The sequence below is a fragment of the Thermovibrio sp. genome (assembly GCA_015488335.1).
Classification (GTDB): Bacteria; Aquificota; Aquificia; order Desulfurobacteriales; family Desulfurobacteriaceae; genus Balnearium.
On record WFNZ01000042.1, the window covers coordinates 1 to 50,969 of the forward strand.

General features: G+C 44.2%; 49 protein-coding genes and 3 tRNA genes. 22 read left to right on the forward strand and 30 right to left on the reverse strand.

The genetic code is table 11. The annotated features are described in order from the left end of the window. Positions 1 to 121: 121 nt before the first annotated feature. Positions 122 to 197, reverse strand: a tRNA-Asn gene (locus tag F8H35_RS04840). 125 nt (positions 198 to 322) lie between these two features. Between F8H35_RS04840 and F8H35_RS04845 the strand changes: the two genes are divergently transcribed. The 11 genes from F8H35_RS04845 (at position 323) to F8H35_RS04895 (ending at position 21,486) form a co-directional block, all read left to right on the forward strand. Next, positions 323 to 583 carry a hypothetical protein gene (locus tag F8H35_RS04845; protein ID WP_472572420.1) on the forward strand — a complete coding sequence of 87 codons (261 nt, stop codon included), beginning with the start codon at positions 323 to 325 and terminating at the stop codon, positions 581 to 583. Beyond that, positions 583 to 1,116: an ATP-dependent protease subunit HslV gene (gene hslV / locus F8H35_RS04850; protein WP_472572421.1), complete on the forward strand. Its 534-nt coding sequence runs from the start codon at positions 583 to 585 to the stop codon at positions 1,114 to 1,116. The genes F8H35_RS04845 and hslV overlap by 1 nt, the downstream gene beginning before the upstream one ends. A gap of 9 nt (positions 1,117 to 1,125) precedes the next feature. Beyond that, positions 1,126 to 2,562 (forward strand): ATP-dependent protease ATPase subunit HslU, encoded by a 1,437-nt coding sequence (gene hslU, locus F8H35_RS04855; RefSeq protein ID WP_472572422.1) that lies wholly within the window; start codon positions 1,126 to 1,128, stop codon positions 2,560 to 2,562. After that, on the forward strand, positions 2,562 to 3,593 hold the full coding sequence (locus tag F8H35_RS04860) for a M24 family metallopeptidase (RefSeq protein WP_472572423.1): 1,032 nt from the start codon (positions 2,562 to 2,564) through the stop codon (positions 3,591 to 3,593). Before hslU ends, F8H35_RS04860 begins: the two co-directional genes overlap by 1 nt. Positions 3,594 to 3,595: 2 nt before the next feature. Then, positions 3,596 to 4,693, forward strand: coding sequence for a tRNA guanosine(34) transglycosylase Tgt (tgt, locus tag F8H35_RS04865; protein ID WP_472572424.1), 1,098 nt, complete (start codon positions 3,596 to 3,598; stop codon positions 4,691 to 4,693). 73 nt (positions 4,694 to 4,766) lie between these two features. After that, positions 4,767 to 5,258, forward strand: a complete 492-nt coding sequence (locus F8H35_RS04870; protein WP_472572425.1) for a hypothetical protein — start codon at positions 4,767 to 4,769, stop codon at positions 5,256 to 5,258. A gap of 124 nt (positions 5,259 to 5,382) precedes the next feature. Continuing rightward, positions 5,383 to 8,313 (forward strand): hypothetical protein, encoded by a 2,931-nt coding sequence (locus F8H35_RS04875; RefSeq protein ID WP_472572426.1) that lies wholly within the window; start codon positions 5,383 to 5,385, stop codon positions 8,311 to 8,313. A gap of 67 nt (positions 8,314 to 8,380) precedes the next feature. Further along, the gene (locus tag F8H35_RS04880) at positions 8,381 to 12,208 is read left to right on the forward strand and encodes an SdrD B-like domain-containing protein (RefSeq protein WP_472572427.1); all 3,828 of its coding nucleotides are present in this window, start codon (positions 8,381 to 8,383) and stop codon (positions 12,206 to 12,208) included. A gap of 3 nt (positions 12,209 to 12,211) precedes the next feature. Further along, positions 12,212 to 16,204 carry a hypothetical protein gene (locus tag F8H35_RS04885; protein WP_472572428.1) on the forward strand — a complete coding sequence of 1,331 codons (3,993 nt, stop codon included), beginning with the start codon at positions 12,212 to 12,214 and terminating at the stop codon, positions 16,202 to 16,204. A gap of 362 nt (positions 16,205 to 16,566) precedes the next feature. Then, positions 16,567 to 21,075, forward strand: a complete 4,509-nt coding sequence (locus F8H35_RS04890) for an SdrD B-like domain-containing protein (protein WP_472572429.1) — start codon at positions 16,567 to 16,569, stop codon at positions 21,073 to 21,075. 51 nt (positions 21,076 to 21,126) lie between these two features. Beyond that, on the forward strand, positions 21,127 to 21,486 hold the full coding sequence (locus F8H35_RS04895) for a hypothetical protein (RefSeq protein WP_472572430.1): 360 nt from the start codon (positions 21,127 to 21,129) through the stop codon (positions 21,484 to 21,486). On the opposite strand, the gene F8H35_RS04900 is transcribed toward F8H35_RS04895, so the two are convergent. Genes F8H35_RS04900 through F8H35_RS04910 form a run of 3 tightly spaced genes read right to left on the reverse strand, consistent with a single transcriptional unit; the run spans position 21,487 to position 23,201 of the window. Beyond that, the gene (locus F8H35_RS04900) at positions 21,487 to 22,164 is read right to left on the reverse strand and encodes a response regulator transcription factor (protein WP_472572431.1); all 678 of its coding nucleotides are present in this window, start codon (positions 22,162 to 22,164) and stop codon (positions 21,487 to 21,489) included. A 9-nt stretch (positions 22,165 to 22,173) separates the two neighbouring features. Next, on the reverse strand, positions 22,174 to 22,548 hold the full coding sequence (gene cdd, locus F8H35_RS04905; RefSeq protein ID WP_472572432.1) for a cytidine deaminase: 375 nt from the start codon (positions 22,546 to 22,548) through the stop codon (positions 22,174 to 22,176). After that, complete coding sequence (locus F8H35_RS04910; protein ID WP_472572433.1) at positions 22,545 to 23,201, reverse strand: phosphoribosyltransferase; 657 nt, start codon at positions 23,199 to 23,201, stop codon at positions 22,545 to 22,547. Before F8H35_RS04910 ends, cdd begins: the two co-directional genes overlap by 4 nt. Before the next feature lie 57 nt (positions 23,202 to 23,258). On the opposite strand from F8H35_RS04910, the gene F8H35_RS04915 reads away from it, so the two are divergent. The 3 genes from F8H35_RS04915 to F8H35_RS04925 are packed head-to-tail and all read left to right on the forward strand — an operon-like array spanning position 23,259 to position 24,338. After that, entirely contained in the window at positions 23,259 to 23,690 is a 432-nt protein-coding gene (locus tag F8H35_RS04915) for a hypothetical protein (protein ID WP_472572434.1), read from the forward strand. Further along, positions 23,687 to 24,022, forward strand: a complete 336-nt coding sequence (locus F8H35_RS04920; RefSeq protein ID WP_472572435.1) for a septation protein SpoVG family protein — start codon at positions 23,687 to 23,689, stop codon at positions 24,020 to 24,022. Before F8H35_RS04915 ends, F8H35_RS04920 begins: the two co-directional genes overlap by 4 nt. Beyond that, positions 23,997 to 24,338, forward strand: a complete 342-nt coding sequence (locus F8H35_RS04925; protein WP_472572436.1) for a glycine zipper domain-containing protein — start codon at positions 23,997 to 23,999, stop codon at positions 24,336 to 24,338. The genes F8H35_RS04920 and F8H35_RS04925 overlap by 26 nt, the downstream gene beginning before the upstream one ends. On the opposite strand, the gene F8H35_RS04930 is transcribed toward F8H35_RS04925, so the two are convergent. Next, entirely contained in the window at positions 24,327 to 25,058 is a 732-nt protein-coding gene (locus F8H35_RS04930; RefSeq protein WP_472572437.1) for a TrmB family transcriptional regulator, read from the reverse strand. The two genes, F8H35_RS04925 and F8H35_RS04930, sit on opposite strands and share 12 nt — an antisense overlap. 57 nt (positions 25,059 to 25,115) lie before the next feature. Between F8H35_RS04930 and F8H35_RS04935 the strand changes: the two genes are divergently transcribed. Together F8H35_RS04935 and F8H35_RS04940 are read left to right on the forward strand one after the other, a co-directional pair. Further along, entirely contained in the window at positions 25,116 to 25,850 is a 735-nt protein-coding gene (locus F8H35_RS04935) for a C-GCAxxG-C-C family (seleno)protein (protein ID WP_472572438.1), read from the forward strand. 20 nt (positions 25,851 to 25,870) lie between these two features. Beyond that, positions 25,871 to 26,284 (forward strand): rhodanese-like domain-containing protein, encoded by a 414-nt coding sequence (locus F8H35_RS04940; protein ID WP_472572439.1) that lies wholly within the window; start codon positions 25,871 to 25,873, stop codon positions 26,282 to 26,284. Positions 26,285 to 26,320: 36 nt separating this feature from the next. On the opposite strand, the gene F8H35_RS04945 is transcribed toward F8H35_RS04940, so the two are convergent. Continuing rightward, positions 26,321 to 26,677 carry a DsrE/DsrF/TusD sulfur relay family protein gene (locus tag F8H35_RS04945; protein ID WP_472569812.1) on the reverse strand — a complete coding sequence of 119 codons (357 nt, stop codon included), beginning with the start codon at positions 26,675 to 26,677 and terminating at the stop codon, positions 26,321 to 26,323. A 13-nt stretch (positions 26,678 to 26,690) separates the two neighbouring features. Continuing rightward, positions 26,691 to 29,504 carry an excinuclease ABC subunit UvrA gene (uvrA, locus tag F8H35_RS04950; protein WP_472572440.1) on the reverse strand — a complete coding sequence of 938 codons (2,814 nt, stop codon included), beginning with the start codon at positions 29,502 to 29,504 and terminating at the stop codon, positions 26,691 to 26,693. 199 nt (positions 29,505 to 29,703) lie between these two features. On the opposite strand from uvrA, the gene F8H35_RS04955 reads away from it, so the two are divergent. Then, the gene (locus tag F8H35_RS04955) at positions 29,704 to 30,306 is read left to right on the forward strand and encodes a peroxiredoxin (protein WP_472572441.1); all 603 of its coding nucleotides are present in this window, start codon (positions 29,704 to 29,706) and stop codon (positions 30,304 to 30,306) included. Between the two features lie 53 nt (positions 30,307 to 30,359). Here the strand turns inward: F8H35_RS04955 and pstS are convergent, their stop codons facing one another. Together pstS and F8H35_RS04965 are read right to left on the reverse strand one after the other, a co-directional pair. After that, on the reverse strand, positions 30,360 to 31,427 hold the full coding sequence (gene pstS / locus F8H35_RS04960) for a phosphate ABC transporter substrate-binding protein PstS (protein WP_472572442.1): 1,068 nt from the start codon (positions 31,425 to 31,427) through the stop codon (positions 30,360 to 30,362). A gap of 54 nt (positions 31,428 to 31,481) precedes the next feature. Continuing rightward, complete coding sequence (locus F8H35_RS04965) at positions 31,482 to 32,630, reverse strand: hypothetical protein (protein ID WP_472572443.1); 1,149 nt, start codon at positions 32,628 to 32,630, stop codon at positions 31,482 to 31,484. Between the two features lie 114 nt (positions 32,631 to 32,744). Here F8H35_RS04965 and F8H35_RS04970 point away from each other — a divergent pair, with 114 nt between their 5' ends. Continuing rightward, positions 32,745 to 33,206: a DUF1439 domain-containing protein gene (locus F8H35_RS04970; protein ID WP_472572444.1), complete on the forward strand. Its 462-nt coding sequence runs from the start codon at positions 32,745 to 32,747 to the stop codon at positions 33,204 to 33,206. On the opposite strand, the gene F8H35_RS04975 is transcribed toward F8H35_RS04970, so the two are convergent. From F8H35_RS04975 to F8H35_RS05000, 6 genes are read right to left on the reverse strand one after another with little or no spacing between them, the layout of a single operon-like run. Next, positions 33,190 to 33,477 carry a hypothetical protein gene (locus F8H35_RS04975; protein WP_472572445.1) on the reverse strand — a complete coding sequence of 96 codons (288 nt, stop codon included), beginning with the start codon at positions 33,475 to 33,477 and terminating at the stop codon, positions 33,190 to 33,192. The genes F8H35_RS04970 and F8H35_RS04975 overlap by 17 nt on opposite strands. Next, a complete protein-coding gene (locus F8H35_RS04980) occupies positions 33,474 to 34,169 on the reverse strand; it encodes an ankyrin repeat domain-containing protein (protein WP_472572446.1) in 696 nt (231 codons plus the stop codon). Before F8H35_RS04980 ends, F8H35_RS04975 begins: the two co-directional genes overlap by 4 nt. Continuing rightward, positions 34,114 to 37,344, reverse strand: a complete 3,231-nt coding sequence (gene mfd / locus F8H35_RS04985) for a transcription-repair coupling factor (RefSeq protein ID WP_472572447.1) — start codon at positions 37,342 to 37,344, stop codon at positions 34,114 to 34,116. The genes F8H35_RS04980 and mfd overlap by 56 nt, the downstream gene beginning before the upstream one ends. Beyond that, positions 37,344 to 37,592, reverse strand: a complete 249-nt coding sequence (locus tag F8H35_RS04990; RefSeq protein ID WP_472572448.1) for a hypothetical protein — start codon at positions 37,590 to 37,592, stop codon at positions 37,344 to 37,346. Before F8H35_RS04990 ends, mfd begins: the two co-directional genes overlap by 1 nt. A gap of 1 nt (position 37,593) precedes the next feature. Then, positions 37,594 to 38,436, reverse strand: a complete 843-nt coding sequence (gene accD / locus F8H35_RS04995; protein WP_472572449.1) for an acetyl-CoA carboxylase, carboxyltransferase subunit beta — start codon at positions 38,434 to 38,436, stop codon at positions 37,594 to 37,596. Between the two features lie 3 nt (positions 38,437 to 38,439). Further along, positions 38,440 to 38,757: an ArsR/SmtB family transcription factor gene (locus F8H35_RS05000; RefSeq protein WP_472572450.1), complete on the reverse strand. Its 318-nt coding sequence runs from the start codon at positions 38,755 to 38,757 to the stop codon at positions 38,440 to 38,442. 145 nt (positions 38,758 to 38,902) lie between these two features. Between F8H35_RS05000 and F8H35_RS05005 the strand changes: the two genes are divergently transcribed. Both F8H35_RS05005 and rsmI read left to right on the forward strand, forming a co-directional pair. Then, on the forward strand, positions 38,903 to 39,283 hold the full coding sequence (locus tag F8H35_RS05005) for a Rid family detoxifying hydrolase (protein WP_472572451.1): 381 nt from the start codon (positions 38,903 to 38,905) through the stop codon (positions 39,281 to 39,283). Then, the gene (gene rsmI, locus F8H35_RS05010; RefSeq protein ID WP_472572452.1) at positions 39,262 to 40,110 is read left to right on the forward strand and encodes a 16S rRNA (cytidine(1402)-2'-O)-methyltransferase; all 849 of its coding nucleotides are present in this window, start codon (positions 39,262 to 39,264) and stop codon (positions 40,108 to 40,110) included. The genes F8H35_RS05005 and rsmI overlap by 22 nt, the downstream gene beginning before the upstream one ends. On the opposite strand, the gene F8H35_RS05015 is transcribed toward rsmI, so the two are convergent. From F8H35_RS05015 to F8H35_RS05050, 8 genes are read right to left on the reverse strand one after another with little or no spacing between them, the layout of a single operon-like run. After that, positions 40,096 to 40,623 (reverse strand): S-adenosylmethionine decarboxylase family protein, encoded by a 528-nt coding sequence (locus tag F8H35_RS05015; RefSeq protein WP_472572453.1) that lies wholly within the window; start codon positions 40,621 to 40,623, stop codon positions 40,096 to 40,098. The two genes, rsmI and F8H35_RS05015, sit on opposite strands and share 15 nt — an antisense overlap. Before the next feature lie 20 nt (positions 40,624 to 40,643). Continuing rightward, positions 40,644 to 41,102 (reverse strand): 50S ribosomal protein L9, encoded by a 459-nt coding sequence (gene rplI / locus F8H35_RS05020; protein ID WP_472572454.1) that lies wholly within the window; start codon positions 41,100 to 41,102, stop codon positions 40,644 to 40,646. After that, positions 41,083 to 41,886, reverse strand: a complete 804-nt coding sequence (locus tag F8H35_RS05025; protein WP_472572455.1) for a hypothetical protein — start codon at positions 41,884 to 41,886, stop codon at positions 41,083 to 41,085. Before F8H35_RS05025 ends, rplI begins: the two co-directional genes overlap by 20 nt. A gap of 5 nt (positions 41,887 to 41,891) precedes the next feature. Beyond that, positions 41,892 to 42,134: a 30S ribosomal protein S18 gene (gene rpsR / locus F8H35_RS05030; RefSeq protein WP_472572456.1), complete on the reverse strand. Its 243-nt coding sequence runs from the start codon at positions 42,132 to 42,134 to the stop codon at positions 41,892 to 41,894. An 11-nt stretch (positions 42,135 to 42,145) separates the two neighbouring features. Beyond that, positions 42,146 to 42,520, reverse strand: coding sequence for a single-stranded DNA-binding protein (locus F8H35_RS05035; protein WP_472572457.1), 375 nt, complete (start codon positions 42,518 to 42,520; stop codon positions 42,146 to 42,148). Then, a complete protein-coding gene (gene rpsF, locus F8H35_RS05040; RefSeq protein WP_472572458.1) occupies positions 42,520 to 42,897 on the reverse strand; it encodes a 30S ribosomal protein S6 in 378 nt (125 codons plus the stop codon). The genes F8H35_RS05035 and rpsF overlap by 1 nt, the downstream gene beginning before the upstream one ends. An 11-nt stretch (positions 42,898 to 42,908) precedes the next feature. Then, on the reverse strand, positions 42,909 to 43,469 hold the full coding sequence (gene pth, locus F8H35_RS05045; RefSeq protein ID WP_472572467.1) for an aminoacyl-tRNA hydrolase: 561 nt from the start codon (positions 43,467 to 43,469) through the stop codon (positions 42,909 to 42,911). 3 nt (positions 43,470 to 43,472) lie between these two features. Beyond that, on the reverse strand, positions 43,473 to 44,066 hold the full coding sequence (locus F8H35_RS05050; RefSeq protein WP_472572459.1) for a 50S ribosomal protein L25: 594 nt from the start codon (positions 44,064 to 44,066) through the stop codon (positions 43,473 to 43,475). 134 nt (positions 44,067 to 44,200) lie between these two features. On the opposite strand from F8H35_RS05050, the gene F8H35_RS05055 reads away from it, so the two are divergent. Together F8H35_RS05055 and F8H35_RS05060 are read left to right on the forward strand one after the other, a co-directional pair. After that, positions 44,201 to 44,276 (forward strand) — tRNA-Val (locus F8H35_RS05055). 5 nt (positions 44,277 to 44,281) lie between these two features. Further along, positions 44,282 to 44,360: transfer RNA gene (locus F8H35_RS05060), tRNA-Asp, on the forward strand. Positions 44,361 to 44,412: 52 nt separating this feature from the next. Here F8H35_RS05060 and F8H35_RS05065 read toward each other — a convergent pair. From F8H35_RS05065 to F8H35_RS05095, 7 genes are all read right to left on the reverse strand, one after another. Then, positions 44,413 to 44,826: a 23S rRNA (pseudouridine(1915)-N(3))-methyltransferase RlmH gene (locus F8H35_RS05065; protein ID WP_472572460.1), complete on the reverse strand. Its 414-nt coding sequence runs from the start codon at positions 44,824 to 44,826 to the stop codon at positions 44,413 to 44,415. Beyond that, positions 44,823 to 45,188 (reverse strand): ribosome silencing factor, encoded by a 366-nt coding sequence (gene rsfS, locus F8H35_RS05070; protein ID WP_472572461.1) that lies wholly within the window; start codon positions 45,186 to 45,188, stop codon positions 44,823 to 44,825. The genes F8H35_RS05065 and rsfS overlap by 4 nt, the downstream gene beginning before the upstream one ends. An 11-nt stretch (positions 45,189 to 45,199) precedes the next feature. After that, the gene (locus F8H35_RS05075) at positions 45,200 to 46,150 is read right to left on the reverse strand and encodes an outer membrane protein assembly factor BamD (protein ID WP_472572462.1); all 951 of its coding nucleotides are present in this window, start codon (positions 46,148 to 46,150) and stop codon (positions 45,200 to 45,202) included. Between the two features lie 30 nt (positions 46,151 to 46,180). Next, the gene (locus F8H35_RS05080) at positions 46,181 to 47,662 is read right to left on the reverse strand and encodes an Rne/Rng family ribonuclease (RefSeq protein ID WP_472572463.1); all 1,482 of its coding nucleotides are present in this window, start codon (positions 47,660 to 47,662) and stop codon (positions 46,181 to 46,183) included. After that, complete coding sequence (locus tag F8H35_RS05085) at positions 47,655 to 50,096, reverse strand: TIGR03936 family radical SAM-associated protein (RefSeq protein WP_472572464.1); 2,442 nt, start codon at positions 50,094 to 50,096, stop codon at positions 47,655 to 47,657. Before F8H35_RS05085 ends, F8H35_RS05080 begins: the two co-directional genes overlap by 8 nt. Beyond that, complete coding sequence (locus tag F8H35_RS05090) at positions 50,077 to 50,574, reverse strand: hypothetical protein (protein ID WP_472572465.1); 498 nt, start codon at positions 50,572 to 50,574, stop codon at positions 50,077 to 50,079. Before F8H35_RS05090 ends, F8H35_RS05085 begins: the two co-directional genes overlap by 20 nt. Next, positions 50,513 to 50,969: hypothetical protein (locus F8H35_RS05095; RefSeq protein ID WP_472572466.1), on the reverse strand; the 457-nt coding region annotated here is incomplete at its 5' end. The genes F8H35_RS05090 and F8H35_RS05095, both read right to left, overlap by 62 nt.

The following is a 50,969-nucleotide window of genomic DNA, read 5'->3' on the forward strand; positions in this document are numbered from 1 at the left end:
ACCAAATGCCCTTACTGTGGAAGGTTTATTTACAGTAAAGTGGCAACCAGATAGTTCTGCTCTGCTCCTCTTCCCTTCTCCTTTTTATTTTCTTTCTTCTTTTTTCTGCTTAAAAATAAAATGGCTCCCCGGGCCGGGCTCGAACCAGCGACCTGGTGGTTAACAGCCACCCGCTCTACCAGCTGAGCTACCGGGGAGCTTTGCTGACGAGTAATATAGGAAGTAAGCGTCAGGGTGTCAAGGGGGTGGTGCCGTAGTTTTGCCACTTTAAGAGAGAAACACTAAATTTGTTAACCGTTAAAACCTTGTGGAGGTTAGAGCCTTGGAAACGCTTATGTTTGTGGTTTTTGTTACATTTCTTTTAAACCTGCCCTTTGGCTGGCTCAGGGAAGGCGTGAGGAAGTTTTCACCTCTATGGTTCCTTTATGTTCACCTGCCGATACCGTTCATAATTGCCCTGAGGATCGGCCTTGGAGTTCCCTGGAAGTTTGCTCCCCTTCTCATAGCCGTTGCCGTTTTGGGACAGTTTGTTGGGGCCCGTTTAAGGAGGAGGCAGTTTGCCTCTCTTAACCTGGAGGAGTGATGGAGTTCAGAGGGACAACTATCTGTGCCGTTTTGAGAGACGGAAAAGTTGCCATGGCCGGAGATGGTCAGGTTACGCTGGGGAATACGGTTTTTAAAAACGGGGCAAGAAAAGTCAGGAAGATTTACGGTGGTAGAGTCCTTACCGGTTTTGCCGGTTCCGTTGCAGACGCCTTTGCCCTTTTAGAGCGGTTTGAAGATAAACTTCAGACTTTCGGAGGAAACCTTTTAAAGTCTGCTGTTGAGCTCGCAAAAGACTGGAGAACAGACAGGGTTTTAAGGCGTCTTGAGGCAATGCTTTTAGTTGCAGATACAACCAGAATTCTCCTTATTTCCGGGAATGGAGATGTTATAGAGCCTGACATTCCCGTTATGGCTATAGGTTCTGGGGGACCTTACGCTCAGGCTGCTGCAACTGCCCTTTATCAGAATACAGACCTTTCGGCCAGAGATATTGCCTACAAGTCGCTGGAGATTGCAGGGAACATCTGTATCTATACGAATACAAACATAGTTGTTGAAGAACTGCCTTAAGGAGGTCGAATGTTCAAAAAGCTCTTTGGGAGCTCCGATTCAGAAAATCCTGAAAAGAAAGGCGTAAGGAAAAACGATAGTTTCCTTACGCCAAAGCAGATAGTTGAAGAGCTTGACAAATACGTTGTAGGGCAGAAAGAGGCCAAGAAGGCCGTTGCCATAGCCCTCAGGAACAGGTGGCGCCGCCAGAGGCTTCCTGAGGATATGAGGGAAGAGGTTGTTCCCAAAAACATAATAATGATTGGCCCTACTGGAGTTGGAAAGACTGAAATTGCAAGGAGACTTGCAAAGCTTGTGAGAGCTCCCTTCATAAAGGTTGAAGCCACAAAGTTTACTGAAGTTGGATACGTTGGAAGGGACGTTGAGTCAATAATAAGGGATCTGGTTGAAATTGCCGTTAATATGGTTAAAGAGGAGAAAATTGCTGAAGTTGAAGAGAGGGCACGGGAGCTTGCCTACGATAGACTTGCAGAGATAATGGTTCCCGAACCCCAGCAGACTCAGTCCGTTCAGAGCCTCTTTGACGTTTTCCTTCCACAGAAACCCCAGACAGACGTTGAGAGGGAGAGCTCCCGCCTTAAAGACGAAAGGAACAGGGTAAAGAAACTCTTAAAAGAGGGAAAGCTTGACGATGAGACTGTTGAAATACCTGTAACGGTTGAAGGGCCAAAGGTCAACGTAATAGGCCTCGGCGGAGATATGCAGAACATTCAAGAGATGCTCTCCTCTCTTCTTCCAAAGCCCAAGAAACTCAGGAAGATGAAGGTAAAAGAGGCTCTCCGCTACCTCACTCAGGAGGAGGCCCAGAAGCTGATAGACATGGACGAAGTGATAAGGGAAGCAATAGACAGGGCGGAGAACCAGGGAATCATTTTCATAGATGAAATAGACAAAGTGGCAGCAAGGAGTGGAGCTCGGGGCCCCGACGTTTCAAGGGAGGGCGTTCAGAGAGACCTTCTTCCCATAGTTGAAGGCTGTAAAGTCTCTACCCGCTACGGCCTTGTAAGGACAGACCACATGCTCTTTATAGCCGCAGGAGCCTTCCACATTGCAAAGCCTTCAGATTTGCTGCCGGAGCTCCAGGGAAGGTTCCCCATAAGGGTTGAGCTTAAGCCCCTTACAAAGGAGGACTTTGTCAGAATTCTGACAGAACCAAAAAACGCCCTTACAAAACAGTACAAAGCCCTTCTTGCTGCTGAAGGAGTTGACATAGAGTTCACTCCAGACGGCATTGAGGAGATCGCCAGAATAGCTGAGGAAGCCAATACAAAGGCAGAAAATATTGGAGCAAGGCGCCTTCACACCGTTCTTGAGAGGCTTCTTGAAGACCTTTCCTTCAACGCTCCTGAGATGAAAGGGCAGAAAGTTGTTATTGACAGAGAATACGTAAGGAAAAGACTTGAAGGAATAATAAAAGATGAAGACCTGACGAGGTATATCCTCTGATGGAGAAGCTACTTTCTGTAGCTAAGAAAGTAGGAGACGGGAAAAAGGCCTTTTTCAGCGTAGACAGTGCAGAGAACTTCTACCTTACATCCTTCAGGTCAACTTTTGGAATAGCAGTAGTTACAGGAGATGGCCGATTCTACTTCTTTACAGACGGCCGCTACATTGAGAGGGCGGAAAAGGAAGTAAGGGGATTTAAAGTTCTAAAGTGGGAAGGTTGGGAGAAGCTTATAGGTTTTCTGAAAGATGAAGGGATAGAGATTCTGATATTAGACCCGAACAGGGTTAAACTCTCTACTGTTAAAAGGCTCTCTCTATTCCAGCTGGAAGAGGAACCGGGTTTCCTCTCTGAGTTTAGAGCAGTTAAGAGTGAAGAGGAAATCTCGCTGATAACGAGAGCCGTTCAGATTGCAGAAATCTCCATTAAAAGCGTTCTCCACTTTCTAAAACCGGGAATAACGGAGATTGAGTTCAGGAGGGAGCTCCTTTCAGCTTTCTTTAAATTTGGTGGAGAGGGAGAGGCCTTTCCCACAATTGTTGCCTCTGGTCCCAACTCTTCAGTTCCCCATTGGGAAACGGGAAGGCGGGAGATAAAAGACGGAGACATTGTAATTGTTGACTTTGGAACGGTTTATAGGGGCTATGTTTCAGATATAACCAGAACCTTCCTCATCGGCAACGTTCCTTCACAGCTAAGAGAGATTTACGATGCTGTAAGGGAAGCTCAGGAGGTAGGAATAAGGGAGCTCCGCTCCGGTAAGTCGTGCAGGAGCGTTGACAGGGCAGTAAGAGAGTTCCTTGAGAAAAAAGGTTTTGGCGAGTATTTTGTCCACTCGTTGGGTCACGGAATTGGAGTGGAGGTTCACGAATCCCCCACCCTTTCGTCTAAATCAAACGAGGTTCTAAGGAAAGGAAACGTTGTTACAGTTGAGCCTGGAGTTTACATCCCCGGACTTGGAGGAGTTCGTATAGAAGACGACTGCTACGTTACAGAAAACAGAGCATTTTCTCTTGTTGGCCTGGAAAAGTAGCTATGGAGTTTGCAGTTCTTAAAACCTGTGGAAAGGCAAGGCTTGGCCTTTTAAAGGGAACCCACGGAGTAACAGAAACCCCCTGCTTTATGCCCGTTGGAACCCTTGGAGCCGTTAAGGGGCTTACCTGGGAGCAGGTTTCCCGAATGGGCTACCACTTAGTTCTTTCAAACGTCTACCATCTCTACCTAAGACCTGGTCTTGAGGTGATAGAGTCTGCAGGAGGAATCCACGCCTTTACCGGCTGGAATGAGCTGATACTTACAGACAGCGGAGGATTTCAGGTTTTCAGCCTCGGGAAACTTATGAAAATAACGGAAGAGGGTGTGGAGTTCCGCTCCCACATAGACGGGTCAAAACACTTCTTTACCCCTGAGTTTGTCGTTGAGTTTGAGGAGAGGATAGGAGTTGACATAGGAATGGTTTTAGATGAGTGCACTCCCTACCCTGCAACCTACGAGTATGCGAAGCACTCAATGGAGAGAACTGTTCGCTGGGCAGAAAGGAGTATAAAAGCAAGAACAACAGATAAAACTGCTCTCTTTGGTATTGTTCAGGGAGGGGTTTACGAAGATTTGAGGCTTAAATGTGTGGAGCTCCTCACAAAACTCCCCTTTGACGGCTACGCCATAGGGGGCTTAAGCGTTGGAGAGCCGAAAGAGGAGATGTACAGGATAACGGCCCTTGTTGCGCCGGAGCTCCCCTCTGACAAACCCCGCTACTTAATGGGGGTTGGAACTCCTTTAGACATTATTACAGCAGTGGAAAACGGCGTTGACATGTTTGACTGTGTAATGCCAACAAGAAATGCCCGAAACGGGACACTCTTTACAAGTGAAGGGAAGATAAACATAAAGGCGGCCAAGTATAAGAAAGACTTTACTCCTTTAGATCCCAACTGTGACTGCTACACCTGTAGAAACTTTACAAAGGCCTACCTTCGTCATCTCTACGTATCCGGAGAGATTAACGCCGTGATTCTCAATACGATCCATAATCTTCATTACTATTCTAAATTAATGAAAAGCATAAGAGAAGCCATTAAAAGAGAAAGGTTAGATGAATTAGAAAAGCAATTAAAGAGCAAGTATAACAATTAATTACTTTTAAAGTTTTTTGCTAAGAAGAAGTTTATAATTTTGCCGATATTAAACAACTTTACAGGGGGAAAAGGTGAGGAAATACTTATTACTCTTAGTATTACCTGTTATTTTCGTTCTATCTTTCTTAGCATCTCCTGCATTCTCTGCTTCTCAACCTCTGAAGCTGGAAACTAAGGGATTCTTAGTTGTTAATGAAATTAAAGGAGGCAAGAAGAGGGAGTTACTTAAACCCCTTCCGGAAAAGGTCTATCCCAGGGACATTATTGAGTATCAGATAACTGTTAAGAATATATCCAAGAACGGTTTGAAAAATGTGGAAATAAAGGCTCAAATTCCTAAATCAACCGTTTATGTGGAGCATTCGGCTAACGGTAATCCCCTCTTTTCTATTGATGGGGGAAAGTCCTTTTCTCCAGAACCTGTAAAGTACAGAGTTGTTGAAAACGGAAAGGAAAAAGAGAAGATAGCCACTCCTGATATGTATACAAACATAATGTGGAAAATTCCGCAGCTCCTTCCTGGTACTTCAGAAGTTCTGAAGTATAGGGTGAAAGTTAAATAATAACGTTGCTTTAGATGGGGCATCAAAAACACAACCTTAATAAAAGGAGTGAAACATGTGGGGGAAAAGGCGAGTCCGAAGACTACTAACCTCGTCACTGCCCCTGCTGGGTCTTATTGGAGGTATGGCTCTGTTTTCGCCTCAGGCCAGAGCTTTAACCCCAGCAGGGACAGTGATCAGTAACGCTGCAACTGCTGTCTACATGGATGAAGACAACAACAAGTACACAACCACATCAAACGTAGTCCAGACGACCGTTGAAGCGGTCTGCTCCGTAACAACTGCCGGTGGTGGAGACTATCAGGGAACGCCAGGTCAAACTGTTTACGTTCCATTTGAGGTTACCAACAAAGGTAACTCACAGTTCACATTCAACCTTTCAACTGTTGAGGTTTCTGGTCCCAACTACACGAAGCACATCTATCTTGACGAGAACCAGAACGGTCTTGTTGATCCAGGTGAACAGGAAGTATCTTCTGTTACCCTCGGTATGGGAGAGACAAAGCACATCGTTGTGGCAGTTTCTGTAGATCCTGGGGCAAACGTCGGAGATAAAGATCAGTTTAAACTCCACGTTGAGAATCCAGATAATTCTTCCTGTGCCTCTGATCAAGATGCTTCTGTAACTGTAATCAGCGATGCTCTAATTCAGGCAACCAAGTCGGTTGATAAAACTCAGGCTAAACCAGGTGATGTGCTTACTTACCGTGTAGCCTTCAAAAACGTTGGACTTAAGGCAGCTAAGTCTGTTGATGGTCTGAAGGTAGACCTTAATGATGACGGCAATATTGACAACAGCGAACAGGACGTTGAAGGTATCATCATTAAAGACCAGATTCCAACTGGAGCAACTTACAAGTCAGGTTCTGCGACGGGAGCTCCTTCCAACGGTTATCCGGTCTATTCAAGCGACGGGCAGAACTGGTACAAGTCTGAAGATAAGGTACCTAACGGTGTTAAATATGTGGGATTCTTCATTCCAGACAGCAATCCAACAGACAACGTTAAGGAGGATGTTCTTGATTCAGACCAGGAAGGCTACCTTGAATTCCAGGTTACAGTTGACTCTCCTTTTGATGACAAGGATCTTAGCGTAGATAACGAAGCAATTATTGACTACGCTAAGTCTGACGGAACTGATGAGGAAGTTGATACTAACGATGTCCATACCAAAATTCCCCCAACTGCAGCTGCCGATATCGCCGTAAGCCAGCAAGTTGCTTCCTGGGATCAGGTAGAAGAAGATAGCGGAAACAACTGGCAGGATGACAATACTGTAGCTCAGGCACCTGCAGGAAGCTGGGTTGAGTTCAGACACTCTGCAGCCAACAGATCCAGTTCCGATGACGTTATAGAGCTCTCAGCAGAGAATGTTCCTCAGGGATGGATCGTTGAGTTCTGGAACGCAGACGGAACAGCCAAGCTTATAGATACCGACGGAGACGGTAAAGTAGACCTTGGAACTGTTCCTGGTCAGTCTAAAAAGGATTTCGTTGTTAAAGTCTACATTCCGGCAAACGCAACTTCTGGTGGTTATGTAGATGTTGTTGCTACTTCAAAGAACAATCCTTCTGAGCAGGATAAGTCTCGTGATACAGTTCAGAATGTTGTTCAATCCGGTGTAGACCTTGGTAAAGCTGGGACAGTAGGAGATGATGTAAACAATCCTTCCGACGGTAACACAGATGGAACGAACGACTCAGATGACGTTCTGCCTGGAGATAACGGACATAACGGCGTTGTAGATATTGTTAACCCGGGAGAGACAGCGATTTATCCTCTTGAAGTGGCTAACACTGGTGCCTCCTCAGACCAGTATAACCTTTCAGCAACACTACCTTCTGAGCTTTCAGATTCTAAAGTTCAGTTTATGACAGACCCCAACTGTGATGGTGACCCATCAGATGGTCAGGTAATTACGAATACACCTCTTCTTGGTGGAACACTTCTTAAATCTGCTGCAGCAACAGGAACGAACACACTTACCGTTTACGACGTTGCCAACTTCTCGGCCGGTGATACTGTAATTGTGGGAGCTGGTACAGACCATGCTGAGAAAGTGAAAGTTCAATCTGTAGATGCTAACGCTGGAACGATTACTCTTGCTGGAAATCTGACAAAAGACCATGCTGCAGGTGAAAGGATTTCAGAAGATGTATGTGTTGTACTTGAGGTGACAACAACCGACAGTACACCTCCGGGAGATTACAACGTAGTTGTTAATTCAACTTCCAAGAATTCGGGAGTTACAGACAGTATTGATGCATACCTGAAGGTTAACGAAATTTGTGGAGTTTCTGTTTCACCCGACCACTCTGATCAATTACCACCGTCTGGAACAACTAGCTATCAGCATGTAGTAAAGAACGCCGGTAATACAGATGCAACAGTTACAATAACCCTTGATACGAGCAACAAGCAACTCTCTTATACAATACTTGATGAGAACAAGAACCCTGTTGGAACTACTTACACTGTTACACTTACTCCAGGTGAACAGAAGACCTTCTATGTAAAAGTCAATGCACCCAGTGACGTTGCTTCCGGTTACGTTGAGAACCTGACAGTTAAAGCTGAGTCTGATATCAATGGGGATAACACGCCAGACTGTACCGATGAAGCAGTTGATACAACTACAATTATCTCCGGTTACCTCCAGCTTACTAAGACGAAAGACGAGCTTGATACAGGAGGTATTAACAGCTCAGGTGCCTGTACAACAACTCCCGACGGTGTAGTTCCAGGTCCGTGCGATACTATCGTTTATCACGTTGAGTACAAGAACATTGGTGATAAAGACGCCCTCAACGTCATAATTACTGACCCAATTCCAGATCACACAACCTACGTTCCGGGTTCTCTCTGCCTTGATACAAACTGTGACGGAACCTGCGATACAAACCTTACAGATGCTTCTGGAGATGACCAGGCTGAATACGATGCCGCCAATAACCTCGTAAGGTTTAGGGTTGGAACAGGTGCAGATGCTACAAAAGGTGGAAAGGTTGCACCTAACGAGAGTGGTTGTGTGATATTCAAAGTCAAAATTCAGTAATTTTTCTGGCTTTACTTTTGGGGGATAATCTTCTCCCCCTTTTAGTCCAACTTCTTGAGGGTAGATAGTGGTAAGAAGATTTTTCCTAATCTGTTTTGTCTTAGTAGGGGTTCTTCTTAATAATGGTTGGGCTGTTTCTAAAAGCGGAACTGTCATATCAAATACAGCCGTCTGTACTTATGTTTCTCCGGAGGGTAACAAGTACACGCAGCTTTCAAATACGGTTGAAACTGTAGTAGCCCAGGTTTACGGAGTTCTGATTGAGCCCAATAAATTGGAGTTGGACTCATCACCCGGAAGCTTTGTTGAGTTCCCATTTCTTTTAGAGAATACAGGCAACGGGAAAGACCGTTTTACCATTGCTGTGGAAAATCTATCGGGAGATAGTGGTGATCTCAGAAATTTCCAGATTTTTTACGATGAAAATGGAAATGGGAAGGTTGATATAGGAGAAAAGCCGATTTCTAAAACTAATATTTTGCAACCAGGGGAGGTTATATCACTTGTTTTAAAAGGAAAAATACCTACTGATGTTTTAAAAGGGAAAATAGATGTTCAAATAATTGGTAAATCTTTAGGGGATAAAACAAAAGAAGACTCAAATAATGTCTATTCTGTTATGATTACTGAAGGAGCCTTTTTAACGATTAGGAAGTATTCCAGTGTTTCTAAAGTTAAACCTGGAGAAAGATTCTCATACACTATAAGTTTTGAGAATACTGGCAGTAAAGATATAGAAGGAGCAAAGTTATTTACTGACTTTAATAATGATGGTTCACCTGAAGAGAGAAGGGGAATATTAGTTTTTGATGAGCTGCCTAATGGTTTTATCTTTAAAAACCTTTATACAAATCTGTTTAACTGGGTTGTTGTTTATAAAGGAACCAGGGATTCTTACTGGAAACGGACTGTTAATGATATTACTGGTAGTTTAAAGTATGTTGGCCTACTCTCACCTGAAAATACTGAATTTTCAGCTTCAGAATTTGGAAAATTTACGATTAATGGATATCTGAGTTCCTATTTCTCAAGAACAGTTTTGAGAAATAGAGCTTATGGCCTCTATTCTTCTGATGGAAAAAGAAAATTTGTTGAATCTAATACGGCTGTTATTGACGTAGAACCAGTTGTTAAGGTTGTTGTTGATGATACTGATGATGGAATTAGTTATTCTGGAAGTGGTAAGCCTGATGATCAGGATGATTTAACAACTATTAATGGGATTTCTACGGATAGCTGGGCTGTTTTCAAGAATGAAGCGTGGAATTTAGGAAGTAGAACAGATGTTGTAAATTTGACAGTTTATAAGTCTTTCTCTCAGAACCTATCAGGCCTTACCGTTAAGTTCTACGATGCCAGTGGTAGGGTTTTAACAGACTCCGATGGTGACGGACTTCCTGATACAGGTCCGATTCCACCGGGGGATAGAAAGGTTTTCTACACAAAGGTTTTTATCCCTGCTAATTATGGTAGAAATTCCTTCTTACTGGCTATTAAGGGGATTTCATCTATAGAACCTGACGTTTATGACTATACCTACGATAAAGCAGAAAACGTTGAAAAAGTAGGGATAGTTTTAAAAGCAAAGATGGTTTCTATTGGTGGTCTATCTGAACAAGTTGTAAGGAACCGTAGAATTGTTGCTTACGAGTATGCTCCCAATGGAAAGTTAGTAAGAAAGAAATTTTTTATGACTGATGGTTCTGGTTTTATTTCCCTGGATAGTTCTGGAGCTCCTCTTTCTCTCTACTCCTGGATGAGGGACGGTTATCTTTACAGAATAGCCTTAAAAAACGAAAACAACGGTCTGTTCTACTACCTGTCTCCGCCCATAGAGAAGCGGTTTCTAAATGCTGTTGATAAGCCCGGGGATTCAGCCTGTTGGAACTGGCAGATGGACAGGGTTAGCTGTTCGGATAAATCTGCAGTTGTAAGATTGGTTGTAAACAACGATGGAACGAGGGTTTTAAGACTTCCTTTAGATCCTGCTGGGTACGTTTATGATGCTATTACTGGTAAGCGGATTGATGGAGCTTGTGTCCGTTTTTATAGATGTTCTGATAGCTCATGTTCCTCTTTTACTCTTGTTGATCCTTCAAGGCTTGACTTTTATCCAGATGGAATTACCAAACAGGAGAATCCTCAGGTTTCAGGACCTACTGATGTTAACGGTAATTCTGTAGGTTTAGGTGATGGAGATTTTGCATTTCAGATAGCAAACTTTACCAGTTCTGATGTGGGTTGGTACTTTATAACTGTTGACTATGACTGTAACTATCCTGCCTCTGATAAGAAGTTAAAAGAAAAGTATAGTCCGGTTCACCTGAAAAAGAGCTCTGTATGGTCTCCTTACAGCGGAAAGCCATACACCGGTCAGAAATTTTACTTGGATTACTCTTTCCCAGGGGCTGTTGCTTTAAGAATTCCTATAGTACCTAAGGGTTTTAAAAAATTAGAGGTTAGAAAGTCTGTTTCTTCTTCTACGGCGTACTACGGAGATCTTGTGAGATGGAGAATAGAAGTTAAAAATCCTAATAGTTTTGATGTTTACGGTGTGAGGGTTTACGACTATCTTCCCCGTGGTTTCAGGTATAAAGGGGGAAGTACGAAAGTTGATGGAGAGAAATTTAAGGATCCTTCTACCACCTCTTCAGGTAGTTCTCTCATGTGGAACCTTGGAGAGCTTAAGGCGGGAGAGAGTAGGGAGATAACTTTTTACACTTACGTCACTCCAGGAGCAAAGGAAGGGAGAAGGAAAAATATAGCCAGAGCTTCTGGATGGATAGGTCTTTCTAAGGAGATTTCGGTTTCATCAAACGAGGCTTATGCGTACGTTAATATAGTTCCAGGTGTTTTTACCAGTAGAGGTTACATTATCGGTAGAGTATTCTTGGATAACAATAAAAATGGGATTCTGGATGAGGGGGAACCTGGAGTTGGCGGAGTAAAGATCTACATGGAGGACGGACGGTTTGCTGTTACAGATTCTGAAGGAAAGTACCACTTTGACGATGTTAGAGCAGGAACTCACGTTTTAAAAATAGATGAAACTACTGTTCCACCCAATGTTGTTTTAGCCGTTACAGGAAACAGGAACGCTGGGGATCCTAATTCGCTGTTTGTTGATCTCTTTCCAGGGGAACTCTTTAAGGCAAACTTTAGACTTATACCTCTACCAGCGAAAGTAAAGTCTTCAATTGGTGTTGAGAGAGCTGTTTCTGAAAAGGTAAGTGTTGAGAGGGGGATTGCTGCTGTACTTGTTGATCCAAAAGATCAAACTCTAATGTTAAAGCACTGTTTCTGTTTAAAAAATGGTGTTAATGCGCCTCTCTACGAAGTAAAGCTAACCGAAATTTCGCCCTTCCTTCCAGAGAAGGGAACTGCTAAGTTTAACGGAGCTCCCTTCAAAGATCCTCAAATAAACGGAAATAACTTTTCCTGGTATCTACCTGTTGTAGAGCCGAAAGAAACGGTTTGCCTTACATGGCTTTCAAAGCCTGTTTCTAAGGTAACAAACGTAGAGTCTGTGGTCTATTACAGTTTAAAGCCCTACGATGGAAAAGCCCAAAAGATTTCAGCAGCAATTCCTGTTATCTTCTCTGTTGAATCTCCAAGAACTTATGAAATTCAGGTTTACTTTGGTTTTGGCAGTTATAAACTCTCTGATGGTGCGAAAAAGTCTTTGAGGGCTCTTGCAGATTTCCTGAGGAAGCATGACTACAAGCAGATTTTCATAAGGATTGTAGGCCATACCGACAGTGTTAAAGTAAGTAAAAGTAACCGGCGCTATAGGAACAATAGAGAGCTTTCTTTAAAACGTGCTAAAGCTGTAGAGCACTTTTTGAGAGAACTTTTAATTGATACCAGAAAAGTAAAAATTGACTTTAAGGAATAAAAGATGCTAAAAAAGGGGGAATTTAGAAGTTTTCTACTTTTTGCTTCTGTTGTTGCCGGTGGGGTCTCTTCTCAAGCTCAGGCGAAGGAAGTTTCTCATTTTTATAGTGCTGAACTCATATCAACTTCAAATGAAGTAATTGCTCATTCTTACTTTAATTCTTTACCCAGTAAGCTAAAGGAAAAGGCATTTTTCTATAGAAAAGAAAACGGAGAGCTCTCTGTAAGGGTATTCCTGAAGAAAAGGAGGGCTCTTACAAAGGCTGAAAAAAAGCTCCTCAGAGAGAGCGGAATTGAAGGATACAGAATTGTAAAGACTGACCCATCAAGGGTAGTAAGCCGTTCGCAAAAAACCACTAAACCTGGTCTCCATTCTGGAAACAGAACTGAGTCTGTGAAATTAAAGTCCGGTGATGGTTACAGGTGTGATCTCTTTCAGCATCCGGAAATTGTGTTTCAGGTTGAAGGCCATGGAGCTTTAGAGCCCAAAGTAAGGAACGTTACCTCTTCATATCCCGGAACTTTCCAGAATAGACGTGCAGAGATAAAGATAAAAGCCTTTGCTCCTAAAGTTGTTAGAAAAACAGTTTCTCCTTTTGGAGCTTCAGTAAAGTCTGTTCCCTTTTTGAAAGGTTATCTCACAACTTACAAGTTGAACGTAAAGGAGCTTTATCCTGTAAGTTTAAAAAATGTAAAAGTTGTCTTAGAGCTGCCTAAAGAGTCTAAAATTGTGGCAGGAACACCGTTGATCAATGGAAAGCCGGTTGTTCCTGAGAGGAAGGGGGAGCTCCTCTTTATCCCTGTAGGTTTTTTAAAACCTAATGGTGGTTTTACTCTAGAAATTCGTTTTACCTCTCCTAAAAAGATTGAAAAGATAAAATCTGTAGTTTTTGCAGAAACAGAAAGTGGGAGTACTTTAACTTTCAGTAAAGACGGTAATTTTGTCAAAGAACTTTCAGAGAAAACGGGATTTCAGCGGATCTCTAGACAAATAAAGAAAAAAAGAGCCCATAAGATTAGGGCAAGTATACTGTATCCCTCATCCGACGTTATTGTTCCTCAGCCCGTAACAGAGATTTACGTTTCTGTTCCTATTAGAAGCAAGTATCTTCTTCTTCTTAATGGAGAGAAGATACCTAAAAAATTTCGGGCTGAAAAGGGAGTAGATAGGGCTCGTCAATTAATTCTGCTTAAATATTACGGCGTTCCATTAAAGGAAGGGGTTAACAAGCTTAGGTTAGTTATTGATGGAAAAGTGGTTGAAGAGAGGAAAATCACAGTTTCTTCTGATATTTCAGACTTTAAATTCAAAGTTTTTCCTAAAAGACCTGTTGCGGATGGTAGAAGCTATGCCTATGTAGTAGTAGAAGCTTATGATAAAAACGGGAATCCAGCAAAAGAAAATACTTACATTACCGTTACAGTTGATAAAGGAGATATTTTTGACTACTCAACTGGAAGGTTTGAGAAATTTCAAGACCATCCTTTACGTGTTCAGCTTGTGAATGGTCGGGCTGTTCTGAAACTTTCGCCGGCCAAGAGTATAGAGGATAGGAAAATAACTGTAACTTACGGAGAGATTAGTAGAGACTTCACAATCCAGTTCTATCCTGAAAAGAGGCCCTGGATAGTTGTCGGTGAACTTGAGGGGGATTTGGGAGTTTCCTCTATCCATAATTCTCCACCGAAACTTGAGGATATGCCCTTTGATCACTCAAAAAGTGGAACTCATGTAAGAGGTAGGGGAGCCGTTTTTGCTAAGGGAAGTTTGAAAGATTTTGTTATTACTCTTCGTTACGATACGAAGAAGCCAGATGATGTTCTCTTACAGCAAAATACCCCTTCAACGGAAGAGGGTGAATTTTATCCAGTTTATGGTGATGATTCGGAGCAGTACTTTGAAGCTAAAAGCAAAAGGCATCTCTTTTTAAGAGTAGAAAAGGGTATTTCTTACAGCCTCTTTGGAGACTTTAGAACAAATTTTGGAGATGAGTTTGATTACAACAGGTACGATAGAACTTTTAACGGAATTCTTCTAAACCTTGAAAAGAAGAAAAACTACAGGGTAAGAGCTTTTGTAACGAAGAACGATCAGGATATTGTTAGAGAGGAGTTTAGGGGTAAGGGAACGTCTGGACCTTTCTTCTTAAAAGGTTCTGTAGAGCCTTATTCTGAGAAAGTATGGATAGAGATAAGGGACAGATACAACCCTCAGGTTGTTCTTAAGAGGAAAGAACTAAACAGGTTTACTGATTATGAAATTAACTATACCGAAGGTTTTATTGTTTTAAAAGAACCACTCCCTGAATTTGATGAAAACCTGAATCCTGAGTATCTGATTGTTAAATACGAAACAACAGCCTTGTCGGAAGAAAAGTACTTCTATGGATTGAGAGTAGAAAAGTGGATAAAGGGTGTAAGATTTGGTCTCTTTTCTGTTAAGGAGGAGCATCCTATTAGGGATAGGAAGCTCCTTGGGGCAGATTTTTACTATAACAGAAATTCCTTAAAGGTTTTAGGGGAGTTTTCCAGGTCTTTGGGGTTTGAGAATGAAGATTTAACCTCTACTTCAGGAAGAGCTTACAGGTTAGAAGCCGATTACAGTTCTTCAGGAGCTTCTGGAAAACTCTTTTTCAAAAGGGTTACAGAGGGTTTTCAAAACCCGTCTTCAGATACGACCGAGGAGGCTTACAGAACTTACGGTTATCAGTTTTCAAAGGATTGGAAGAAGTTTAAGCTCTCTTCTTCGGGAACTGTTGAAAGTAGAGGAGGTATAGACCGGAAAGAAGCTGATATAAGGGAAACTTATCTCTTTACCAATAAGCTTTCACTCGGGGCTGGTTTAAGGTGGAACAGAGAGGAAAGGGAAGATGCGACAGATTCCTACCTTCAGGGAATTGGGGAGCTCCACTGGAACGTAACCGATAAGCTCTCTCTCTCCTTAAGACGCGAACAGTCCTTTTCAGGTAGGAACAACTCAACCTACTACCCCAATAGAACCGTTGGTAAAGTCTCTTACCGTTTAAATCCCAACCTCACCGCCTACCTTCAGTCGGAGTACAGAGAACTTGAAGATAGAGACGAAAGCCTTACAACCTTCGGCCTCAACTCAAAGCTTGATGAAAACACAACGGCATATTCTAAGTACACCCTTGACGATTCCGCTTCCGGCTGGAGAGTTCAGTCCCACCTTGGGCTGAACAGGACTTTTAAGTACAGCGATAAAGTTTCCTTTGACCTGGGTGGAGAAAACGTTCACACTTACCGAGGTGAGGGGAGCTCCGACTACACCGCTTTAAGGTTCAGGGGAACTTACAGACAGAGTGAGAAATACCTTCTTTCTGGTGATTACGAGATAAGGTTTGGAAACGTTAAAACGGAACACCTACTGAGGGCTGGTGGGATTTTTAAGGTAGGTAAAGATTACACTCTATTTCTCAGAGACCGTTTCTTTATCTCGTCCTATAAAGAGCACGATCTTCTCTTTGGGCTTGCCAGGCGGCCCATGTTAAACGATAAATTGAACTGGCTCTTAAAACTCAGATTAAAGCTCTCAGATAAAGATGAGGTAACGAAAAAAGCGATTCTCTCCACTCATATCAACTATCAGCCAGTTTACAGGTTGACCCTTATGGGGGAGTATGCACTTAAGTATGAAAATGTTAAGTCTGTGGGAACATCTCTTATAGATCTTTTAAGGGGAAGAATCACTTACGACTTAACCGATAGGTTTGATGTGAACTTCCACGCCGGAATTATGAGGAACGTTAATACGAGCAGCTACCTTCTGAGCTGGGGACCGGAAGTTGGAGTGAGAGTAATAGAGAACTTCTGGGTTTCTGTAGGTTACAACTTTTCAGGCTTTTACGATAGGGACTTTGAAGATGCCAACTACTGGGCTAAAGGTTTCTATATGAAGTTCAGAGTAAAGTTTGACGAGAACACCTTTAGAAAGCTGGATAGACTTCTCAGTAGGAGAACCCGCTATGCGGATTAAAGAGATACTTTTTACCTTTTTTCTGAGCCTTATTCTAAGTTTTAGTGCAGCAGGATTTCCTTTATCAAAAAGAAGCCTTTTTGTTAAGTACCCTTTTCCAGGTAGAGCGAGAGTGAAAATTATTCTGGTAAATGATTTGAAAGAACCTCTGATATTTCAGAGTGTTTATAAACCGTGAGGTGTTCATGTGATTTTCCCGGGTGGAAAAGAGTGGCATTATGGGAAAAAGAAGGAGATACTTCTTAAAGGAATTCCACCTTTTAAGATTAGATTCTACTTTAAAGGTAAAAATTCTGGGAAATTATACGAATTTACAGTAAGAATTGGAAAGCAAGATAAGTATAATGAGGGGAGACTGCATGTTGAATATAAGAGATCTCTTTAAAATAGGGTTAATTTCCTTAGTTTTGGCTCTATTTTCCCTTTCCCTCTTTTCCTCTGTTTCTCTGGCAGACAGTGATAATAATGACGGAGATGATTTGACCTCTATATACAGTATTTCTGGACCTTTTGAACTTGTTGCCACAGGAGGCACTTTCAGAACGAAATCTAACGATGAGGACTGTACAGCTGTTACCGACTCTTCTACTGCTCAGCTCAGTCTCCCCACCGGTGCTCAGGTTGAAAAAGCCTTTCTCTTCTGGGCAGCTTCAGACAGTGAGATTGATGATACAGTAACCCTTAATGGAAGCCAGGTAATGGCTTCCTCTTCTAACTGTCATCTGTCGGAATACTCCGGCGTTAATGGCCTCTCTTTCTACGGCTGTTACGCAGACGTTACAGATCTTGTCAAATCTTACGGTTCTGGAACGTATACCCTTACAGATTTAACGATAAATACCGGAAGTCCCTGGAGTGACTACTGCACGGTTCTTGGTGGATGGTCTCTGATTGTCATTTATAAGGAATCAAACTCAACCGATATGAAGTATATTCACCTTTATGAAGGGTTTAAGATTGTCCATAATAACTCGTTTTCTAAGGATCTTACGGGGTTTATTGCAGCTGACAATCCGAGTTTAAAGGTTTTGAGCATTGTATGGGAGGGTGACCCCGATCTTAACAATAATGAGGAACTTGAAATTAACGGTCATGCTGCAGGAACAAACCTATTTGACTCCAATTCAACTGCCATTCCCAAAGACGATACCTACGGTGTTGATATAGACTCTGTTGATGCTTCTCAGTACGTTAATCCTGGAGATACTTCACTCAACTGGGCTTTCTCTACAGGACAGGACCTTGTTATTGTGTCTGCCCTTGCTATCTATGACTTGAAGGTTACAGGGTTTGCAGGTCACGTTTATGAGGATCCCAACGGTGATGGAAATATGGACGATAAAAAGCCTGTTGAAGGTGTTAAGGTAAAGCTGTTTTCAAAGGAAGGAGATTTAAAGGCTGAAACAACAACTGATAGCAACGGTTACTACTATTTTGCTAACCTTAATACCGACGATTACTACGTTGTTGTTGATTCGAAAACAGTTTCTCCTGTAGAAGGGTTAAACAGCGGGTATACTCAGGGTGATGTATGGGCAGAGCAAACCTATGTAAACGCTCCTTCTAATGGAGATAGTTACGCTAAAGGCCTATGTGATACTGATGCTGACAGTTCAACCGATCCTGAACAGGTTTCCGGTTCCCACGTCTGTTTTGGAGGATCTTACGGAAGTAGAAGTGATGATGCTTCAGATCTGGATAGCGCTGAACACAAGGCACTAATACATGTGGGGCTTGACACCCTTGCTAACGTTGACTTCGGCTTCAGCTTTAACGTTGTTACAAACGTTAATGACCGGGACGACGATTCCGATAACGGCAGAACCTGTCAGGGGTGTTTGAGGCAGTTTATTCAGAATGCAAATGCCATAAGCGGTTCCAATTACATGCACTTTGTTCCGGCTGTTCCTGAGAACTCTGGGAACTGGTGGACGGTTGTTCTGAATTTAGTGAGTGATTCCAATAACCTCTATGCACTTCCTCCTATAAAGGATTCTGGAACAACAGTTGATGGAACTGCCTACAGCTATCAGGATGGTACTACTGTCAGGGATACCAACACCGGTTCTGTCTCGGCCCCGGGAACTGTTGGAGTAGATCAGACTTCGCTTTCCCCTTATGAAAAACCAGAGCTTGAGGTTGACGGTAATTCAAAGGGTAGTGTCTTTACTGTTGACGCTTCAAACGTAGATATTGAAAAAGTTGCAGTTTTTAATACAGGGTGGGATACGGGTAAATACCCCAGCGCTGTTAAGGTTTTATCTGGCAGTAGCGTTACCGTTTCAGACTGCTTCCTTGGGGCAAAGGCTGATGGGAGCCTTCCAGACGTTGATAAGGCTGCAATGGAGGGAATTCACGTAAGGGCAGGGGCAGACGTTCATATTGACCACAACTACATTGCAGGTGAAGCTGATGCCGGGATAAGTATGGAAGGAACAGGAATAATGGAAAGAAACTACATATCCCATGTTGGTAGAAGTGCCCAGTGTGCCGATGGAATAAGTTTTGAGTTTATTAAGGATTCGCCTACTGTTAGAAGTAGGGATTCTGTTGTTGTAAGGGATAACTACATAGAGAAGTCTGCCGCTTACGGTGTTGAGAGCTGGGGAACTCCTGGTGCCTACACCATTTCGGACAACACCATTGTTGAGTCTGGAAGGGGAAATGAAAACGGTGATGTCTGTGGTGATGGAAACCTCAACACTACTGAACTTGGAGGTGTAAGGCTTTTTGGAAGTGGAAGTCTCGTTGAGAAAAACGTTATCCACGATAACCCGGGCAGCGGGGTTGTGGTTGTTGCTTTAGACAGCAGCACACCTTCCAAGCAGAACACGATTACGCAGAACATTTTTTACAACAACGGTGGTATCTCTATAGACCTTGATCAGACCCACATTGATGGAACAGGTGGTAGCGTTAACCCAAACGGTGATGGTGTAACTCCTAACGATGGTAGTAAGAACAGTGGTCAGCAGAATGCAGGGCTTGACTATCCTGTATTTACTACTGCTGTTCTCAATGGGAATACACTTCACCTTGAGGGCTACGTTGGGACTGAGAGTTCAAAAATTCAAGGGATGATGACGGTTGAGGTCTATAAGGCCGATGATGATGGAAACAACAACGGTGAAGTTTTTGAGGGTGATGGAAAGAGCGTGTCTCATGGAGAGGGCCACTGGTATCTTGGGAGTTGCACTACGGATAACGACGGAACATTTAGCTGCGATATAGATGTTTCAGGGAAAGGCCTCTCCGTTGGTGATGAAATTACAGGAACTGCTACAGATAGCGATGGAAATACGTCTGAATTTTCTGCAGATACTACTGTTTCTTCACAGCAGGGCGGTTATACGGTTTCAGGTTACGTTTATAACGATATAAACCACTCCTCAACCAGAGAGAGCTCCGAAGGTGGTATGGGCAGTGGAGTTACTGTTTACGTAAAGCTCTGCCAGAACGGTAACGTTGTTCAAGTTGCTGTTCCTGACCCGAATACTGGAGAGTACCAGTTTACCGATGTTCAAGAAGGCAGTTATGAGGTTCTCGAATCTCCAGATAATGGGGATTCCTGTTCTGAGGGAGCTCCCACCGGCTGGATTCCCACTACAGGTCTCAGTCAGAACATTTCCGTTTCCTCTAACCTTTCAGGGGTAAACTTCGGTAACTACCACGGTGAGAAGGTCTGCGGTTACGTCTTTAACGACAGAGGAGACGGTTCTTCATCATCGTCAGATGCCAACGATGCTGTATTTGAATCCTCAACAGAGAGGGGAATAAGCGGTGTAACTGTAAGAGTCTGCACAGATGCAGACTGTTCGTCTCCTATTGATACCACTACTACCGATAGTTCCGGCAGTTACTGTCTCTGGATACCTTCAGATTTTGACTCGGAAACTGTTTATATAGTTGAAACTGATCCTTCGGGTTACGTATCTACCGGTGATTCGGTAGGTTCAGATGTTAGTGCCAACTTCCAGAACGCTTCGGTAGAAAGGAACCGTCTGGAGCTAACGGTTTCTTCTGGGTCAACTGTTGAAAATTATAACTTTGGAGACGTTGGCAGAGTTCAGGTAGAGCCTCCTCAGAGTTACGTTGTCTCTCCAGGTAGTACTGTCACGATAAACCATGCGGTAAATCTATCAACTCCGGGAAAAGTCGCGGTTCTACTTACCAGTAAAGAAGGTTGGAGTTATACTGTTTACACAGACGAAGACTGTGATGGGAATCCTGATGCTTTGGTTCCTATGAATGATGGATACTTTGAACTTACCGGTGACTCTGTTTCTGCAGGACGTGTCTGTTTTGTTATAAGAACGAAAGTTCCTTCTTCTGCTTCTGGGCATACAGAAAAGCTGGACGTTACGGTGTTTGAAGACTGGAAGAATACAAGTGGTAACAACGGTAATACCGGCAGCGTTTACGATGATTCAAGTTCTCTGACAGATACAATTACTGTAAATCTGGCTCAGAGTGGAATACTGAAACTCTCAAAATGGGTGAGGAATGTAAATAGAGGAGAGGGTTTCAGCACTTCTAATAGAGCCAAGCCCTGTGAGTATCTGGAATATAGAATAGACTTTAAGAATGTAGGAGCTCAAGATGTGGTTAACCTGGTAATTTCCGATGTTATATCTGACGATGTTTCCCTTGTAACGAAAAGTTACGATGGTGAAGATGTTAAGCTTTATATTGAAGGTAAGGAGTTTCTAGGTTCTGTAGAAGATAGCCCTGATACAGATGGAGTCATTTTAATTGGTAATACTTTAGAAGTAGATGTTAATAAGCTGACGGATGGGGAGTTTAGGTTTATTAAACCTAATCAGAAAGGTAGCATTTACTATACTGTAAGGTTGAAGGGAGATTGCCAATAGCAGTACTTTCTAATTAATATTATTAATAACAATTAATTTAGGAGGGGGACTATGAAAGCTCTCCTTGTGTCTGTTCTAACTGTATTCCTTTTAATTCCTTCTTTTGTATTGGCTTCTGAAATTAGGATAGAGAAGAAATGTGTTCGGGCTGAAGAAACTGTTTCAGCTGTTTCTGGCCTTAAGAAAAGGAGCGTTTTAAGATGTAGTGTAGAAATAAGAAGCGTTTGTCCTTTCTTTCTAAAGAATGTCAAAGTAAAGGTCTCCATTCCCCGTGGAACAAGGTACATTTCCGGTTCAGGTTCCCCTACCGTTTGGCGGAAAGATGGAAAGACTTACATAGTCTGGACCATTCCCCATCTTGCTCCTGCAGAGGAAAAGGTTTTTCACTATAGGTTAATTGTTGAGAAGTAGTTAAAGTTCTTTTGTTAACTTATATCCAAGCCTTGGAAGAGTTTTGAGGTATTTCCCCTTTTCTCCTAACTTTTTCCTGAGCCTGCTTATGTAGACGTCTACTGTTCTCGTGGTTTCGTTGTGGTCACTTCCCCATATTTTTTCAAGGAGTTCCTCCCGTGAAAAGAGCTCTTCCGGATGTTCTAGAAAGAACTCTAAAAGCTGGAGCTCCGTCTTTGTAAGGTGTATCGGTTTTCCATCTACCATTACAGATTTTGATTTTTTGTTCTCAACTATTCCTTCAAACTCTAAAATTTCCTTCTTACCGTAACCGGTTCTTCTCAGAACTGCCTCAATTCTTGCTATCAGTTCTTTTATGCTGAAAGGTTTTGTTACGTAGTCGTCTGCCCCTAAAGTAAGGCCTTTGACTTTTGTCTCTTCATCTCCCAGTGCCGTAAGAATAATTATGGGAGTTTCTCTGTTTACAGTTTCTTTCCTGATTTTTTCACACAGCTCAAGGCCGCTCATTCCGGGGAGCATGAGATCTAAGAGTATGATGTCAAACTTCTTTTCTTTGAGTCTTTTAAAGGCTTCCTCTCCATCCAGTATCCACTCTACAGAGAATCCGTAATCTTCAAGTCGGTCTTTTGTTAACTCTCCAAGGTCTTCATCGTCTTCAATCAGGAGAACTTCTACCATGAAACCTCCTTACAGCTTGAAGTTGAAGGGAAGGAGCTCCCCTAACGTAAACGTTTCCTCTTCCCTTCCGTCGGTTACTACAATCTCAAAGTCTTCAGGGAAAAACTCTGAAAGAACCTGCCTGCACGCCCCACACGGGTAGGGCATAACGTCGGGTGAATATATTAACATTTTGTAAAAATTTTTCTTCCCTTCCGATAAAGCTTTAAACACAGCTACCCTTTCTGCACAGACCGTAAGACCGTAAGAAGCGTTTTCTACATTCACTCCGGTTACCACTCCATCCTCTCCTACCATAACAGCAGCAACTTTTACCTTTGAGTATGGGGAGTAGGAGTTTCTAACGACTTCTTTTGCAATCTTCAGCATCTCTACCGTTTTCATCTCACCTCCGGCCAGAAAAGATTTTCCCTTTTGAGGTTTGCTATGTAAGTTAAAACTTCTTCATCGGTCAGGTCGTGGAAATCTTCGTAGAAGGAAGCGACGGCGAAGGGGAGTTCCCTGCTCTCTACCAGGCAGTAAACCCCATCGTAGTAGTTTTCAAGGAGCTCCTTTGTGTGGACGGGGCATACCGGCGCAACTGCGTAAATTTTCTCCGGGTTCAGTTTTTTTAAGAAGTTTGCTGCTGCAATCGCCGTATAATCTGAGGCGAAACCGTCATCAACAACAACCGCCACTTTCCCAGTTAAATCTCTATACCCTCTGCCTTCTCTGTAAACAGAATTTCTCCTCTCAACCTCCTGAAGAACAGCCTTAGCTATCTCTTCAACGGTTTTCGATGAGAGGTAGCCCTTGAATTCGGGGTTCAGGTAGACCGTTCCGTCTAACGTTACTGCTCCAAAGCCGGCTTCAGGGTTCCACGGGATAGGGAGCTTCCTGACGACGATTATGTCAAGGGGAATCCTCTTCTCCTTTGATATTGCGTAGCCTACTGGAACTCCTCCCCGGGGAATGGCGAAGATTACGCTGTTTTCTGGGAGCTCTACTCTCTTTGAAACCTCAAGGCCAGCTTGAAGTCTATCTCTAAATATGGCCATCTCTCCATCCTCTCAATAAATTCCCACTATTGAAAATATGTTCGGGAGAAGTGTCAGGTGAAAACTCTAAGGGTTATTTTCAGAGATGGCGTTTTCGTTCCTGCTGAGCCCTGCTCACTTCCCAATGGAACCGAGGGAGTGGTTGTTTACGTTGAGAGCAAAGAGAACCTTCCAACTCCATGGTGGAATTTACTTTCCCTCTGTAGTGAGAAGAAAGAGGCTCTTAAGCAGTTTGTGGAGAATTTGAAAGGTAGAGTGGAATACGATGACGTGAAAGTGGTTGAGAAACCTGAAGGTTTTGAGGTTTTTGTTTTGGTAGATGATGAAACTGTTGCCCTTAAGCCTGTTATGGAAGAAGCCCTTAAGATTTTTGAGGAAAGGGGCGTCTACCTCCCACTTCAGGTTATCTCCAGAAGGCGTTTAAACAGGTGGAAAGAGGTGGGGAGCTCCGTTTACAGGGAGATTAGTGAAGGAGTATCTATTGGATGAGCAGGAAAGAGAAAGAGCGCCTTCCAGTTATGAATCTTGAAGTTACCGATGTGAAGATATACCCCTTTGATACAACAGGTGTTGGCGGAAACGTGAAGGCTGTTGCGACTATAAGGATTAACGATATTTTGGAAATTAAGGACATAAAGATACTATATTCAAACAAGGGCTACTTTATACAGATGCCCACCCGTAAGAGCCGAACGGGAGAGTTTATCCCGATAGTGAACCCTTTAAGTAAGGAGCTCTACCTCCACATAAGGAGGAAGATCCTTGATGAGTATAAACGGATTATGGAGAAGTATAATGAAAAGAGCTCTTCTAATGCTTAGCGCTGCAGGGCTTTTCCTCTCTGGTTGTGCCTCTAACCAGCTCTCAAAGACAGATGCTGCAATGCTTGGAGCTTTGGGCGGCGCTGCTGTAGGGGCTGCAACCCATAAACACTACAAGGCAAAGGCGAAAGACGCTGCCATCTATGGAGCCGTAGCAGGTGGTATTTTGGGTTACGTCCTTGGAAGTGATCAGACCAGCACCCACACGGTTAACGCCGATACCGAATACGACGTGAAGACAAAAGATGGGAAGGTTATCCACGTCCACGAGAGCTGGTACACGGTAGACAGCCAGCCTGCCCCTTCAACCAAGTAGGGATTTGAAGTAAGAGATGAAGGGAGCTATAACTAAAGGATTTTCTGTATATAGCCCCTTTTCCTGAGAATATATCTGGAGGAGTTTCTTTCCATCCACGATCAGAAGGTAAGGTAATTCCACTTCCTTTTCAACGAACTTCCCGCCCAATTTCTTTATCTCTTCTTTACAGGGAGTGTCAAACTTACCTACGGCTATAAGCTCCACCCCAGGCGGCAGGTATTTGTCAAGGTTTCCCCTGCAGCCGAACTTAAAGAGTGGCTTAACTCCTGCTATCCATACTGCTTCCCTTGCCTGGGATATTATGTTAAGTGCCTTTGAAATAAGAGCTTTTTCTCCTTCAAACGAGAAGACCTCTTTTTCGTCTTCCTTCTTTTTCCCCTGGAACCGGGATAGGAGCTCCTCCACTTCCCCGATAAGCTCTCTCAAAAACCTTTCCCTCTTCTCAAACTCTGTCTTCATCTGGTATATCCTTCCTAAGAGGGCATCCCTGACAGAAGACGGAACGTAGAGTTTTGGTTTCCCGTTCAGAACGTAAACAAAACCTTTTTCCTCAAGGCTTTTCAGTGAGTCATAGATCCTCTGAGGAGGAATGCCAGACTCCTTTGCAACCTCTGTGGCGGGAGCTCTCCCAAGTTTAAACAGTGAAACGTAGGCCTTTGCCTCGTAAGAATTTAAGCCGAATTCCTTAAGTAGTTTAACCGCCTCTTTTACTTCCATACTCCTATGATATAATGAAAACTGTTTCACCACCAAATAGTGGTTAAGGAGGGTGCCGTGGAGAGAAGGAAGTTTTTAAAAGACGTTGCAAAAGCAGGATTGGGAGCAGTTGCAGGCTTAACTGTCGGTTCTGCAATGAGCTTTGCGTCTCAGAAGAAGATTGAGCTTCCGCTTCCTTACGTAAAGCTTGATCCAAAGAGAGTGGCAGATAAGGCCTACGACGGTTTCTACCAGCACGAGTGTGCCTACGGAGTTTTCAACGCTGTTATAAGTGAGCTTCAGGAAAAAGTTGGAGGGCCTTACTTGGGAATTCCAACCCTTATGTTCTGGTACGGCGGCGGCGGTGCCGCAGGCTGGGGAACATTATGTGGAACCCTTAACGCTGCAGGTGCTATCTTCAATCTTACATGTAACCTGAAAGACTTTAAAGCTATGATAGATACCCTCTACGACTGGTATCAGAAGACTCCCCTTCCGACTTACGTTCCCTGTAAAGGTAAGTGGTGCAAGCAGCCTTTCCCTGAAAGCGTTTCCCATTCACCGCTTTGCCACGTTTCAGTTCAGAGGTGGTGCAAAATAGCCTCTGTTAAGTTTGGAAGACCGATTCTCTACAACAGCAAAGAGCGTTCTGAAAGGTGTGCAAGGCTTGCAGCTTCCGTTGCGGCAAAGGTTGTTGAGATGTTGAACGACTACCACTTTGGAAACTTTAAACCCTACAAAGTTAAAGGAGCTCAAAAGACGAAGATGGACTGCAGGCTCTGTCACGAAGTAACGATGCACGAGCTCTCTTAACCGATTAAAGGAGTTCTGTTATGGATGTAAACGGGGAGATTTTAAAGAGGATTCAGCTCCTCTTTTCAAACTTTACGCCGAAAGTTCTTGCAAGCAACCCCTGTGCCGTTGAGCCGGAGCAGGTTGTTGACCTTATAAAGGAGAAGCAGGATTTCGTTATTCTGGACATCAGGACTCCTTTGGAGCAGGAGCTCCTTGCACCCCGCCTTGAGAACACCCTCTACATTCCGATGCACGAGCTCTTTAAGGAGGAGAACTTAGAGAAAATTCCAAAGAACAAAACTGTTTTGGTTCTCTGCCACACAGACAGAAGAGCAACGGCAGTTGTTGTTGCCCTGAGGCTTTTGGGGTTTGATAGGACTTTTGTTCTGAGGGGTGGAGTTGTGGAGCTCTCCCGGGTTGTTGGGAAGGAGCTCTACAACAGGCTCTTTTAGTGGGCCGGTGAAGGGGGGAGCTCCCCTTCACCTCTTCTAAAAGGTTAGAACTTTATCGCTGTCAAGGATCCACTCAACAAGGTCGTTCATCGTGGCCTTCTCAGCCCCTTCGTAATAAGGTTTCCCCTTGTGGATTCCACACCTTGCCATACAGGTTCCGCACACCTTAACGGGAGCTCCCCTTGCAATCAGATCTTTCAGCATTGCAACGAGGTCTTGGTCGTAGGAAGCCGGCTTAACAGTTTCGTTCCTTGCAAGGTCAACGGCGTCGTTCATCAGGAAGATCCTCACAACTGCTCCCTTTTCAAGGAGCTTTCCTGCAAGCCTTAAAGCGTTCCAGGTTACGTCCGTTCCGTCGTAGGGCTGCCTGTTGAGGACGAGAAGAACTTTCATTTCAACCTCCCTCTTATGTTTTAAGAACTTCCCTCAGGAATTTACCAGTCCAGGTATCGGTCTTTGCAACATCCTCCGGCGTTCCCGCTGCAACTACCCTTCCTCCCCTCTCTCCACCTTCAGGGCCGAGGTCAACAATCCAGTCTGCACACTTGATAAAGTCAAGGTTGTGCTCTATCACGATTACCGTGTTTCCCTTGTCAACTAACCTCTGGAGAACCTCAATAAGCTTCTTAACGTCGTGGATGTGGAGTCCCGTTGTGGGCTCGTCTAATATGTAAACGGTCCTTCCCGTTCCCCTCTTAGAGAGCTCCTTAGCCAGCTTAACCCTCTGTGCCTCTCCACCTGAGAGTGTTGTTGCAGGCTGTCCCAACTTTATGTAGCCCAGGCCCACGTCGTATAGAGTTTTCAACTTGTTAAAGATTTTTGGATGGTTCCTGAAGAACTCCATCGCCTCTTCAACAGTCATTTCAAGAACGTCGTAGATGTTTTTCCCTTTGTAGGTAATTTCCAGAGTTTCCCTGTTGAATCGTTTTCCGCCGCAGACGTCACAGGTTACGTAAACGTCTGGTAGAAAGTGCATCTCAATCTTCACAACTCCGTCTCCCTTGCAGGCCTCACACCTTCCGCCTGGAACGTTAAAGGAGAACCTTCCCTTCTTATACCCCCTTGCCCTTGCCTCTGGCGTTGCTGCAAAGAGCTCCCTTATGGGAGTAAAAACGTCAACGTAGGTGGCCGGGTTAGACCTTGGAGTCCTCCCAATTGGAGACTGGTCAACCCGAACAACCTTATCTATGTGCTCAAGTCCTTCAATCCTTTCATGTTTCCCTGGAATTACCTTACTTCCGTAAATCTCCTTTGCCAGCGCTTTGTAGAGTATCTCGTTAACGAGCGTTGACTTACCTGAACCTGAAACCCCCGTTACACAGACAAAGAGCCCTAAGGGAAACTCAACCGTTATGTTCTTCAGGTTGTGCTCAGCTGCCCCTACTACTCTCAGCCACTTACCCGTTGGTTTCCTCCTCTCCTTCGGAGTCTCTATCTTCAGCTTCCCTGATAGGTATTTACCGGTGAGGGAATTTGGATTTTCTTTTATCTCTTCAGGAGTTCCCGTTGCAACAACCTCTCCCCCGTGAACCCCCGCTCCAGGGCCCATGTCAACAACGAAATCGGCGCTCTCTATGGTTTCAATGTCGTGCTCAACAACGATTACGGTATTCCCAAGGTCTCTCAGGCTCTTTAAGGTTTCAATCAGCCTTCTGTTGTCCCTCTGGTGGAGCCCTATGCTCGGCTCATCTAGAACGTATAGAACGCCTGAAAGCCTTGAGCCTATTTGTGTTGCGAGCCTTATCCTCTGAGATTCTCCCCCTGAAAGGGTTGAAGTTCTCCTGTCTAAGGTCAGGTAGTCAAGGCCTACGTCTAAAAGGAACTTGAGTCTGTTCTTTATCTCCTTTAAAACCCTCTCGGCTATTGCAGCCTTCTGTCCTTTAAACTCCAGCTCCTCAAAGAACCTGTAACATTCTTCAACAGTCATAGATTCAACTTCTGCAATGTTCTTCCCTCCAACCCTTACAGAGAGGGCTTCACTGTTAAGCCTCTTTCCGCCGCAAGCTTTACACTCAACTTCCCTTAAGTAGGGCTCAATCAGCTCTTTGACGTATTCAGACTCACTCTCGTGGTATCGCCTCTCAAGGTGTCTGATTATTCCCTCAAAGTAGTAGGGCCTGTAGTTCCCGCGGCTGTAAGGAACTGTGTTGTATACCCTTACAGGCTGTTTCTCTGAGTAGAAGAGGAAGTTGAATTCTTCCTGTCTCAGCTCTTTAACAGGAGTGTAGGGAGAAATTCCAAGCTCCTCGCACCCGGTTTCTATCAGGTCAATCAGATACTCAAACTTTGCCCTGTTTACAAGCTCAACAGATTCAACTACTGGGGCTTCAAAGTCTAAAAGGAGCTCCGGGTCTATCGCCAGCCTGAATCCGAGCCCTCCACACTCTGGACACGCCCCAAGTGGACTGTTAAATGAAAAGAGCCTTGGAGAAATCTCCTTGTAGCTGAAACCGCAGATGGGGCAGGAGCCCTTTGTTGAGTAGGTTTCTTCTTTCTTTGTTTCATAGTCCTGAACAACAACTAAACCGTCTGAGAGCTTTACTGCTATCTCAACAGAGTCTGCAATCCTCGTCTTTGACTTTTCTGAAACCTTCAGCCTGTCAACAATTACCTCAACTGTGTGCTTAACCTTTTTCTCCAGTTTAAGGTTTAAAACCTCCTCTGCTCTATACTCTTTTCCGTCTATCCTGAAACGTCTGAATCCCTGCTTTATCAGTTTCTCAAGGAGCTCCCTGTGCTCTCCCTTCCTCTCCCTTACAACCGGGGAGATGATAATTACACGTTTACCTTCAAGCTTTAAAATCCTGTCAACAATTTCCTGAACAGTTTGGGGCTCAATCGGGACGTTACAAGTCGGACAGTATGGAGTTCCAGCCCTTGCAAAGAGAAGCCTCAGGTAGTCGTGTATCTCCGTTGTCGTTCCAACCGTTGACCTGGGGTTTTTAGAGACGGTCTTTTGCTCAATTGATATTGCCGGAGAGAGTCCCTCAATCAGGTCAACGTCTGGCTTCTCCATAAGCTGGAGGAACTGCCTTGCGTAGGCAGACAAACTTTCAACGTATCTCCTCTGCCCTTCGGCGTAGAGGGTGTCAAAGGCCAAAGAGGACTTTCCGGAACCGGAAACGCCCGTTATTACGACGAGTCTGTTCTTCGGTATCTCAAGGTCAACGTTTTTCAGGTTGTGCTGCCTTGCTCCCTTTATAACGATTCTGTCCTTCATGGAGCTCCTTCAAAAGAGTGTTCGTTAAAAAATTAGCCCTGAGAAACTGTTTGTGTGAAATAAGAGCCCAACATTTCCAATTCTATCTATTGGAATTTTCTATAGAATGCTCCTGCAATATAGATTTTATTGCCTTGAATTTTTAATTGCTAATTATTATCATTAACACAGAACAAATTACTGAAAAAAGGAGGAGACGATGGCACTCGTCGGACAGAAAGCCCCAGATTTCTGCCTCAACGCTTACGACCCGGTCAAGAAGACCTACACAGAGGTTAAACTCTCTGACTACGCAGGAAAGTTCTTGGTTCTCTGCTTCTACCCTGCAGACTTCACATTTGTCTGCCCAACTGAAATTGCTGCTGTAAACGCAAAAATTGACGAGATCAGAGAGCTTGGAGCAGACGTTCTCGCAGTATCTACAGATACACACTTCAGCCACCAGATCTTTTGCGAAACTGAACCTCTCCTCAAAGACCTCAAGTTCCCTCTTGGTGCAGACCCAACGGGCGAAACTGCAAGGGCTTACGGCGTTTACATTGAGGAAGCTGGTCTTGCAAGAAGGGGTAGGTTCATCATCAACCCCGACGGCGTTATCGTAGCTGAGGAAGTTCTCAACCCACCTGTTGGTAGGAACGTTAACGAGCTTCTCCGCCAGCTTGCTGCCTGGAAGTACGTTTACGAGCATCCAGACGAGGTTTGCCCTGCAAACTGGAGGCCCGGCAAGAAAACACTCAAGCCCGGTCCAGACATCGCAGGAAAGGTTGGAACTGTTATCACAATAGACGAAATCCTATCCTAACAAACAAAAAAGGGGGCTTTAAGCCCCCCTTTCTATCCTTCCACTTAAAGCTTTTATTTCAGAACAACGTTCTTCCAGTACTCCCTTACCATCTCCTTTGTAGACTCTGGAAGCGGAACGTATCCAAGTTTTAAAGCTATCCGATCTCCGTTTTTAAATGACCAGTCAAAGAAGTCTATAACCAGTTTGTTCCTTTTTTTCTTTTCTCTTGGAAGGAGAATCATGCTTGCAGCGGTTAGAGGCCAGCTGTCTTTACCGGGCTGGAGGAGAAGGTTCCCGGGAAGGTAGAAGTGGCTTTCAGGTTTCCAACTTGCGTGGGATGCCGCAGCTTTAAAAGACTCCTCTGTTGGCTTAACGAAGTTTCCATCTTTAGACTGGAGCTGAGCAGCTGAGAGGTTGTTCTGGAGCTTGTAGGCATACTCAACGTAGCCGATGGCTCCCGGGGTCTGTTTGACGTAGTTTGTTACGCCTGCGTTCCCTTTTGCTCCAATTCCTGTAGGCCATTCAACAACCTTTCCGTAGCCCACCTTCTCTTTCCACTCAGGGCACACCTGACTGAGCCAGTACGTGAAGTTCCATGTTGTTCCGGAACCTTCCGCCCTGTGGATAACTGTTATCCTCTGATGTGGGAGCTTCACGTTGGGGTTATCGTTTTTGATTTCAGGGTTGTCCCAGTATTTAACTTTTCCCATGAAGATGTCGCATACGTCTCTGTTAGAGAGTTTAAGCTCTGCATCTCCCACTCCGGGAAGGTTGTAAACCACAACAATTGAACCGATTATTGCAGGAAACTGGTAGAGTCTTCTCTTGTCAAGCTCCTGTGGGGAGAGCATCTTGTCTGAGCCGCCAAAATCAACAACCCTCTCTGTAACCTGTCTGATTCCACCGCCGGAGCCTATTCCCTGGTAGTTAACCTTAATTCCCGTGGCTTTTTCGTACTCTTTTGCCCAGTTAACGTAAACTGGGTATGGGAACGTTGCTCCTGCTCCGTTGATTACGATTTTGCTCTCTTTTTTGGGAGCTCCCTTCTCCGCTCCCTGCTGAGCTTTATTCTCTCCTCCACCAAAGCACCCAAAGAGAAGGACGGCTGAAGAGAGTGATATTGCCATTAACTTTCTCATCTTCTTCCTCCTGCGTTTTTATTAAGTAGTATATAAAAGGGAGGGGAGGTCCCCCTACCATTTAACTTGAGCTACTCCCATAAGTGTGTTCTTGTCTTTCCCTGCGTCGTCTAAAAGCCTGTCGTTAGCCAGCGTGAACCTTACATGTTTGCTGTAGTCCCACCATCCACCGTAAACGAAGTGATCCCTCTCGTCGTTTGATTTGTCGTCGTTAGGATCCCAGTGGTCGTATCTTCCAAAGAGGCCTAAAGCGTAGCCTGTAAACGGTTTGAGCTTGAGGTCTGCGTTAATAGAGTAACCCTTCTGATCAATGTCAGATGAGTTGTAGTAGTCGTCTTTATCCCAGATATACTGGGCTGCAACTAAGATGTATGGGTTGTTGTAAACGGCGTGGATCTGGTAAACGTGCCTGTCCATATCTTTGTTTTTAAGGTCAAACATGTGGGCCGTATGGCCAGAGAGGGTGAACCCGTCAAATAGGTTAAGTGAGAGCCTTGCTTCTATAGACTTTCCGAAGTGGTCGCTGTTTTCTGTTCCGTGGTAGCCCTCTCCGTTGAAAATTCCAAATTCCCAGGAAGCTATGCCGTATTTTCCTTTAAAGTTTGCTCCGAGGTCTGCAGAGTTTAAAAGTCCTGCTCCTTCGTGGTTCTCAATGAGAGTCTCTTCAACGTCCCTGTGGAGCCATCCGTGGTGCTCTTCCCAGTCTATCCAAGGTCTATGGGCAAGACCCAACTCAACTCCAGTGTAAGGAAGTACATCGTGGAAGTAAATGTAGGCGTACTTGAGCCTTGCAACGTAGGAGCCGTCCATGTTGCCGCCGGAATTTTCTTCCTGTTTAACGTCTAAAGTTGTTCTGAAGTAATCTTTGTCGTTAAAGTAACCGCGGAGTTCAACGTAGTTCCTTGTGATTTTGAAGGCGTTGTTGTGGTTGGGATTTTTCATATCCACATCGTAGTGTATGTAAGCAGTTCCTCCTATCTTTATCTTTCTGTTCTTTGTGGCTACAGGGGTGGAACTCCTTGATGGGATTTTAATCTCAACAGGCTTTCTTCCCGGGCCGGGTGTAAGGTAGAGCCTTCCTTCACTGTCTACGTAAAGGTGGTTTACAGGTGTTCCGTTGATGAGAATGGTATCTGCCTTTGCTGTCGCCGTAATACTGAGGGCAACAACGGCAGCACACGATAAAAGCTTTCTTAATTTCATCCTTTTTACCTCCCAACGTGTTTGAAGAAAGTTTAGTTTGAAAAGTGTTAAGAAAGTGTTAAACTAATGGAAAATTTTGGGGTATTAGCCTTGAGGAATCTAATTTTCCTTGTGGTGCTTTTCTTCTTTTCCTGTGCCTATACCCTTACTATTCCGGAATCTGAGCTGAATAAGAGGTTGCAGGAAAGTTTCCCCGTTAAAAAGGAGATCTACTTTAGTAAGATTGTTCTTGATAATCCAAAGTTGAAACTGATAGGTAGAAACGAAGGGGAAGTTGTCTTTGATTTAGACATTGTTCCACCTATAGGCAGGGAGATTAAGGGAAAGGTTGATGCCGTTGGCAGTTTTAAGTTTGACCCGAAAACGAAGACACTTTACCTTGTAGACCTTGAAACTAAGAGGATTATCCTTAATGGTAAAACGTTTTTGACAAAGGATACGGGAGAGCTCCTCTCCCTCTTTTTTAAGAGCGTTCTCAGTAAAATACCCGTTTATCGGTTTGAGGGACAGAAGGCGAAACTGATAAAGAATATTGAAATAGAGAAGGGAAAGGTTGTTGTTAAGATAGGGGTTTAACCGATTCTGAAAGGAAGTACAGGGTGGATGTTACTACGAGAAGAGCTCCTATCTGAACATAATGGACTTTTAACTGGAACCATCCTGTAAACAGTAGGAAGAATCCAGCTATTCCAGAAAGCGCAAACAGTAATTTTGAAGTTGACTCTCCTAATTCTTCCTCAAGAAAGTTGAAAAATCCAAAGATAACAGACAGAATAAGAGAAAGAACAAAGAAAAAGAGTATAAGAAAAAAGAGAACAACAAAACCCATAAGGAGTAATTTGATCATTTAATATTCTTTTCCTTTTTACCTAAGAAATTTGCTATTAACCTTGAAACAGGGAAGTTTTTGGTTTCGTTAGCAAGATCTAACGGCGTTTTCCCTCTGCTGTTTTTTATTGTTGGGTCTGCACCGTTTTCAAGGAGAACTTTTGCAACCTGAGCTGTTCCCGGAGTTGTTCCACAGTAGTGGAGCGGGGTATTCCCGTAGTTGTCTTTTGCGTTAACGTTGGCTCCGTGCTTTATGAGGAGTTCCGCCATTTTAGGTCTGTTGTAGATAGCTGTAAGGTGAAGGGGAGTATACCCGTATTTGTCTTTTGCGTTAACGTTGGCTCCGTGCTCTATCAGTAGCTTTGCAACACCGTAGCTTCCCCTGACCACAGCTTCGTGAAGTGGGGTGAATCCAAAGTAATCTTTAGTGTTAACGTTTGCTCCGTGCTCTATGAGGAACTTTGCAAATTCGGTGTTGTTGGCATCAACGGCGTAGTAGAGGGGAGTCTGGTCAAACTTGTTCCTGAAGTCAACCGGCACCTTTCCCGAGGAGATGAGCTCTTCTGCCTTTTTGAAGTTGTTGCTCCTTAAAGAGAGGAAGAACTCCCTTTCCGTTTTCCTATCAATTTGTATGGTCTGTTGACCGGCAAAACTGTTAACGGTTGGTGTGGTTAGAAGCAGGGTCAGTGTTAGTATCGCTGTTTTCCTCATTTTTTCTCTCCTTCAGTTCTTCAAGTATTGATATAAGGTTATCAAGGTCTTTAACGTCTAAATATAGTTTCCTGTCGGGGGTAAATATCCCGTTTTCCCGCTTTACAAACTCAACCAATTTTTCTGGGGAGATAGAAACCTCACTGCCAAATGAGATTATAGCCCTTCCCGACGGAGAAACGCTTATTTCTTTAATGCCCATTTCTTTTGACAGTTTCTTTATTCTCATTACTTTAAACATGTTAACTATCGGATCTGGCAAATATCCCCTTATTTCTTTGATCTTTTCCATAAGTTCTTGAGGATTTTCTGATGAAGCTATTTCAGAGTAGAGCTTCACTTTTTCCTTAGGATCTTCAATAAAGCTTTCCGGTATAAAGGCTTCATAGGGAAGGTTAAGCTTTACATCCTCCTCTTCCCTTTCTTTAACAACTTCTTCAAAGAGTTTCATGTAAAGGTCTAAACCTACAGATTCAACAAAGCCGCTCTGTTTTGGTCCTAAAAGGGTTCCAGCTCCCCTTATTTCAAGGTCTTTCAGCGCCAGCTGGAAGCCTCCACCAAGGGGAGAAAGCTTTTTCATCGCCTCAAGCCGTTTTGCGGCTTCTGGGATGAGCTTTACACCGGGAGTTGTTAATAGGTAACAGTATCCCTTCTCTATACCCCTTCCAACTCTTCCTTTAAGCTGGTAGAGTTGAGAAAGACCAAACCTTTCTGCTCCGATTACTATGAGTGTGTTTGCACTGGGAACGTCAAGCCCCGATTCAACTATTGATGTTGAAACCAGAACCTGGATTTTTCCCTCAAAAAAGCTGTGCATAATCTTCTCTATCTGTGTGGATTTCATCTGACCGTGGACAACTTCAGCTTTTACGCCGGGGAAGAAGCTCTCAACTTTTTCCTTTATGAGCGGGAGCTCCTCTATATCGTTGTGAACAATGAAGACCTGACCGCCACGGGAGAGTTCCCTCTCAACTGCCGCCTTCAGTATCTGGTCTGAGTACTTTCCAACAACTACCTTTGTTCCTCTTCTACCTGCTGGTGGTGTCTCTATGAGTGAGATATCTCTGAAACCTGAAAGGGCAGAGTAGAGTGTTCTTGGAATCGGAGTAGCTGATAGGTAGAGAACGTCTATATTAGACTTCAGTTTTGTCAGCTTTTCCTTCGTTTTAACTCCAAACCGATGTTCTTCGTCAATTATTAAAAGCCCCAATTCTTTAAACTCAACGTCGTCTTGAGTAAGTCTGTGGGTTCCGATTACTATATCAATTTCACCGTTTTTAAGTTTTTCTATTATCTCTTTCTGTTCCTTTTTTGTCTTAAAACGAGAAAGGAGCTCTATTTTAACTGGGAAGCCGGAAAACCGTTTTTTAAACGTTCTGTAGTGCTGGTCTGCAAGAACAGTTGTTGGAGCTATCAGGGCAACCTGTTTTCCGGCTGAAACAGCCTTCATAGCTGCTCTCATTGCCACTTCTGTTTTGCCAAACCCCACATCTCCGCAAATGAGTCTGTCCATAGGCTTTTCCGATTCCATATCCCTGTAAACTTCCCTTATAGCCCTCTGCTGATCGGGGGTGAGTCTGTAGGGGAATCTCCTCTCAAAGGCTGAAAGAAGTTGAGGGTCTCCAAATATTTTCTCCTTCTTTGCCTGTTTTCTCTCTCTGTAGAGCTCTGCAAGTTCCCGGGCAAACTTGACCAGCGATGCCCTGATTTTTTTTTCAAGGTTTTTCCAGGAAGTTCCACCTAACCTGTCAAGCTTCGGATTTTTACCTCTGTAGCCTGAATACCTATATATTCTGTCTATCTGGGTAAACGGGGCGTAGAGCTTTTCTCCACCTGCGTACTCTATCTCTATGAAGTCGTAAGTTTTTCCACCTATTTCTCTGTTTACAATTCCCTGAAAGATTCCTATTCCGTAATCTCTATGGACAACTAAAGTTCCCGGTTCAAAGGCTGTTACGTCTTCCCTTTTATGTTTTGTTACAGGTATCTCAACGTCCCCTTCAACAGCCCAGGCTATTTTCTTTTCGTCAAATCTGAACCCACCAGACGATTTCCCTCTCTCTAATGAGAATTCAACTCCTAAAAGCCTGAAGAGTTTTTCAGCTTCCTCTTTGAATGTTTCACTGGTGTATATGAGGGTTACCTTTTTCCCTTGAAGGGTTTTTGCCACCTCTTTCAAGTTCTCTTCCGAAAGTGGTGGAAGGGGAGAAATTGAAAGGTCTATAGCCCCTTTTACAGGCTTTTCATAGATGAGTAGTTGAGGGGCGGGGAGCTCCTCTTCAATAAACTTCTCAGGCCTTGATGAACCTATCCCTTCTCTTTTTAGGAGTTCGTAGTTTTCCTTAACCTGTCTTATAAAAGATTCTGCCGATGTTCTTATCTGGTCCGGTTCGACAAATACAGTTTTAAACTCCCCTATGTATTCAGATAGTGAAACAGTCTCAAGGATTTCCGGCAGAAATTTCTCAGCACCGCTAAGTTCTCCTAAAAGGGCATGTCTTTCAGAGAGATCTTCATCTATTTCGGATAGTTTTTTCAGCACCTCTTTTGTTGGGGGGAGTTCTAACATGGGGACTAAGGTAAACTCTTCTGCCTCTTCTCCGTTTACCCTGAGGCTCTCAACTTCATCTCCGAACAGTTCTGCTTCTATCCTCTCGTCTTCGGGAGTTACAACCTCAAGATAGCTTCCCTTTAGTGAAAACTCCCCCCTTTCTGGCTCGCTTTCAACCCTTCTATATCCTAACTCTGTTAACCTTTCGGGGATACTCTCACTCTCTCTTCCCCTTTTCAGAGTTATAGAGACCTCTATCAGCTTTTCAGGGGCTATTACTCTCTGAAGAAAGGCCTGGGGAGTTACAACTATACAGTGGACGTTTTCCTCAACCAATTTTAAGAGAGTTTTGAGTCTCCTATACTGGAGAATAGACAGTGGTGAAGAGATATCAAGAGGTGGAGTATCCCATCCCGGAAGGTATAGGACTTTAAGTCCTGCTCTTTTAAGGTCTTCGGTTAATCCCTCTCCTAACTGTTCAGTTGGAACGATTACAACAGCAGGGTGGAGTAGGTTTAAGAGTTCCTTTAAGAGAATTGCCTTTGAACCACCGGGAACTCCTCTTACTTTTGCTTTTCCCTCTTTCAGCTGAGATGCTATCAGTTTAACGTTTCTTTCAAACATTAACTCTCTTTCATTTCAAGAAGCTTGGCTTCTCTCTGCATCAGTCTGTTGAATAGCGTATCCCAGAAAATTTCCATTTTTCCACCGGAATGTTCTCTAAAGAAGGCTACAGAGTCCTCTATCTCTCCCTCAAGCCTTTCAAAGAAGTCATCGTTCAGCAGCCCCTTGTCTATTTTATCCTGGTTATACAAGAAAAAGTCTGCAACTATAGTTCTCGCAAGCCTTTCAACTTTAGACTCTGTTGCCATTTCATCCTCCGAAGTGGGATAGAAGCTTTGCAAGGGTACTTTTTAACTCCCTTCTGTCAACGACCATATCTATGAGACCGTGTTCAAGGAGAAACTCGGATCTCTGAAAGCCCTTGGGTAGCTTTTGTCTTATTGTTTGTTCAATGACCCGGGGGCCGGCGAAACCTATCAGAGCCTTAGGCTCTGCAATGATCACGTCCCCAAGAAAGGCGAAGCTCGCCGAAACTCCACCCATTGTTGGATGGGTGAGAACAGTTATGAACGGCACCCCCCTTTCCTCAAGGCGTGCAAGGGCTGCCGAGGTTTTAGCCATCTGCATGAGGGAGATTACCCCTTCCTGCATCCTCGCCCCGCCGGAGGCGGTTATACAGATGAAGGGGATTCCCTCCTCGGCGGCCCTTTCTGCGTTCCTCGTTACCTTCTCGCCGGCCACCGAGCCCATACTTCCGCCCATAAACCTGAAGTCAAAACAGCTAACCAGGACCTCTCTTCCTTCTATTTTTCCCCTTGCGTTAATAACGGAGTCCTTAAGGTTTGTCTTCTTCTGAGCTTCCTCTATTCTCTGAGCGTAAGGTTTTCTATCTTTAAACCCTAAAATGTCCCTTGGGGAGAGCTCCTTGTCAAGCTCCTCGTACTCTCCTCTGTCAAAGAGCATGTAGAGTCTGTCTCTTGCTGGAACGGGAAAGTGGTATCCACACTTTGGGCAGACCCAATCGTTACTCTCAAGCTCTCCCTTAAAAAGAAGAGCTTTACACTCGTCACACTTGAGCCACAGTCCGCTGGGAAGCTGCAGCTGACCTTTCTCCCGTGGAGTTTTTTTCCTCTTGAAGAGCTTTTCTAACATTAATTAACCTCTAAAGCAGGCAATTTCCGGGAGCAGGTTGAGGAGCTCCCTGAACGCCTCTGAGGATATGGTATAGTAAACTTTGTTCCCTTTCCTGCTTTTGGCAACTATCCCCTTATACCTGAGGGTTCTCAGGTGCTGGGATAGGGAAGATTGGGAGATACCTAACTCCTGTTCAAGATCTGTAACGCACATAGGTTTGTCTTTCAGTGTGAATAGTATCTTCAACCTTACAGGGGAAGCGAGGGCTTTTAGACACTCTGCTCCCTCTTCAATCCTTTCGTCGTCAAGCACTATTTTTTCTCTTTCTTTCTTGGCCATAGCTCCTCCCAAGAGATGTATTTATCTATATTTTACACAATTGAAAATATAAAACAAATAGAATGGAACCTTAAAATTGTTTAGTACTTAATATAGAATTATTGTCCTATACTTTCAAGTTATTTATTAAATTAGGAGGCAGTAAATGAAAGAGGTGAAGACAGATAGGGCTCCACAACCTGTAGCCCTGTATTCTCAGGGAATTCTGTACGGAAACTTTATATTCACTTCTGGTCAGTTGGGAATTGACCCTGAAACTGGAAATTTAAGAGAGGGTTTTAGGGAACAGTCTGTTCAAGCTCTGAAAAACCTCGTTTCTGTTGTTGAAGCAGCTGGAGGTAGTAGGTGTAGTATTGTTAAGGTTAACGTTTTCTTAACGGATATCTCTAAGTTCAAAGAGTTCAACGAGGTTTATGAGGAGTTTTTTAAAAACTGCCCAGTAAAGCCGTGTAGGTCTGCCGTTGGAGTTAAAGAGCTCCCTTTAGGTGCAGAGGTGGAGGTTGAATGTGTAGCAATAAGGGGATAGGAACCCTTTACGTTGTTGCAACTCCGATAGGGAATTTGGAAGACTTTACTTTCCGCGCTGTTAAAGTTTTGAGGGATGTTGACCTGATAGCCTGTGAAGATACCAGGAGAACGAAGAAGCTCCTTTCCCATTTTGGCATAGAGGGAAAGAGGCTCATCTCCTACCACGAGCACAACGAGAGGGAGCAGGCCCAGAAGATTGTTTCTCAACTGAAGAGAGGTCTTGATGTGGCTCTGGTTTCAGATGCTGGAACTCCCGCCATAAGCGATCCCGGTTATAGGCTGGTTAGTTTGGCCAGGAAGGAAGGGATTCCCGTTGTCCCTGTTCCTGGTCCCTCTGCAGTGATAGCTGCCCTCTCTGCTTCGGGTTTTCCAACAGACCGGTTTTTCTTTGGAGGTTTTCTCCCGAGGAAAGAGAAAGCCCTAATTGAGGAACTGAGAAGTGCTTTTTCAAGACCTTTTACCTCCGTTTACTACGAATCTCCCCACAGACTGGAAAGAACACTAAGACTTATTTCAGAGAACTTTCCGGATAGAGAGATCGGCCTTTACCGAGAGATAACAAAGCTTAACGAAGAGTTTTTGGAGGGAAAGGCAGAAGATGTTTTGGAGGAGCTCCTTTCTCAGAACAAACTGAAGGGTGAAATAGTTATTCTTATTCCGCCTGGGAAAAATGAGAAATTTAATGTGGAAGATGTGGACGCTCTGTTAAAAGAGCTCCTTAAAAGAGGACTTTCTGTAAAGGATGCGGCAAAGGAGGCCGCCAGGGCAACAGGCCTCCCAAAGAGGGAGCTCTACAGGAGAGCTCTAAAGTTATCTGTCAATTGAGGGAGTGCATGGAGTAAGATTTCCATCTTTGTACTCGTAGGCCTTTATCTTACAGGGGCCGCCGATGTACCTTTCAACGTCAACGAAGGAAGCATACTTAACCTTAAACCACTTAACGGTAAACTCAAAGGCAACCATTGGATCAAAATCCTTACAGCTGTAAGCGTCTAAGCTGAAAAATTCCTCCTCGGGCCACGTATGGATCGTGCAGTGGCTCTCAAGCCAGATAGAGACACCGGAAACACCGCTGTCTTCAGTTGCCCTTCTCTTAAGGACTTCTTCCATAATTTCAAGGGTTCTACTCTTCACGTTTTCTTCAGAAAGCCTCTTAACAAACTGCTCAAGCTCAGACTGAGCAAAGGGAAACCGGGCAACGATTGGCGGGTAAACTAAGGTCATATCTATCTTCCGAGAGAGCTCTTCCATATAGTCGTAAATGGGCTGGATGGTATTTATCCTGGTAATATCTGAAACAATTGCATCCATCATGATGTGTCTTCCGACGAACTCCATGGCGGCCTCCAGAAAAAAGGTTAACCCTGCTTCTTAAGTGGAACAACGTCAACAGTTATTGTAGCTTCAACGTCTTTAAAGAGGTGGATCTTAACCTCGTATGTTCCCGTTTCCCTTATCGGTTTTTCAAGGATAATCTGTTTCTTCTCAATGTCTTCAAAGCCTGCCTTGTGGAGGGCTTTCTCAATCTGGGAAGTTGTAACTGAGCCGAAGAGTTTTCCTTCTTCTCCTGCTTCATGTTCAATTGTAACTCTCGTAGTGTTGAGTTTCTCTGCCATCTCTTTGAACTTTTGAAGCTGTCTTTCAGCCTTTTTCTTGAGAGACTTAAGCTCATTTTGGACTTTCCTAACGTTGGACTTTGTTGCAGGGAGCGCTATTCCAGATGGTATGAGGTAGTTCCTTGCGTATCCGTCCTTTACTTTAACAATGTCTCCCACCTTTCCAAGGTTCTCCATATCCCTAAGAAGGATTACTTCCATCTTTCTTACCTCCTTTTAGTTTTCTGAAGTTAAATTTCTGATCAAGCAGGCCTATGAAAAGTGCCGTTAGAAAAAAGATAGGTGGAAAGATAATTATGGTAAGTCCAGTTATCAACTTCCAAGTTGTTGAGAATTTTTGGAAAAACCACAGGAAAACCGATATACCCTGAACTATTAAAATAGAGATGGAAACTACTAACAGATTAACGGCTACTGTTTTAAGCTCTCCGGTACTTGTTAGAGTAGCTATGGCTGAAAGGGTGAATAGGAGAACACTCCAGAAGCCGAACTTTATCTCTGTAACGGAGGGGAGTTCTCTTACAACCCAGTTTACCGCTCCGTAGGCAAAGGTGGAGTAGATGGTGGAGGATAGGAAGTAGATGGAGTACCTGTAGTTTGAGAGCTCGGCAAACTCTTTCTTAACCTCGGGTGGAAGCCCCATTAGCGTTTCCTGAAGGGCAGTAAACAGTGTTAGGAGGAGAGCTCCCCCCAAAACGGCTGCTGAAGGTCCGATCTTTTTAGAAATAAAGAATGTAGGACCTAATAGAAGTATTGATGTTGTATCTATAGCGGCATTCCTGTTGAGAAACAGTATGGTCAAAATAGCAATTAGTGACGATAAGAGGGTAATGCTGATGCCGTTGTTTGTGTAGCTGTAAATGAAAAGCGCGGGAATAAAGAGAGAAAGCCCCAGCCCAAAAGGCATAAGGCTGGAGCTCTCCATCATCAGCCCGGAACCGACTGTTATGACAAACAGCGCTACCGAAGGTTTAACGCTCTTCATTCCCCTTAGTCCATCTTAACAAAAGGTAAAAGAGCCAGGTGTCTTGCTCTCTTAACGGCCCTTGCAAGCTGTCTCTGGTGTTTAGAGCAAACGCCGGAAATCCTCCTTGGGATAATTCTTCCCCTTTCAGAGATAAAGGATTTAAGCAGGTCAACGTTTTTATAGTCAATTTTTTCAATCTTCTCTGCACAGAACTTACAGTATTTCTTCCTTCTTATAAACCTTCTTTGAGGAAGTGGATTAGCCATCTTCTACCTCCTTAAAATTCTATATCGTCAATTTCTTCAGGTTCTTCAATTTCCCTTTTTGGATCAAGGGCAGCTACTCTCTCAGCTCTAACTTCAATCCGACTTCTCCTCTCGCCGGAGTCAGTTTCCCAGGTTGACTGCCTCAGGCTTCCTTCAACTAAGACCCTTGTTCCCTTGTTGAACCTACTTACAGCCCTGTCGGCAGCCTCACCCCAAACAACTACATCTATGAAGAGTGTATCTTCCTGCCAGTTGCCGTTTCTATCCCTGTAAGGTCTGTTTACCGCAATTCTGAAGCGGGTGAACGGGGTTCCGCTGTTCGTGTGCTGAAGCTGAGGATCGGCAACTAACCGTCCTATGAGGAAAACTTTATTCAGGCTGGCCATTACTCTTCTCCCTTATTCTCTTCAGCAGCAGTTACAGGTTCCTCTTTTTTAGAGAGCTTTTCCTTCAGTTCTTTAACTTCTGACGGTTTAAGCCTGAAGAGGAGGAACCTGATTACATCCTCGTTAATCCTGAAGAAGTTTTCCATGTTCTTTACGAAGTTCCTGTCGGTTGTTCTCAGGTACTCAAGAACGTAGTAGCCTTTATCGTAGTCGTTTATTGGGTAAGCAAGCTGCCTCTTACCCCACTTGTCAACTAAGAGAACTTCTCCGCCAAACTTTTCAACGTTAGCATTTACCTTGTCTATGGCAGCCTTTGTCTCTTCGTCAGACATTGTTGGCCTCAGTATGTAAACCATCTCGTAGTAGTACTCCCTCATTTCTACCTCCGTTAACTGCATTTACTTATGGTTTTCTGGGAGCTCCCTTCTGTCAGGAGCTTTTCTACGCAGTTTGCAGCCTTCTCAATAGCCTCTTTAACTGTTGGGAACTCCTCTTCCTTAAAGGGAGAGAGAACGTAATCAACGACTTCCTCTTTTGTGGCCGGCCTTCCAATTCCCACCTTAATCCTTGGTATCTCTTGAGTTCCAAGGGCTTCAATTACAGACTGGACGCCCTTGTGGCCGGCGGAGCTCCCCTTTTCTCTGAACCTTACCCTGCCTAAAGGAAGATCTAAATCGTCGTAAATGAGAAGAACCTGAGAGGGTTCTATCTTAAAAAACCGGACAAACTGAGAAACGCTCTCTCCACTTCTGTTCATATACGTTAGGGGTTTCAGGAATATAACTTTCTGGTCGTTGATCCTCGTTTCCCCGTATAGGCCTTTGAACTTCTCTCTGTCAAAAGAGAAACCAAGTTTCTCAGAGAGTCTGTCAAGAACCATCCAACCAACGTTGTGGCGGGTCCTCTCATACTCTCTACCGGGGTTCCCCAGACCAACGACTAACCTTATCAATTACTCCTCTCCCTCAGCTGTCTCTTCAGATTCTTCAGTAGCAGCCTCTTCCGGTTCTGTCACTACAACAACTGTTTCTTCCGGGTTGTCAACAAGCTTTGCCCCTTCTGGCAGTGGTAGATCTCCAACGTGGAGAGCATCTCCTGCGTGGAGATTTGAGATGTCAACAACGATCTTCTCAGGGATTGCCCTTGGGAGTGTTTCAATGGCAACTTCCCTCTTGAGGATCTCAAGAACGCCACCTTCCTCAGAAACTCCAACGGGAGTTCCTACAAACTCCAGCTCAACGACAACTTCAATCATCTCACCGAAGGTGACTTCCTGAAAGTCAACGTGGATGGGAACGTCTCCCAGCCAGTTATACTGGATGTCCTTGAGGATGCACATTCTTTCTTCATCCCCAAGCTTTACTTTGACGAGGCCGTGGTGGTGCTTCAGCCTCCTTACCTCTTTTGCAGGGATAGCAATGGGGGTTGCTTCCGGTCTTCCACCTCCGTAGATAACGGCAGGCAGAAGGCCTTCCCTGCGCAGCTTCTTGGCTACCTGTTTCCCCGTTTTCTCTCTTCTGGTAGCCTCTACCTCTACTACCTTCATCTTTACCTCCTGAAGTTTTTTGCGGGAAAGCAAGCCAATATTTACATTCGGCTTTTTTATTTGTCAAGTGGAGAATTTTTGATTCTACTGTTGACAAGCGAAAGGCCGTTTCCTATATTTCCAACCGTCGGGTTGGGCGGATAGCTCAGCTGGGAGAGCGCCAGCCTTACAAGCTGGAGGTCACAGGTTCGATCCCTGTTCCGCCCACCATTCACGGGGACGTAGTTCAGTTCTGGTTAGAACGCCGGCCTGTCACGCCGGAGGTCGCGGGTTCGAGTCCCGTCGTCCCCGCCACTTTAATAATTCAAATGAGTCACCTCCTATTATTGGCTCTCCCTTTATAGAATCAATCTCTGTGGTATGGAGAACCTCTTAGTATCTCCTGTGCTCTGAATATCTGTTCTAATAGAACAATCCTTGCAACGTCGTGCTGGAGTGTCATTTTTGAGAGCGATAAGAGGAAATTCCCCTCCCTCTTTACCCCTTCATCAAGGCCGTCTGCTCCACCGATTGCAAAGGTGATGTTTGGGTGTTTTGAAATTAGTGAAGCAAACTCCTGTGAAGGTATCTCTTTTCCCCTTTCGTCTAAAACTATAAAAAACCCTTTTACCTTTGAGAGAATACGCTCTCCTTCCGCTTTTGGGTTTCTTCCTTTCTTTACTTCCACTATTTCAGTATTCCGAATCCGTTTAAGGTAATAGTCCTGGGCTTCTTTAAAGTGAGGGGCTATCTTCCCAACGGCTACTATTCTAAGTTTCATTGTACCGGTTCTTTAATAATCTCTTCTACGTTAAGCCTTGGGGCGTCCATCCAGAGGGATTCAAGGTTGTAGAGCTCCCTCACCTCAGGCTTAAATATGTGGACGATTACATCTCCGTAATCAAGGAGTATCCAGTTTGCCGTGTCATAGCCTTCTGTACTTACAGGGACAACTCCCTTCTCTTTGAGTTTTTTTCTTATCTCATCGGCAACTGTTCTGGCGTGGGTTTCAGATGTGGCTGTTAGTATTACAAAGTAGTCTGCAAGTGATGTTAAACCTCTTAAGTCTAAAACTACAGGTTCTTCTGCCTTTTTATCAAGGGCGCTCTTGATGATAAGTTTGAGCTTCTCACTGCTTTCCAAGTGGCCTCCTCCTAAAGGGTTTCTTTGATCTTCCACCAGATTGAATGTTTTATTGGGTTTATAACAGGTTCAACTTCAAGGTGTTTTATGCCTTTGAGTATCTCTCTGGCCTTTCTTCCGTAGGGTGAGTTTGGGTATTTCTGGGCAACCTGAGAAAGGATTTCTTTTCCTTTTTTCCTGTTCTCTTTTGCTATCTCTTTCCACTTCTTTATGTCAGACTCTATAAGGGCAATCCTGTTCTCTGCCACTTTCTTCTCTTCAGGGTCTTTTGAGTGGAGTCTCTCTTTCTCCTTTGATAGTTTCCTTTTCAGTCTATCTATTTCCTCTTTAGATTGAATTGGAGTATAGTAGTAAGCCCTTCCTATAAGGTACTGGAGCCTGTCTGGTGACTCAACGTCTGAGTATTTCTTCTCTATGTCTTTGTAGCGGTGGATAGAGGCTGTAAACTTCCTCAGCATGTCGTAGGTTCCGGCTATGTAAACTTCATGTTCGGCTAAGATTTTCTTCGCTATCTTCATGTATTCCTTTGCCTTTTCTACCCTCGGGTCGTTGGGATATTTTTTTACAAACTCTTTAAAGTTTCTGTATGCCCTTTTTGCAAATGTAACGTCCCACTCTGGACCTTTGGTGAGGTTCAGGTAGCAGACCCCAAGTCTGAAGAGGGCATCTTTTGCCTTCGGAGATGCCGGGTAGAGCTCCAAGAACTCCTCGTAGTTGAGGGCGGCGTCTTCGTAGTCTCCATCGTTGAAGTAGGCGTCGGCAAGTGTAATTTTGGCAATCTCCTGCTCTTTAGGTGGGAGCTCCCCCTCTAAAGCTTTTTTCAGGAGAAAGGAGCTCTTCCCCCAGTCTCCTTCAACTGCTGCCTCTATTCCCTTTCTATACTGTTCCTGTGCCGTTCTGGGAATCTTCTCGCAGGAAGTAACAACTAAAACTAAAGAGACGGCTGCCATCAACTTTTTCATACTACCTCCCGATTAACAGAACCGATTATATCAGCCGTGGGAGAGAGTAAACTTCTCTATGTGATAGTGGTCAACGGGAATTACTTTTATCTCTATTCCGTAGATTGCCGAAATTCTGTCTATTACTTCTTTTTCCTCGTTTGTGAGTTTGTTTGCTACGAGGGGATTTGCGTAAACTCTCAGCGTGTTCACCAGCTTTCTTTTAAGGTTTGAGATGATCTCCCTCTCTATCTCAAAGGCTACAGTTTCGGGAGACTTAACCCTTCCCCTCCCCTCACAGTAGGGGCAGGTTGTTGTCAGCGTTTTTCCGAGGCTCATTTTTACCCTCTTTCTTGTCATCTCCACAAGGCCAAGATCAGACATACTTACAACTTTTGTTTTAGCCCTGTCTTTTTTCAGCTCTTCTTCTAAGGTCTCAAGGAGTTTCTTTTTGTTTTCCTCTTCCTTCATGTCTATGAAGTCAATTACGATTATCCCTCCTATGTCTCTAAGCCTTAACTGGCGGGCTATCTCCTTGGCTGCTTTGAGGTTTATCTCAAGGGCTGTTTCTTCCAGGCTCTTTGCCTTTTTGAATTTTCCACTGTTTACGTCTATTGAGACGAGAGCTTCTGTTTCATCTATCACTATGTATCCGCCGCCGGGCAGGTAGACTTTCCTTGAGAGAGCTCTCTCTATTGCCCTCTCTACCTGAAACTTCTCAAAGAGGGGAACTTCCCCTTTGTAGAGTTTTATCCTTGGAACAAGTTTTGGAATGAACGCTTTTGCGAATGAGACTGCCCTTTCAAACTCCCTCTTAGAATCTATTAATACTTCTGAAACTTCATCAGTTAGCAGGTCTCTCAGAGTCTTTGGGACTATCTCAAGGTCTCTGTATAGGCACGACGGAGGCGGCTTCTTCTCCGCCTTTTCTGTTAAACCCTCCCACACTTTAAGTAGGTAATCTAAGTCTTTCTTGAGCTCCTCTTCTGTTGCACCTTCTGCGGCAGTCCTTACAATTATTCCGTAGTTTTCAGGCTTTATCCTCTTTGCAATCTCTTTTAGCCTCTCCCTCTCTTTTTCGTCTGTTATTCTCCTTGAGAGGCCAACTTTGTTTATTGTTGGTAGGAGAACTAAGTAGTGTCCGGGGATTGTGAGGTTTGTTGTTACCCTGGGGCCTTTCGTCCCTATAGGTTCCTTTGCTACCTGAACCAGTATTTCCTGGCCTTCTGAGAGGACTTCCTCTATGGGAGGGAGCTCCACCTCTGGCGGTTCGTCATCTAAGAACTCGTCTTCATCAAAGTCTAAATTTACGGCATCTCTAACGTATAGAAAGGCTTTTCTATCCTCACCTATGTCAACGAAGGCTGCCTGAACTGCCGGGACTATCTTTAAGACCTTTCCTTTATAAATGTTTCCAACTATTCCCCTGTTCTCCTTTCTCTCAACGTAGAACTCAACAAGCTCTCCCTCTTCTAAAACGGCTATTCTTACCTCTTTTGTAAGGGCGTTTATGAGGATCTGTTTTTTACCCAAGGAGCTCCTCTCTGACAACTTCTGCCCTTTCAAGGTTGAGTCCCATCCAGTTGAGTATGTCTCCAACGTTTAAAACCTTCCCGTCCTTAACTTTTAGGGTTAGTATAACTTCTCCGTTTTCTACCCTTAAGTCAAGTATTTCCTCTTTAAGGTTTACCTCTCTTCCTTTTTTGTCTACCGCTTTTTCACCTGATATGATTTCTAAAGAATAGGGAGCAAAGGGCTTTATCCTGTACCTAACCTTTTCTATTCTTTCAATTACTCTCTCTTTCAGACCAAGTTCTGTCCAGCTTGTAAACTCAAGTCCTTCCGGGAGAAATTCCTTAGATTCTTCAACGAACCTGTTAAAGTCAAACTTCTCATCTGAGAGCTCTAGTTCAACAAGTTCACCCAATCCCTCAACTCCAACGGGAAGTCCTAATACGATGTTTATCTTCGGGTGGGGATTAAACCCCTGTGAATACCTGAGGGGGACGCCAAAGCGCCTGAAGGTTCTTGTAAAAGCCCTTGTGAGATCTAACAGAGAGAGGAATTTTGCGTAGCCGATCTTCCTAAAGGTAAGTGCAACTTTTCTCTTTAAAGGAAACTCCTTCTTTGGCCTTGGTGGAACTTGAAACTCAATTTTTTCCGGGATTGGGTGTTCCTTTAGCTCCTTTATCTGCTGAGGAGTGCAGACTCCACAGGCGTGGCATCCAACTATGCGGCAGTCTGGAGTCCACTGCTGATTTTTTGCTTTTCTCAGTTCCCTCAGTAAGAACTCTTTACTTACAACTCCCCTGATGAAGTCCCAGGGGAGCTCCTCTTCTAAATCCCTTTTTCCGAGGGCTCTCTCAAGGTCAATGCCCGTCTTCTCAAAGGCTTTCAGCCACCCTTCATAGTTAAAGAACTCATCCCAGCCGTCAAGCTGGCAACCCTCTTCGTGAGCTGCAAGTAATACTTCTGAAACCTTTTCGTCTCCTCTTGTTAGCAGAGCTTCAATGAGAGACTGTCTGTAGTCGTGAAATCTGAGCTTGAAGCTCTTTGGCGATTTCCTCTTTATATACTCAACCTTTTCTAAAACCTCTTTCTCCTGGGCAAAAGGTTCCCACTGGAAAGGAGTAAAAGGTTTGGGGACGAAGATTGAAATTCCGGCTGCAAGGTGTTTCCTTCCCCTGAACCTTTTTCCTATTCTGTGGACAGTCCAGAGCATATCAATGAGGGCTTCTATATCTTCCTGAAGCTCAAAGGGAAGCCCTATCATGAAGTAGAGCTTTAACCTGTTCCAGCCCCTTTCAAAAAGCCCTCCAACAGCCCTGAACAGATCTTCGTTTGTCAAGTCTTTGTTTATTATCCTCCTGAGCCTGTCTGAACCAACTTCTGGGGCTAACGTAAAGCCGGTCTTTTTCACCTGCATAATCTGGGATGCAAGTTCTGGGTTAAACCCTTTTACCCTCATAGATGGAAGAGAGAGGGAAATAATTTCCCTATAACAAACTTCCATAACCTCTGGGACTAATTTGTTAAAACGGCTGTGGTCGGAGATTGAAAGGGATGATAGTGATGCTTCCTCGTATCCCGTATTCCTGAATGTCTCTTCAACTAACCTCTTTATGAGTTTTTCGTTCCTTTCTCTGTAGGGCCTGTAGATGTATCCCGCCTGACAGAAACGGCAACCCCTTAAACAGCCCCTTGCAGCTTCAACGGCTATCCTGTCTTGAGATGTCTCAACCGTTGGAACTGGAGGAGATGTGGGGAAAAAACCTTCTGAAACTCCAACGAAAACGGCCCTTTTAACCGGATATCTGCCAAAGAGTGGAACCCAGACTCCTTCAACTTTCCTCACTTCAGAAAGGAAATCAACCTTTTTCCCTCCCTCTCTCTTTACCTCCCTGTAAACTTTGGCAACTTCAACTAACGTCTCCTCGCCATCTCCGATTGAGAAGAAATCTATGAAAGGGGAGAGTGGAACCGGGTTGTAGACGCATGGGCCCCCTGCAAAGATGAGGGGGAGCTCCTCCCTCTCAACCCTCTCTTCAGAAAGGAGTGGAAGACCGGCAAGCTCTAAGAGTTTTAAGGCATTTGTGTAGGTAAGCTCTGAGGAGAATGAGAGCCCCCACAGGTCGTAATCCCTTACAGGTCTCTGTTCTTCTAAAGTGTAGAGGGGAATTCCCCTCTCTTTCATGAGCTCCTGCATGTCGGGCCTTGGCAGGTAGGCCCTGTGGATGAGGGCAAAGTCTGTGAGGTTGTTGATTACGTGGTAGAGGATTTTTCCTCCTATGTGGGATGAGCCCACCTCGTAGAGGTCTGGGTAAGAAAGAACAAACCTTACCTCCCTTTCGCCGAATTTAGGGGCTCTTAAGTTCAGCTCTAAAGGGAGATAAGAGGCCGGTTTTTTTACCCTGTTAAGTTCTCTCAGTGTTTCTCTATCAAAAACTTTACACTTCAACGTCGTCATCTGGCCAGTCTCCTGTATCAAAGTAGTCGTAATCGGTTGCGGGAACGCCTAAGTCAAAGTTCCTCTGCGTATCTTCGTAGTTTTCTTCCTGTTTCTCTGTGTCTGTTCTGTTGTGTTCCAGATGCTCAAGTGTTTCAAACAGGAGAAGGGGAGCTGTTGTTCCAAGGATTACGGGAAGCCAGGGAACTGAAAAGTCGTAGCTCTCTTCCCGTTTAACAAAGAGTTTCTTAATTTCATTTTCTTTAACCGGAACTTCAAAAGTTTTTCCTTTGGCCTTTAGAACTACTCTGTAAATGTTTCCTTCTCTCTTTACGGAGAATTCCCCTATTTCATCTTTCCTGAAAAACCGGAACTCTCCGTGTCTGAAAATAGAAACTCCTTCATCTGAGAAGACGAGGACTGTTCCGTCTAAGCCCTTAACTTCTGTTGCTGTTCCCCTTGAAACTCTTTCTCTCTTTGAAATAAGGGGAAAGACCACTAAAATCAGAATCAGGAAGAGAAATAAAAATCCGATTACTCCCATAGTTTACCTCGCAAAATGAGTAGAAGTTTTTAAGGAGCTCCTTCCAGAGAGCCCCCCTGTCCTTTACTTCAAAACCTAAAGACTCTAAGAATCTAAAATAGCCCTCAGACGGCATTCCGCCCCTTTTTGATACAACAACCGACCCCGGGAGGACATTAAACCGGGTGTAGTACTCCTTACAGATGGGGTGGAGAAGAACTGCAACTGCCCTTCCCAGCCCTCTACCCCTTTCTGGAATAGCCTTTTTTCCGAGCTTTCCATTTATTTTTCGGGAGAGCTCACCGTAAGTGATTAACCTTCTCTTTCTACCTGTCTCAATTAGGAGTTTAAGGAGCTCAGAAGTTATGGCC

Bases quoted from the DNA above. Each gene is read 5' to 3' on its own strand.
- F8H35_RS05075 (WP_472572462.1), bottom strand. From the start codon at position 46,150: ATGAAAAAGTTGATGGCAGCCGTCTCTTTAGTTTTAGTTGTTACTTCC.
- rpsF (WP_472572458.1), bottom strand. From the start codon at position 42,897: ATGAGGGAGTACTACTACGAGATGGTTTACATACTGAGGCCAACAATG.
- F8H35_RS04980 (WP_472572446.1), bottom strand. From the start codon at position 34,169: ATGAGGAAAACAGCGATACTAACACTGACCCTGCTTCTAACCACACCA.
- F8H35_RS04920 (WP_472572435.1), top strand. From the start codon at position 23,687: ATGAGCAGGAAAGAGAAAGAGCGCCTTCCAGTTATGAATCTTGAAGTT.
- F8H35_RS05035 (WP_472572457.1), bottom strand. From the start codon at position 42,520: ATGGCCAGCCTGAATAAAGTTTTCCTCATAGGACGGTTAGTTGCCGAT.
- F8H35_RS05015 (WP_472572453.1), bottom strand. From the start codon at position 40,623: ATGGAGTTCGTCGGAAGACACATCATGATGGATGCAATTGTTTCAGAT.
- tgt (WP_472572424.1), top strand. From the start codon at position 3,596: ATGGAGTTTGCAGTTCTTAAAACCTGTGGAAAGGCAAGGCTTGGCCTT.
- F8H35_RS04945 (WP_472569812.1), bottom strand. From the start codon at position 26,677: ATGAAAGTTCTTCTCGTCCTCAACAGGCAGCCCTACGACGGAACGGAC.
- F8H35_RS05050 (WP_472572459.1), bottom strand. From the start codon at position 44,066: ATGAAGGTAGTAGAGGTAGAGGCTACCAGAAGAGAGAAAACGGGGAAA.
- F8H35_RS05025 (WP_472572455.1), bottom strand. From the start codon at position 41,886: ATGAAGAGCGTTAAACCTTCGGTAGCGCTGTTTGTCATAACAGTCGGT.
- F8H35_RS04885 (WP_472572428.1), top strand. From the start codon at position 12,212: ATGCTAAAAAAGGGGGAATTTAGAAGTTTTCTACTTTTTGCTTCTGTT.
- accD (WP_472572449.1), bottom strand. From the start codon at position 38,436: ATGTTAGAAAAGCTCTTCAAGAGGAAAAAAACTCCACGGGAGAAAGGT.
- F8H35_RS04965 (WP_472572443.1), bottom strand. From the start codon at position 32,630: ATGAAATTAAGAAAGCTTTTATCGTGTGCTGCCGTTGTTGCCCTCAGT.
- F8H35_RS04990 (WP_472572448.1), bottom strand. From the start codon at position 37,592: ATGGCAACAGAGTCTAAAGTTGAAAGGCTTGCGAGAACTATAGTTGCA.
- F8H35_RS04875 (WP_472572426.1), top strand. From the start codon at position 5,383: ATGGCTCTGTTTTCGCCTCAGGCCAGAGCTTTAACCCCAGCAGGGACA.
- F8H35_RS04910 (WP_472572433.1), bottom strand. From the start codon at position 23,201: ATGGCCATATTTAGAGATAGACTTCAAGCTGGCCTTGAGGTTTCAAAG.
- F8H35_RS04975 (WP_472572445.1), bottom strand. From the start codon at position 33,477: ATGATCAAATTACTCCTTATGGGTTTTGTTGTTCTCTTTTTTCTTATA.
- F8H35_RS05085 (WP_472572464.1), bottom strand. From the start codon at position 50,096: ATGACGACGTTGAAGTGTAAAGTTTTTGATAGAGAAACACTGAGAGAA.
- F8H35_RS05065 (WP_472572460.1), bottom strand. From the start codon at position 44,826: ATGAAACTTAGAATAGTAGCCGTTGGGAAGATAGCCCCTCACTTTAAA.
- cdd (WP_472572432.1), bottom strand. From the start codon at position 22,548: ATGAAAACGGTAGAGATGCTGAAGATTGCAAAAGAAGTCGTTAGAAAC.
- F8H35_RS04925 (WP_472572436.1), top strand. From the start codon at position 23,997: ATGAAAAGAGCTCTTCTAATGCTTAGCGCTGCAGGGCTTTTCCTCTCT.
- F8H35_RS04895 (WP_472572430.1), top strand. From the start codon at position 21,127: ATGAAAGCTCTCCTTGTGTCTGTTCTAACTGTATTCCTTTTAATTCCT.
- F8H35_RS04900 (WP_472572431.1), bottom strand. From the start codon at position 22,164: ATGGTAGAAGTTCTCCTGATTGAAGACGATGAAGACCTTGGAGAGTTA.
- F8H35_RS04930 (WP_472572437.1), bottom strand. From the start codon at position 25,058: ATGGAAGTAAAAGAGGCGGTTAAACTACTTAAGGAATTCGGCTTAAAT.
- rplI (WP_472572454.1), bottom strand. From the start codon at position 41,102: ATGGAAGTAATCCTTCTTAGGGATATGGAGAACCTTGGAAAGGTGGGA.
- uvrA (WP_472572440.1), bottom strand. From the start codon at position 29,504: ATGAAGGACAGAATCGTTATAAAGGGAGCAAGGCAGCACAACCTGAAA.
- pstS (WP_472572442.1), bottom strand. From the start codon at position 31,427: ATGAGAAAGTTAATGGCAATATCACTCTCTTCAGCCGTCCTTCTCTTT.
- hslU (WP_472572422.1), top strand. From the start codon at position 1,126: ATGTTCAAAAAGCTCTTTGGGAGCTCCGATTCAGAAAATCCTGAAAAG.
- F8H35_RS04860 (WP_472572423.1), top strand. From the start codon at position 2,562: ATGGAGAAGCTACTTTCTGTAGCTAAGAAAGTAGGAGACGGGAAAAAG.
- F8H35_RS05005 (WP_472572451.1), top strand. From the start codon at position 38,903: ATGAAAGAGGTGAAGACAGATAGGGCTCCACAACCTGTAGCCCTGTAT.
- hslV (WP_472572421.1), top strand. From the start codon at position 583: ATGGAGTTCAGAGGGACAACTATCTGTGCCGTTTTGAGAGACGGAAAA.
- F8H35_RS05000 (WP_472572450.1), bottom strand. From the start codon at position 38,757: ATGGCCAAGAAAGAAAGAGAAAAAATAGTGCTTGACGACGAAAGGATT.
- F8H35_RS04955 (WP_472572441.1), top strand. From the start codon at position 29,704: ATGGCACTCGTCGGACAGAAAGCCCCAGATTTCTGCCTCAACGCTTAC.
- rpsR (WP_472572456.1), bottom strand. From the start codon at position 42,134: ATGGCTAATCCACTTCCTCAAAGAAGGTTTATAAGAAGGAAGAAATAC.
- rsmI (WP_472572452.1), top strand. From the start codon at position 39,262: ATGTGTAGCAATAAGGGGATAGGAACCCTTTACGTTGTTGCAACTCCG.
- mfd (WP_472572447.1), bottom strand. From the start codon at position 37,344: ATGTTTGAAAGAAACGTTAAACTGATAGCATCTCAGCTGAAAGAGGGA.
- F8H35_RS04940 (WP_472572439.1), top strand. From the start codon at position 25,871: ATGGATGTAAACGGGGAGATTTTAAAGAGGATTCAGCTCCTCTTTTCA.